The organism is Candidatus Tokpelaia sp., from assembly GCF_008636115.1.
Taxonomy (GTDB): domain Bacteria; phylum Pseudomonadota; class Alphaproteobacteria; order Rhizobiales; family Rhizobiaceae; genus QLZD01.
In genome coordinates this window covers 1-55,131 of sequence record NZ_QLZD01000020.1, presented here as the reverse complement: position 1 = coordinate 55,131, position 55,131 = coordinate 1, and the positions used below count along the sequence as shown (strand labels likewise).

Sequence of the window (55,131 nt, the reverse complement as noted above, 5' to 3'; positions counted from 1 at the left end):
TGGTGCCGCCGGCCACAGTCGCAAATTTCCGCTATCCCGCTCATTTAGCCTCACTGTCTTTCCGGCTTTTCTCCTGGTGCCTTTAACTGAAAACCGTTGCTGCCGCCGGCTTATCCCGGATTAGTTTTGACAGAAACTTCATCATGCTTTAAATCTGGACGCATTGCAATGTAATAAACAGTAGCGGCAGCAGGTTGAACAGAGCAAATTGCAAGGAATAAGGTCAATGGCACTGCACCCCGTCACACATCTGGCTGAAATAGACAAGCAATATGATATAATCCTTTCCGATATATGGGGGGTTTTGCATAATGGCGTTCGCGTTTACCCCGCAGCAAAGGCCGCATTGGCAAAGGCGCGCGCCAAAGGCAAAATAATTATTCTCATTACCAATTCCCCCCGCCCGGCGGCTGATGTCATTGCGCAATTAACCGGTTTCGGCCTCACCCCCGGCAGCTATGACGGCATTATAACCTCCGGCGATGTTACGCGCAGCCTGATAGAACAGGCACCCAAACGTCTGTTTCACATTGGCCCGGAGCGTGATTTAAGCCTTTTGGCCGGGCTTTCCTGCGAATTGGTGGAAGATTATGAAGCACAGGCCGTTTTGTGCACCGGGCTGTTCCATGAAACTGAGGAAAGCCCGGAAGATTACCGGCCGCTATTGCAAAAATTGCGCGGCCGTAACTTACCCTTTATTTGCGCCAATCCCGATATTGTCGTGCATATTGGCGGGCGGGAATTATGGTGCGCCGGCGCTTTGGCGCAAATTTATACGCAGCTTGGCGGCCGCACCCTGATTGCCGGCAAACCGCATGCGCCGATTTATGAGGCAGCCTATGCGCAGGCAGCGGCCAGGCTTGGCCTGGCCGGCAGCAAAGCAGTTGACAAAAGCCGCATTCTGGCCATAGGAGACGGCCTTATGACCGATATAAAAGGGGCGGACAATCAGGGACTGGATTGTCTGTTTATTGCCGGCGGCATTCATATTCGCGATTACGGCACCGGCAGCCCCGGCGGCATAAATGCGGCAAAACTCACGGCTTTTATGGCCAGACACGGCTATCACCCCCAATATTTTATGCCCGCACTGGCATGACGGCGGCAATTACGAACGTAACAGGACAGGCATAATATGGCCGGGACGCATAAATTCTTACGCCTTCGCGGCAGCGCCCGCCTGCCTGTGCCTTTGCGCGGCGCAGTTATTGCTATCGGCAATTTTGACGGCGTGCATCAAGGCCACAAAGCCGTGCTGCAAACCGCGCTGGCTGAGGCGCGTAAAACCGGCAGGCCGGCGCTTGTCTTTACTTTTGAGCCGCACCCAAAGGCGTTTTTCAAGCCTGAAGAGCCGCTTTATCGCCTGACCACAGCGGCGCAAAAAGCAGCTTATTTCAAAGCTATGGGGTTTGACGCCGTGATAGAGCAGCCCTTTACCGCCGCTTTTGCCGCTTTGAGCGCCGGCGATTTTATTCAATCCGTGCTGCAGGACAGGCTGGCGGCAAGCGCTATTATCGCCGGAGCCAATTTCCATTTTGGCTATAAACGGCAGGGCACACCGGCTTTTTTGCAGCAGGCCGGGCGCGATTCAGGCTTTATAACAGTCCTGGTGGCCGGCAAAAAAGACAAAACGGGGAAATTTATTTCTTCCAGCCGTATTCGCGCTTTGCTCGAAAGCGGAGAAATACAGGAGGCCGAGGCGCTGCTGGGGCACCCTTATACCGTGCAGGGTGAAATTATTCGCGGCCGGGCTTTAGGGCAACAGCTTGGCTTCCCCACTGCCAATATGGCGCTGCCGGCAGCAACAAAATTGCGCTATGGCATATATGCCGTCTGTTTCCGCACTTGCGGCAAATCTTATCAGGCTGTGGCTTCCTTTGGTCGCCGCCCGACAATAGAGGCGGCCGGCAAGCCGCTATTGGAAAGTTTTATTTTTGACTTTGACCGGGATATTTACGGCAAACAGGCAGAAGTGTTGTTTGTCGGTTTTTTACGCAAAGAAGAAAAATTTGCCGGGATAAAAGAGCTGATGGCGCAAATGCGCAAAGATGTGATAGCGGCCAGGGCCGTGCTGGCGCTAAAGGCGCTGCCTTGACCCGCTTTTACCCTGTTTTGCCTGCCGACAAGCAGATTTGCAGGTTTTTCTGCCGCTATTTGCGTTTTTTTAACATTTTTTTTGCCCCGCTTCTTGACATTGGCGAGGCGCATTTTTATCTCTGGGCTAAATCGGCGCGCTTCAGGAACCGAGGGCTGTCAGGCTTGGTTTGCGAGGTGCCGGTAAAGCTAACGCTAAGGGGCGGCAAGCCTCTTAATTTCCAGATTATAAGGGTTTTGACCATGAGTAAGACTTCATTCCGCCCGCTTCACGACCGTGTTGTCGTCCGCCGGGTCGATATGGAAGAAAAAACCGCCGGCGGCATTATTATCCCCGATACAGCAAAAGAAAAACCGCAGGAAGGCGTTGTTCTGGCTGCCGGCCCCGGTGCGCGTGACGAACACGGCAAGCTCACTGCCCTGGACGTCAAGGCCGGTGATCGCGTTTTGTTCGGCAAATGGTCGGGCACCGAAGTCAAGCTTGACGGCGAAGATGTCCTGATTATGAAAGAATCCGATATTATGGGTGTTCTGGCCTGAGGCCGCATGCCCCGGGCAATTTCAATTTTTGCATATCGGCCTTTGAGCATTATTCTATAAGGAGTAAATATTATGGCTAAAGAAGTCAAATTCGGCCGCGAAGCCCGTGAAGGCATGTTGCGCGGTGTCAATATTCTGGCCAATGCCGTTCGGGTGACATTAGGCCCTAAAGGCCGCAATGTGGTGATTGAAAAATCATTCGGCGCGCCGCGCATTACCAAAGACGGCGTTTCCGTTGCCAAGGAAATTGAGCTGGAAGATAAATATGAAAATATGGGCGCGCAAATGCTGCGCGAAGTTGCTTCCAAAACCAATGATGTCGCCGGTGACGGCACAACTACGGCCACAGTTCTCGGCCAGGCCATTGTGCGTGAGGGTGATAAAGCCCTGGCCGCGCGGCGCAATCCGATGGATCTGAAGCGCGGTATTGACCTGGCGGTAGATGAAGTAGTGGAAAAACTGCTGAAGAAATCAACCAAAATCAAAACCTCGGCAGAAGTGGCGCAAGTGGGCACAATTTCGGCCAATGGCGAGCATGAAATCGGCACAATGATTGCCAAAGCCATGGAAAAAGTGGGCAATGAAGGCGTTATTACGGTAGAGGAATCCAAAACTGCCGAAACTGAGCTGGAAGTTGTCGAAGGTATGCAGTTTGACCGCGGCTATCTTTCTCCTTATTTTGTTACTAATGCCGAAAAAATGGTGGCGGATCTGGAAGATCCCTATATTCTCATTCATGAGAAAAAGCTTTCCAATTTGCAGGCTTTGCTGCCGGTGCTGGAATCTGTCGTTAAATCCGGCGCCCCTTTGTTGATTATTGCTGAAGATGTGGAAGGTGAAGCCCTGGCCACACTCGTGGTTAATAAATTGCGCGGCGGGCTGAAAGTGGCAGCGGTAAAAGCTCCGGGTTTCGGTGATCGCCGTAAAGCCATGCTGGAAGATATTGCCATTTTGACCAATGGTCAGGTGATTTCTGAAGATCTGGGCATTAAGCTGGAAAATGTGACGCTGGATATGCTTGGTCGGGCCAAGAAAATTGCCATCAACAAAGAAAATACCACTATTGTTGACGGTGCCGGCCATAAAGCGGAAATTGAAGCCCGCGTTAACCAGATTAAAGCGCAGATTGAAGAAACCACCTCTGAATATGACAAGGAAAAACTGCAGGAGCGTTTGGCCAAGCTGGCCGGCGGTGTTGCCGTTATCCGCGTTGGCGGAGCAACAGAAGTTGAGGTAAAGGAGCGCAAGGATCGCGTTGATGATGCCTTGAACGCTACCCGCGCCGCGGTGGAAGAAGGTATTGTCCCCGGCGGCGGTGCGGCTTTGCTGCGTGCGGCTGCCGATATTACGGTGAAAGGCGCCAATGCCGATCAGGAGGCCGGTATCCAGATTCTGCGTGATGCCTTGCAGTCTCCTGCCCGTCAGATTATCAATAATGCCGGCCTTGAGGCTGCGGTTATTATCGGCAAAATTCTGGAGCAAAAGCAAGATAATTACGGTTTTGACACAGCCAAAAGCGAATATGGCGATCTTATTGCTCTCGGCATTGTTGACCCGGTTAAAGTTGTTCGTTCTGCCCTGCAAAATGCCGCTTCTATTGCCGGCCTTATGCTGACGACCGAGGCTGCGGTGGCCGAATTGCCGAAAAAAGAGGCACCTGTCCCGCCAATGCCGGGCGGTATGGGTGGCATGGGCGGTATGGATTTCTAATCCTTCCCTTTCCACCTGGTTTTAAAAACGCAGGGCGTGCGAAAAGCGTGCCCTGCGTTTTTTATTGCCTGTGCCGGCAGCCGCTTTTACAGCAATCCGTCTCATGCCGGAGATTTCCGGCCAAGGCAGCCGCGGCGCCTTCCCCGCTCTGATTACTGCCGGAGAAATAATTACAGCCAAACGGAAGCTTCTCCCCGGTAAACGTGTCTGTATTTCTCCCTTATTTGGAGCTCATCTTGAACCCCGAACGGCTGGCAATTATCGCTTTTGCAGGTGTAGTGCTCCCTTAAATATGTTTAAAAGCCGGGCCGATAAGCTTTTCTCCAAGTGAGTCGGGCTGCGCCTTCCCCATTTGATTCGTGAAACCCGGCGGCAAGTGCTCCCTTCCCCAACGGATTCAGGCTGCGCCTCCCCTGATTGCCGGCGGCCTGTTGCCTCTATTATCCTTTTTACCGCCTGTGCAGGCCGGTTTATCCTTGTCTTTTCCCCACCCGCTTATTATAGCTTGCCCGTTATAATGTTGCTCTGCGGCTTGCCGGTGTCGTATTGCGCAGTTTCGGGGAATCTGTATTTTATGAAAAAAGGGATTGTTACGCGTCTTGCCTCAATAGAGGAATTTTCTCACTGCGCTATAATTGAGCAGATTCTCGCTCACTAAAAATATATTAACACCGCTCCCCTGCCCCCTTTCCTGAAAAAGGCTTTCGGCTTGCCGGAAGATTGCGGCGAAAAATTGCGGCTCTCGGTCGGCACAATTTATCAACACTGCCACAAGTATAAAGAGGTAACAGCGGCAATTTATGCGCATATTTGCCCGCTTATGCCGATAAATGGCCTATGGCTGCGCCTTCCGCAATTACGCAACGACATATTGCACATACGGATCTGCACTTATATGGAGTATCAAGCAAAAATCTGGAAAATGGGCGTAAAAATCACAAATATGGAGGAAGTTTATATCGCCACCTTGTTTCGCAGCAACAAAAAGCAACGCGAAAGAGACAGGAAAACTGGCGGGATAATAAAATAAAGCGCAGGAGAGCCGGAAATACTCCCGGAAGCTAAAAGCCTCCTCCCGCTCATCTATAACGGGGATAAAACCCGCTAAGGGCAGGCTGTCCGCCCTAAAAGGCTCTGCGCTTATTGTCTATATAGCGCTTAAATGCTAAAAAGGCTATATTTTTTGAGAAAAAACAAAAATACCCGAAATGTTAATAATGCAATACGGGAACTTCGTCATGGAAAATAATAATATTGCCGTTTTGCCTCTGGGCGCGCAGGAATATCACGGCCCGCATCTGCCGCTTGCAACAGACAGTCTGATCGCTGAAGCCTTTGCCGAACAGATTAAAAAGCGGCTGCCTTCTGCCTTCCCCGCCCGTTTTTTGCCGGTAGAGACAATCGGCTATTCCAGAGAGCATATGCGCATGCCCGGCAGCAAAACTCTGTCTTATGACGAGGCCATTGAAAAATGGCTCTCCATCGCCGCCGGGCAGCATAAAAAGGGCGTGCGCAAATTTATTATGCTCAATGCCCATGGCGGCAACAGCCCGCTTATGACCATTATTGCTACGGAATTGCGGGCGCGTTTTGATATGCTGGCAGTATCCACAAGCCTCAGCCGTTTCGGCCTGCCGGAGGGTCTGCTCAGCCCGGCGGAAAAGGCGTTGGATATTCACGGCGGTTTTTTTGAAACCAGTATTATGCTGGCCATTGCACCGGAAAAAGTGCATATGGAAAAGGCACAGGATTTTGCCAATGCCCAGCAGTTTTATGCCCGGAAATTTACCCATTTGCGCAGCTACGGCCCCCATGCTTTTGGCTGGCTGATGCAGGATATTAACCCTTTGGGCGCTGCCGGGGCAGCCGCGCGTGCCACCCCGCAGGCAGGCCGGCAGATTTTGGCGCATGCCGCCGCTGAGGCTGTGAAACTTTTTGCCGATGTTGAAAAATTTGACTTAAGCGCCTTAAATGCGCCGGCAGGCACAGCTATATTGGCACTGGAGGCGTGAAACGGCCGGATTACGGCCGCCAGGGCAGAAAGACAAAATAATGGCTGAAACTACACAGACGGGCGACAAAATCCCCGTAACAGTATTAACCGGCTATCTGGGCGCCGGCAAAACCACTTTGCTTAACCGCATTTTGACCGGCAATCACGGCCGGCATTATGCTGTTATTGTCAATGAATTTGGCGAAATCGGCATTGATAATGAGCTGATTATTGCCTCTGATGAAGAAATTTATGAAATGAATAATGGCTGCATTTGCTGCACTGTGCGCGGCGATCTGATTCGCGTGCTGCAAAAGCTGCTGCAACGCCCCGGCCGTTTTGACGCCATTATTATTGAAACTACCGGCCTGGCCGATCCGGTGCCGGTGGTGCAAAGCTTTTTTATGGACGATGAGCTGCGCGCCAAAGCCGCGATAGATGCTGTTATCGCTGTGGTTGATGCCAGGTATTTGCCGCTGCGTCTGCAAGATAGCCGCGAGGCGGAAGATCAGATCGCCTTTGCCGATATTATTCTGCTTAATAAAGTAGATTTAGTCGCGCCGGCGGAATTGGCAAAAATAGAAGCGACATTACGCGCGCTCAACCCCACAGCTATTATTTACAAAACAGAACGCGCGGCGATTGATAGTGACAAATTGCTCAATCGCCATGCTTTTGACCTGCAGCGGGTAATGGACAAGGATTCGCATTTTCTTGATCCCGCACCGGAAGAAGAGCATGTTTGCGGCCCGGATTGCGACCATCATCACCACCATGAAAGCGGCGAGCATAATCACCGCGGGCAGGACGGGCATCACGGGCATGAGCATCATCATGAAATTACAGTGGAATCTGTCTCTTTATGGGCAGGGGAGCTTAATCCTGCCGCTTTTTTCCCCTGGCTTCAAAATATTGCTCAAACGCAGGGGCCGGATATTTTGCGGCTTAAAGGCATTATCGCCTTTGCCGGCGATAATGAACGCTATATTGTCCAGGGCGTGCATATGATTTTGGAAGGCGAGCACCAGCGCCCGTGGCGCGATAATGAGCGGCGCGAAAGCCGGCTGGTTTTTATCGGCCGTAATCTTGGGGCAGAAAATTTGCGCCGGGGCTTTGCGCAATGTGCAATCACGGCGACTGTATAAAAGAGAAAATTATGCCGATTATTGCCCCTTTAGAGCTGGAAAGCCCTTGCCTTTTTGCCGGATTTCCCGGTGACATACCGTGTTTTGCCACTGTTGACGGCCGAGTGCACAGCCCGGCATGGCACGAGGCTGTGCCGGTAGCGCAAGGCGGGCTGACAGCTATTGCTTTATCTGCTGCGGGGGACTATCTGTTTACCGGTGGGGAAGACGGCACTGTGCGCTGCCTTAATTTTCCGCCCGCCGCCCGGGCCGATACAGCGCCGGAGCCGCGGCTTGTCGCGCACATAAAAGGCAAATGGATTGATTGCCTGGCGGCCGCGCCGCAGGGCGGCAGTTTCGCCTTTAGCTGTGGCCGCCGGCTCTATTTCGGCACTGCCGCCCGGCATGGCCAACCCCCAATAGCGGGAGAAATGCCGCCGCTGCGGCAGTGGCAGCTGGAACGCAGTGCGGAAGGGCTGGATTTTGCCGCCAAAGGGCTGCGCCTTGCTGTCGCCCGCTATAATGGTGTCAGCCTTTATTGGCCGGAGCTTGATGCCCCGCCGCAAAAGCTGGAGTGGAAGGGCGCGCATATTGGTGTTACATTTTCACCCGACCGGCGTTACATTATCACCATTATGCAGGAAAATGCCCTGCATGGCTGGCGGCTGGAAGATGGCGGGCATTTGCGCATGTCCGGCTATCCGGCCAAGGTAAAAAGCCTTTCATGGTCATTCAGGGGGCGCTATCTTGCTACTTCCGGGGCACCGGCGGCGATTTTATGGCCGTTTATCGGCAAAGACGGCCCGATGAACAAAACCCCGATCGAATTGGGCACACGCGGCGACAGCATGGTGGTTTGCGTGGCGTGCCACCCGCAGCAGGATATAGTGGCTATCGGCTATGCAGACGGCATGATTTTACTTGCCCGCTTTGCTGACATGAGTGAAAGAGTGCTGCGGCGCAGCACCCAGGGCGCAATTACCTGCCTGAACTGGGATAAAGCCGGCCGGCGCCTGGCTTTTGGCACAGAATTCGGCGCGGCCGGGCTGGTAAATCCTGATGAGGAAATCTATCACCAAAAATAAAACAGCACCATAATTTTTGACCACAGGCGACCGGCAATCGCCTTGACTTTATCAGGCCCGATCTGTAGAGAAACTCTGTTTGAGCAAGGTGCCGGGCACAGAAGCTGTTTGAAAGGCGCGCTATGCGGGAAGAGAAAGATTTTGTGCAAGACAGGCTGGTACCGTTTTTTATCGGTCTGGGCGTAAGCATAGGTTTTTCTGTGCTTTATGTCATTTTATACAGTTTTGCCTTTGCTTTGACAGTTGCCGGCGGTTTTGGCGTAGCTCAGGCTGGCGGCCCTGCCGGTGCCATTATTGGCGCGCTGATTGCTGTTCCGCTCTGGCTGCTGATTCTGGCCGCGATTCTGGCTTTCTGGCTGTTGACAACATGGCTGCTGGGTAAATGGACACAAGAGAAATATCATGCCTGGAAAGGCAACCAGAGCCGCAGGCGCACCGCCCGTGAGGGGCGTGAGCGCGAGGCCTGGTTTGCCGCCAAAAGGCGAGAAGAAGAAGCGGAAAAGCAATTTAAGCAAGAAGCGGAATGGGAAAAAGAATGGATTATGATGAAGAGGCAAGAAAAAGAGAATTTTTCGAGCGAAAAGCAAGAGAAGAGCGCGAGCAGCAATATGGATATGCCGGCCATGACAGAGACCCCGGCATTGAACGAGGAAAAGCAATGAAAATAGTGAGTTTTGTTCTGGCCGTTGTGAGTATAGTGCTGGTGCTGGTATTGGCCGCGTTTACTTATGACACAAATAGCAGGCTTGCCGCTGTGACTGAAAGCCAGGGCAGCAGCCGCAGCAGCCTGGCGAGTGATGTAACCAAAACACAGGCAACAATGGATAAAATTGAAGCTACGGTGAAAGACCTGCAGCAAAATCTGACCCGGCTTGCCGCCGATGACAAGCAGAATGCCGCCGCCATTGATGATATGAAAAAACGCATTAACCGGCTGATTGATTTGATCAAATAAGGCAATCGTGATGATAAAGGCAGTGTATATTGCGGCTTTGGGTGCTTTGGCCGCTCTCCCTGGTCTCCCCGCGCGGGCAAATGACGCCAATACGGTTTTTAACGGCATTAAAGCTGCGACCGGAGTTGTCGGTGTTTTTCAGAAGTCGAAAACCAACCGGCATTTAAACAATATTGAACAGGGGCAGCAGGAAAGCAATTATCGCGAGGAGCGCCGCGATGCAGCAGCCGACCGCGCCGCCGCAAGCCGCGCTGCGGCCAATCGCCGCGCTGCGGCACAAAAAGCCGCGGCTGACAGGCAGGCCGCAGAAAATGCCCGGATTCAGGCAGCAGAGGCCACAGCCCGGCAAGATGCCGCGCGCAAACAGCAGCTAGATGCGCTCAAATATGACTGAACGGCCGGATAGCAACGTGATCCGGCATAAGCAGGAGGTAAAGCAGATGAGAAAGACTCTTTTTATTGCAGGCCTGAGCGTTTTGGCCGCTCTCCCTGTTCTCCCCGCGCGGGCGAATGATGCCAATACGGTTTTTAACGGTATCAGCGCTGCTACAGGTGTTATCGGCGTCTTTCAGCAGTCAAAGACCAACCGGTATTTAAATAATATTGAACAGGGGCAGCAGGAAAGCAATTATCGCGAGGAGCGCCGCGATGCAGCAGCCGACCGCGCCGCCGCAAGCCGCGCTGCGGCCAATCGCCGCGCTGCGGCACAAAAAGCCGCGGCTGACAGGCAGGCCGCAGAAAATGCCCGGATTCAGGCAGCAGAGGCCACAGCCCGGCAAGATGCTGCGCGCAAGCAGCAGCTAGACGCGCTGAAATATGACTGACAGCGAGGAACCGCTTGAAATAACGGTAAATAGCAAGGCCTGAAATACCGGCAAAGCCGCCTGTCGTGCGGCAGGCGGTTTTTGCTGCTCTGGGCCGCTTCGCGCAGCGCATGGGGCCAATCTTCGGCGCCGGGTCGAAGCCGCGCCGCAAGGCCGCCTTGGCCTGCGGCAGCAAAGACAAGCAACAGACAAAGGCAGCAGAACAAGGCCGGGCTAGCTGGCAAGCGGCGGCGAATTTTTCAGGCTTTACTGCTTTTCTCTATCCCGGCTTTTTGCAGCTATCCCCCGCACAGCCTGCGGCGCACCCTGTTTTCTCGCCGCTTCTATAGCGTTAAAAACGGCGTGCATCAGCGGCGTCAGCCCGCTATAATTTAGTGACTGGTCAGAACTACCACTCTTTGCGCTAATTCTTTAAAAAGAGCAGCAAATTTATCTCTATTCTCCGTCATAGTTTCCTGTATATTACCAACCTGACCTATATCCTCATCGGTTAAAGCAAAAATCGGCTTTGACAGTTTCTGGCTTATAGCAATAAGAGAATTAAAGTCAGGCACTTGCTCCAGATCATACGGTTTGAGATTTGTGCCTTTCAATGCCTGTTCAAGCTTGGCGCGCGGAATTACACAACCAATACTTTCTAACGACGGCACAAGCTTTGAGTCAATATTTTCCCTGATTAAATCAATCCACTCGCGAAATGATTTAGCAGGCCGTTCATTTCTGGGGCGATATCTCTGTTGGATTGCGCCTATGAATTTAGGCCTGTTTTTAATAGGAAAACTAGCCGGATCAAATTGATTATCCTCTCTGAAGCGCTCAATTTCTCTATGCCATTTCATAATATTTTTTTCCAGCGAGCCAACCGCCTGCAGGCAAAAATAATCCGGCGAAGTCGGGACAATAAAATAATCACTGGACATTAACGCAACTTCGTTTAGACCACCGACATTAGGGCTCAGATCATAAAGCATATAATCTATTTTATTAGCAGCAGCTATTTCCTGAAGAATTTTAGGTAAATTCCCTGGTATATTTCTTGTAGCGGGAATACCGGAAGCGATCTTTAACGAAACGCTAATCTGTGCATCTAAATCAGCTACATTGATATAGCCAGGCAGCAAAAACAAATTATTATGCTTGGTAGATAATAATTTTCCCTTATCAGTTTCCATAAAAGTCCGCGGAGCAGTGCCATCTATCAAAGCCTCAACAATAGGCTTCATTGTGAGATTATCCCGGCTTTTATAAAAAGCGTCCAACTTGTCATCACCCACGGCTTCGAAACCCAGAACGATCCCGGTCAAATTGCATTGCGAATCCAAATCTACTATGAGCGTTTTCTTCCCCATATCAGCCAGACTCCAGCCAAGATTGAAAGCCGTTGTAGTTTTGCTTACACCTCCTTTATGGTTAAATAAACAAATAGATTTCGCCATACCTACACTCCAGCATTGTTGAATAGTTTAATATTTAGTGGATTGTTTAAAGTTTGACAAGCAATGGGGCAGCAATCCAGGGAGATTTTTTGAATCATTCTTAACTGAAAAATTGATAACATTGCCGGTCAGCAAAAAGTGAGGAATTATCGGCGCCGAATTTGAGCCATATTTTGCAGCTCTGCCGAAGAATTGATAAGCTACCGGATAGAAACGCAATAAGTAGGATAAAACAGCAGGCAACAGAGCAGGGAATAAAGCGGGCAAAAGCGACAAGGTCAGCTGCACAATGCAGCAATGCCTTACCAGGCAAAAGGTGCCAGTAGCGCAATAAATCTATATTTCTTCAGTAGGCAGCTTTTTTGCCTGCCTTTCTTCTGCCTGCTGTTGCTCTCTCCTCGCTGTCTCTATTGTGTCAAAGACAGCGTGCATAACCGGCTCCAGCCCGTTATGGGTAACAGCCGATAAAGCAAAAACCTGTTTGCCGCAGGCAGCAGCCAGAGCGACCAGCTTCTCACGGCTTTCTTCTTCGCTGACACTATCAATTTGCGCAAGCGCCACCAGCTCCGGCTTGTCGGCCAGCCCATGGCCATAGGCGGCCAGCTCGCCCCGCACGGTTTGATAGGCTTCGGCAATATCCTCATTGTGCGCGGAAACCAGATGCAACAGCACATTAGTGCGCTCAATATGGCCCAAAAAGCGGTCGCCAATCCCCACACCTTTATGCGCGCCGGCAATCAGGCCGGGAATATCGGCCAGAACACATTCCCGCCCCCCGGCTCGCGCCACCCCCAAATTAGGGTGTAAAGTGGTAAAGGGATAATCGGCAATTTTCGGCCGGGCAGCGGTTACTACGCTTAAAAAAGTAGATTTGCCGGCATTGGGCAGGCCGACAAGCCCGGCATCGGCAATCAGCTTCAGCCGCAGCCAGATTGTCTGCTCCTGCCCCTCCTGACCGGGATTGGCGCGGCGCGGCGCCCGATTGGTCGCTGTGGTAAAATGCAAATTGCCAAAACCGCCATTGCCGCCTTTAGCCAGGCGAAAACGCTGCCCTTTGGCAGTTAAATCGCAAATGAGAGTGGCATTATCTTCAGCAAAAATCTGAGTGCCGGCGGGCAGTTTCAGCACCGCATCGGCACCTTTGCTGCCGGTGCGGTTGCGCCCCATACCGTGCATGCCGGTTTTGGCATGAAAATGCTGTTGGTAACGATAATCAATCAGAGTATTCAGCCCGTCTACCGCCTCCGCCCAGACATCACCGCCGCGGCCGCCATCTCCGCCGTCCGGCCCGCCAAATTCCAGGAATTTTTCGCGGCGGAAGGAAACCGCGCCGGCGCCGCCGGCGCCGGAGCGGATAAAAACGCGCGCCTGATCCAAAAATTTCATTATCCTTGCCTTATAACTTACTCTATAGAAACCGGCTCTTTAACAGGCCTTATAGCTATATTTACAATTCCAGAAAAGGATTTTACCGTAAAACACACTAATATAGCCTTTAATCTGCCCATGAAGAAGTGAAGGAGTTATGCAATGGCTAAGGCTGAAGAGAAAAAACTGCGGGAGATTGTCGGCATAAACAGAAATATTTTCTTCTTGTGCCACATATGATTTTGACAGGCAAGAATGGGGCAGCGTCAATTTCCTGTCCATTGATAATTTCTTGAAAAAATCACAAAAAGGAGATTTAGCAGCCGTTTATGTTACAAAAAATGCCCGTAATCTGGCGGGAAGGCTGCAAAAAGACAGAGGCAAACTTGTCGGCTTTTATGAAATAAGCCATAAAAAGACAGGCCTCAAAGACTGTATTTCACCGGTCGAGCAAGAGCTGTTTAAAGATGAAATTAAACGCGAAAAATGGAAAGACTGCCTGAAAGCAACACGCGCATGGGAAATAATCGCTGAAGACAGGAAAGCTGTTGAGCATATACTGCCTGCAACTTACAGTCCCGAAAATGCTCGACTCATCGACAGCATCGCCCCGAAACTCACCGATACTGAAACGCGCAATCTGCTTGCCTTGCGCGTTATAGAAAGAAAAGTTTACGACAAAAACTACGATACCGCCGGCAGCCTTCATTCACAAAAACAGGCCGACCAAGCCAAAGCCCCGCACGCCGATTACAAATCCCCGGCGGCGATAACCAGGTAGATTCAGCGGCTAAGATCATTAGCCTACCGCCACTATGTTCTCCCGTCATCGCGTATTGTCATAGTGCCTATATGCTCATATCCGTGCCCGTCAGAACATAAAGATTTATTGCCGACATTAAGATAGGCTCTGCCATCGGACGTTCGCACTATATTCCCAATCTTCGCACAATTTCTGTTACCGGAAGCGGAAGTTTTATTTTTGTAAGTTCGTTGTTTTCTCAGCTTATGATTCCTGATAATAGCTGCTTGCTCTATATTCACTGAAAATATAGTTTTCAGCATTGATTTGAAAGCAGATATATAAAAATATCACGCAAGATTATAATAAGAAATCTCAAAACTCCCTGATACTCTTTGCAGCTAGGCAGAATGCTGCCGGCGCGCCCGGGTGAGAGGGAAGCGAGCAGCAAAAACCGCACAAAGGGCAAAAAAGAAAGTGGCAAGCGCGTTCCACCCGGCAAAGGAAATACCAAAAATATAACCCGCCGGCACTTCACAGGGGATAATACGGGCGCTGTCATTCAGGCTATCGAGCAATGATCCGGCCTGTTGTGCCTGGGCAGCGGCCAAAGAACAGCCGTCCGGCCCCGGCCAGTATTTCAGCTCTACCCCGACATGATAAACCGAAAGGGCTGCGTCATAAAACATGAGCAAGGCAATGAAAATAAACAGAAAAGCCACCCATTTGGGCGGGCAGCGGCAGAGCGCGGCAACAAAAGCCAGAGCTGCCAGAGAGGCGCCGATATAATAGGGTATACGCTCCAGCAGGCATAATTCACACGGCAAAAAACCGCCAATATATTGCAGCGCCAGTGCCAGCGCTACAGTGCCGGTCAGAACCACACATAATAATGCGGCAAAACTGCCTTGCAGCAGGCGTATATCTGACAAAAGGCGCATAAGCAATTCCCTCTCCTGAAGCAATTCAGCCACCCCGGCACGGCAAAAGCATGTGCCGAGCCGGCCTCAGCCGTAGACTATACACATATAAAGCACAAAAACAAGAATACATAATGCCGCGCCCACAAGAGAAATAGCCTTAAGATGTTTTTGTAAAAACTCTATCAACACAGTATCATAGCGCCGGATAAGCCAGGCCAGCAGATAATAGCGCCCGGCGCGGGCAATAATGGCAGAAACAATAAACAGCCATAAAGGCACCCCCGCCGCACCGGATAAAATAGTGACAATTTTTATCGGCGGCAGGTGAAAAAAGCCGGAACTTATCAATAAAAACAGCACAAAATCGGCCGAGGCCGAACCGCGTAGAGCCTCAAACTGCTCAAATTTGCCGTAAAAGCGCAAAAGCGGCGCCGCCAATATATCATAAGCAAAATGGCCGATAGCCCAGCCGGCCACACCGCCGGCAATAGAAAAAAAACTGACCCAAAAAGCATAACGCCAGGCTTTTTCCGGTTTTATCATCACCATAGGCACATAAAGCGCATCACTGGGAATGGGGAAAATCGAACTTTCCAGAAAAGTGACAAAATAGAGCCAATATTCCGCCGCCGGGCGGCCGGCGAGCGACACTGTCCACACTGTCATCCTTTGCAGCGCGGTCTTTTTCTCCGGCCGGCGGTGATTATCGCCGCGGCCGGCAGGCGCCGTATCGGCCGGCGATTTTTGGCCTTTGCCTGAGGCAGTCTGTGGTGATTCCATAAAGCTAAACCGGTTTTGCAGGCAAATATCTGAAGACGACAGAATATGAGCCGAACCTCATTCCAAGGCCGAAAAGAAAGACAAGCCTGAAATTACGCCGAAATTATGTAAATTTTCCCTATACGTAGAAAAATAGGGGAAAACCGGCTGAGAGGCCTTATTTTTGCTGTCAGGCAGCAAGGAAAGAGTTGACGCAAAGGCAATTCTGCTATAGTTGCGCTTGGGATATATGGTGCCTGGGGGCTTTGGACTGTTTCCGGGCGCGGGGGCTGCGGTTCGGGCGGGTGTGGCGGAACTGGTAGACGCGATGGACTCAAAATCCATTTCTGCAAAGAGTGTCGGTTCGAGTCCGACCACCCGTACCAGAGTGCTTATCGCACTGTTTGCCTGCAAAGCAGCGTTTGCTTCACCTCAAGCTGAGCTTACAATGGCAGCGTGCCGGCGGCCTGCTTCAAGGCAAAAAAGCGGCGCAACCGGGCGCAATATCTGCAATATCAGTCTTGTAATCCGGATTTTTACCCTTATAAAATAAGTTCCTGTCTATTATCAAAGGCCGGCCTTTCCGGCAGGTTTCTATAGCTGTGTGCAGAGGTTTTTATGGAAGCAGTAATGATTGTCCTGATTTTGCTGATGGCTGTAGTTGTCGGCCATATCATTACGCTGTTTGTTACCCGGTTTTTGCAAATTGCCATACCGACCCCGCTTATTCAAATCGCTGTCGGCGCAGCCTTGGCTGCTTTTGGCGGGCTGGGCGTAGCGTTGCAGCCGGAACTGTTTATGCTGCTGTTTTTGCCGCCGCTGCTGTTTGCCGATGGTTGGAGCATTCCCAAAGAAGGGCTGATTCGCGACCGCTGGACAATATTGGAAATGGCACTGTTTCTGGTGGTGTTCACGGTGATTTTCGGCGGTTATTTTATGCATTGGCTGATTCCGGCTATGCCGCTGGCCGTGGCTTTTGCCCTGGCGGCCATTATGTCGCCGACTGATCCGGTAGCGGTTTCCGCCATTACGGCCAAGATTAGCGTGCCGAAAAGGCTGTTGCATATTCTGGAAGGGGAATCGCTGCTCAATGATGCTTCCGGCCTGGTTTCCATGCGTTTTGCCGTGGCCGCCGCCATGACCGGCAGTTTTTCGCTGATTGCCGCTTTCGGCACATTTTTATGGACAGCCCTGGCCGGGCTGATTATTGGCGCAGCGACAACTTTTATCATTGCTCGCGCGGCCAGTTGGTTATTTGCCCGCTTTCAACTGGAAGCCGGTTCGCAAATTATTATCAGCCTTCTTATCCCCTTTATCGCCTATTTACTGGCCGAGCATGTTGAGGCTTCCGGCATTCTGGCGTCAGTAGCGGCCGGCATTATGATGAGCTTTATGGAAGATTATGCCCAAAATGCCGCCACCACCCGCATGCGCCGCCTAGCCGTGTGGAACACATTGCAATTTGTTGCCAATGGCATTATTTTTGTGCTGCTGGGGGAGCAATTACCGGAAATTATCAGCGGCGCAGCCAATATTGTGCGCGATACCGGTCACCAAAACCCGCTCTGGCTGCTGGTTTATGTGGCAATTATTTATGCGGTTTTAATTTTGCTGCGCTTTATCTGGGTATGGGTATCGCTGCGTTTTACCATGTTTAATGCCACAAGACGGGGGATACAAACCTTTAATCCGGGCTGGAAGCTGGTGGCCGCCACTTCTTTTGCCGGGGTGCGCGGCACGGTAACCCTGGCCGGGGTGCTGACTTTGCCGCTATTTCTGGCCAATGGCCAGCCCTTCCCTGTGCGTGACCTGGCCATATTTCTGGCAGCGGGTGTGATCGTGCTGTCGCTGATTGCCGCCAGTATTGCCCTGCCCTTTTTATTATGCGATTTGAAACTGCCGCAGGAAGCCTCTTCCCGCAAGGAAGAAGAAACCGCCCAGGCCGCCGCTTATGAAGCCGCGATTCAGGCGGTGGAAAAGGAAACCCATAATTTATGCCAGGGTCAAAGTGATGCCGATATTTATACGAATGCCGGCGCGCATATTATGCAAATTTACCGCGACCGGCTGACCTCTCTCTCTGCCGATAATGACAGCGAAGAAAAGGCCCAGCGGCATGAGCAGGACAGCAAAGTGGAGAGATTGCTGCGTTTGCGGGCGCTGGAAGCAGAACGCCATATTTATTATGATTATAAACGCCGCCGCCTGCTGCCGGAAGAAAGCGCCGATAAATTTCTGCACGCGGTTGATCTGATGGAAGCCCAGCTTTCCACCTCCTGAAACCGAGCATTATGTGATTGAAACTATCCGGGGATATTTTACAATGGCATAATTTTTCAGGCGTCCGCTCCGTTCTTTTTCTTCCCTTCCGGAAAAGAAAATTCTGGCATTTGCCATTTCCGCAAAAGAAAATGACACCGGTTCACGGCGAGAGACCTGGAGCAGGAATGAACGTCCGGACGCTTGCGGCACCTTGGTTTTCACCGCTGGTATCCTAACAGGCCGGGCGCAAAATGTGTCCAGTTATAAGAGCCCGCAGCGCTATGAGCATTTTCGCACGTTTTTTGCTTACTTTTACGTCAATGACTCCCGCTTTTTTAATTGCGGCTTTTGTTTTATGGCCTAAAGAAAAACTATATTCTGTAATTTTGTTTATACTGAGCTTATCCATTATAATAATTACGTATAACATTATAAAAATAACACAAAAATACGGTGAAAAAATATCTATCAAATTTAAATCTGCAAAAATGGATAATAATAGCAATATAGATTATTTAATGTTTTATTTATCACCTTTGCTTGTTTTGGATAATTATTCAAAGCTACGGGCATTATGCATTATAGCATTTGTCTTCGTAATTGTAAAAACAGCAAGCGCCGATTGCAGTTTTAATCCCGTTCTGAGAGTATTCGGTTGGCGCTTTTATAGTATCGAGGAAAGCAATAATATTTCCTATCTTATAATGACAAAGAAACCAATCAGAGATACACAAAAACCTATTGAAATAGTGCGACTGACAGAGTATGTTCTCCTGCGGGTTGATTGAGGAGGTGAGATGACACGGAATTTATTCGCTTTATGCCGTGAACATAAAGAAGCTCCGTTAGTGATTTACCGCGTTCCTTTAGATGAAAGCACTCTGTCCTCTGTTATTGAGCTTTTCGATGAACAAAAAAATGCTTTTTTAGGAAATATTGACCAAGAGATTCCCTATAACGGAATGTATAAGCCCGATGGCAGCCAGATTCTCACAATAGAAATAACACAATGCCCTGAAATAAATCAATTACAGGAAGCTGTAAGCAATCCTGTTAGATGCGATGACATCGACACCAGAAGATTCGCAGATCTGGGGATAAAAGCTTTATTTATCGGGCAACCGGCTCAGGGTAATATACAAATTTCTGTTCAAAATTTTACTAAAAAACAAATATTGGAGCATAAATGGACTCTTTTCTTGAACAACAACGCGTTCAATAGACTTACAGACCTTGCATTCTCTTTAGATGATAAGCTAAGTGCAGTCGTTGATAACAATGAAATAAAATTTAAAAGCTTCCATATATTGCGTGCGATCATCAATATAGGACATCTTTTTAAAGAAGCAACAGAAGAAGAAACCAGGAATTTTGCGATGAATCCTATTTTTTCTTGTGCTTCCGCAGACGATTTTTTGAAGCAGGCTGATGAACCTATCAGGAAGATGATAAGTTTCATATCGCGAGGCAATATTTTAAATATCGATATAATTACTATAGAGACAGCAGCAAAAGAAATAGATTTTGATATACAAATTCGGAATGACAAAATTATTATGCCACATGAAAAAAAAGAAATTAAACAATTACTTTCTTTCCTCAATGGCGATATTTATAAGGCTCCTATAACACAAGATCGCTATCTCACGAACTCAAAAAGAAAAATTTGAATCTATAGGATAAATTATGCCGCGTGATCTTGTTCTGCCGCTCATTAAACTGCCGCACGCTGAAGGGCTGGATCTGCCCGTTTATAAAACCACCGGCGCGGCAGGGTTTGATTTGCCGGCGGCGGTGGCGGCCAATGCGCCGCTAATGCTGGCGCCAATGCAGCGCCGGCTTATCCCTACCGGCCTGTGTTTTGCCCTGCCGAAAGGCTATGAAATGCAAATTCGCCCGCGTTCCGGCCTCAGTTTCAGGCATGGCATTACTGTTTTAAATGCGCCGGGGACAATAGATAGCGATTATCGCGGTGAGGTGCAGGTGCTGCTTGTTAATCTGGGGCAGGAAAATTTTACCATAAGCCGCGGCATGCGCATTGCCCAGGCGCTGATTGCCCCGGTGTTAACGGCACAATTCCGGCTTGCGGCAGAACTGGACGACACGGAACGCGGCGGCTCCGGTTTCGGCTCTACCGGCAAATATTAACAGTTTGCTGTTTCTGCAAAGAAATGTATTGCCGCCTTTAAAATTTCACTTTCTGCCTTTAAGTTTTGGTAATGCTTAAACCGCTGCCTTGCTGAAGGTGCAGGCCGGCGGCAATTTATTGAGGTAAATCATGGATAAAAATGCTATTGCAGGCAAAATTGTTTTCATCACCGGCGGCTCAAGCGGTTTGGGTGAGGCGACAGCGCGTTATTTGGCGGCGCGCGGGGCAAAACTGGTTATTGCCGCCCGCCGCAAGGACAGACTGGATAAAATTGTCACAGATATTAAAGCCGCAGGCGGGCAGGCGCTGGCGCTGGAGCTGGACGTCACCCGGGCCGAAGCGGTAAAAGCGGCTATTGCCGCGGCAGTGAAACATTATGGCCGGCTTGATGTGCTGATCAATAATGCCGGTTTAATGGCGATTGCGCCAATGAGCCAGACCCGCCTGAATGAGTGGGATCGTATGGTGGATATAAATATTAAAGGTGTGCTTTACGGCATTGCCGCGGCTTTGCCGATTTTTGAAAAACAGAAAAGCGGTCATTTTGTCAATATTTCTTCTGTTGCCGGCATTAAGGTTTTTGCCCCGGGCGGCACGGTTTATTCGGGGACAAAATATGCTGTCCGCGCCATTTCAGACGGTTTGCGACAGGAAGTCGGCGCCCATATTCGCGTGACCACAGTTGAGCCGGGCGCAGTAGACAGCGAGCTGAAATATGGCAGCGAAGATAAAGCCAGCCGTGATTTTGTGCTGAATTTTTATCAGGCTGCTATTCCGGCGGAATCTGTGGCGCGGGCCATTGCTTATGCCATTGAGCAGCCGGCCAATGTCGATATTAACGAAATTGCCCTGCGCCCGACTGCGCAGGAATTTTAGACCGGAAAATAACAGGGGCTTCCGGCTATAACGGCAGGCAGGCTGTTTTCGGCTTGTCTGTCGCGTTTGTGGGTTTCCGCTTTTTGTTTTGCCGGCTTGGGGGAGGTGTATAATCATGACTGCACCGCTTAACGCCGCCATTGCCTATGATTTTGACGGCACGCTTATCCCCGGCAATATGCAGGATTACAGCTTTTTCCCCAGCCTTGGCCTCAAAATGCCGCAGGAAGATTTTTGGCCGCGGGTTAAAGCCATGGCGAAAAAGCACGATATGGACGAAATCCTCGCTTATATGCACCTGATGCTGAAAGAGGCTGCTTATCGTGATATTTCACTGCACCGGCAGCAATTTGCCGAATGCGGCAAGTCTATTGCCTTCTTCCCCGGGGTAGAAGGCTGGTTTGACCGCATTAACGCCTATGCCCTTTCCCGCAATATTGCCCTGAAACATTATATTATTTCTTCCGGCCTGCGGGAAATGATTGAAGGCACGGCCATTTTTAAATATTTTGCTTATGTTTATGCCTCCGGCTATATGTATAATCAGGACGATGTCGCCATATGGCCGGCTTTGGCGGTGAATTATACGACTAAAACCCAATATATTTTCCGCATCAATAAAGGGGTGGAAAACAGTTGGGATAATCACGCGGTCAACCGTTTTGTTGATGAGGCAGAGCGCCCTGTCCCAACCGGCAATATTATGTATTTAGGTGACGGCGAAACCGACATTCCCGCCATGAAAATGATCGCGCATCTGGGCGGCCATGCTATAACCGTTTATAATGAGGAAGATTATAAAGCCAAAATCGCCAGCGAACGCCTGCTAAAACAAGGCAGAGCGCAATATTCCGCCCCGGCCGATTATACGCGCGGCAGCCTTCTGGACAAGCATATTCAAAGCTTGATCGATAAAATTGCAGCCGGGGAGCAATAAATCCGCCGGGAAGCCGGCCGGCGGCCAGACCGCTAAAAAGCCGGAGAGCGCTGCCTCGCCAAAGGCACCGGCCGCTGCGGCCGGCGCCAAAGCGGACAAAGTCTCTTCACCGCCTGTTTATAAAAGCGCTGCAACATTCTTTGTATAATCTTGAAAGGCCGGCAAACTGGCCGGCGCTGGAATCGCCGGCACATATCGGCGGAGAAGCCAGGAAAAGCACCTTTGCCTGACTTCCGGCAGAGAATAAAGAATTGTTATCGGCGCAGCACAGCGCGCTACAGGCCCTAATCCCGCCGCAGGGAAGCAAAGGCCGCGCAGGCACAGAAACAGAAGAGGCGAATAAGCGATAAGACCGCGCCCCCTGAAGCCGGTCGGCGAATTGGTGGAGCTAAGCGGGATCGAACCGCTGACCTCTTGCATGCCATGCAAGCGCTCTCCCAGCTGAGCTATAGCCCCAAAGACGCCTTGAGACACAGCAGAAACAGAAGCTCTGCCCTGTCTGCCTGCTTGTAAAAGCTTCCCCGGCGGAAAGCAAGCAAAATTTTGGCGGCTAATAAAAATCACTGTGGATTCCGCCTTTAAAGGCAGTTAAACGCAGCGGCAAAACCCGCCGCTGCCGCGCCGCTATATTATCCCTGTTGCCGGCGCTTTATGCCGGCGCGCCGGCGGCCATTTTACCGCCGGAATTTAGTGATCATCATGCGATGGCGAATTGCCGCCAATAATACCGCTGACATCGTCATCATCTTCCTCATCATCGGTCGACAAAAAAGTGTCATTGTCATCATCGCTCAAATCCACCTCATCATCGCCAAGATCAGGAATATCATCTTCCGCGTCATCATCACCGGCATTATCCAGCTCAGAAAATTCAGGCTTTTCCAGCACTGTATCCAGCTCTTCCTCGGCTTCGCTTTCTTCTTCTCCCTTGGCTTCAGCCGAGGCCTCAAAATAAGAGCGGGGATAAGAAACCCCAGTATAAGGGGAAATTATCGGATCACGATTCAGGTCATAAAACTTTTTGCCTGTTTCAGGATCAGTGCGCTTTGTGCCCAAGTCCGGTTTTGTCACTTTATGCCTCTCAATTATAGTGTCATTGCCCGCAAGGCAGAAGGCCTACACTGCTTCTGCCGCAAAATTTCTCCAACTGGGATAAAGCCTAAAATACGGCCTTTGTCAAAGCCCAAATGGAAAATTTATTACAAATTTCCCTGCCCGCACCCACTGCCGCCGGCTGCCGATAACCGGCACAGGATAAAACTTGTGCCTGATTCGGATATAAGCTAAAGTTGAATGCGCCTATGCACCCGCAAATATTTGCGGCAAAATATGAAAAATCGGTAAAGCCTGATGACACAGCCTGCAATACCCGCCTCGCGCGCCCCTGCCCCTTTTATTATTGCTATTGACGGCCCGGCCGCCGGCGGCAAAGGCACATTGGCCCGAAAATTAAGCGCGCATTATCACCTGCCGCATTTGGATACAGGGCTGACTTATCGCTTTGTTGCACAGCAAATGCTGGCGCATAATTTGCCGCTGGATAATGCGGCGGCGGCCGTTAAAACGGCTGAAAGCCTTGATTTTGCCGCTATGGATAAACAGGCTCTGGCTGATGATGCTATCGGCACCGCCGCCTCAAAAATTTCCCTTATGCCGGAATTACGGCAGATAATGGCGGCCAGGCAGCGCCGCTTTGCCGAAAGCGGCACAGGCGCCGTGCTGGACGGCCGCGATATTGGCACTATTGTTTGCCCCAAAGCGCAGGTCAAGCTGTTTATTGTCGCCGATGCCGCCACCCGCGCCCGCCGCCGTTGCCGGGAAATATTGGCGCGCGGACAAAAAGCCGATTATGCTGCCGTGCTGGCGGCCTTGCAGGCGCGCGATGCGCGCGACAGCGGCCGTTCAACCGCGCCGTTAAAACCCGCAGCCGATGCCCACTTGCTTGATACAACAAAATTAGGTATAGAAGAGGCTTTCCAGGCAGCTTGCCGGCTGGTGGACGCGGCAAAGGAGGCATAAAAACCTCTTTGGCCTGGCGGCCCGGGCTGAAAAGCGGAGCTGGAATGTCATAATCCTGACCTCCGGCCTCAACCCCATTGCGCCGCATTTGCGGGGGCGCGGCCATAATGCAACACAAGCACGGCGCACAAGCCTTTTTCGCCCCTTTGCTTCATAGGCCGGGCGGGTAATCAGGCTGTTATGGAGTTTATATGTCTCAAGCAAATCCCACGCGTGAAGATTTTGCCGGCCTGCTTGCCGAATCTTTTGAACATAATGATTTTGGCGAAGGCTCTGTTGTCAAGGGTCGTATTGTCGCTATTGAAAAAGATATGGCGGTCATTGATGCCGGGTTGAAAGTTGAAGGCCGCGTGCCGCTGAAGGAATTTGGCGCCAGGGGCAAAAACGGTGAGCTTAGCCCCGGTGATGAGGTTGAGGTTTATGTTGAGCGGGTAGAAAATGCGCTGGGTGAGGCTGTGCTCTCGCGGGAAAAGGCCCGCCGGGAAGAAAGCTGGCAGCGGCTGGAAGAGAAATTTAACAATAATGAGCGGGTGGAAGGCACAATTTTCAGCCAGGTCAAAGGCGGCTTTACTGTCGATCTAGATGGTGCCACTGCCTTTTTGCCGCGCAGCCAGGTGGATATTCGCCCTATTCGCGATGTAACGCCGCTGATGAATAATGCGCAATTATTTGAAATTTTGAAAATGGATCGCCGCCGCGGCAATATTGTTGTGTCGCGCCGCTCTGTGCTGGAAGAAAGCCGGGCCGAGCAGCGTTCGGAAATTGTGCAAAATCTGGAAGAAGGCCAGATTGTTGACGGCACAGTTAAAAATATTACCGATTATGGCGCCTTTATTGATCTGGGCGGTATTGACGGCCTGCTGCATGTAACCGATATGGCATGGCGGCGTGTCAACCACCCGTCTGAAATTCTCACTATCGGCCAGACAGTGAAAGTGCAGATTATCCGCATCAACCAGGAGACGCATCGTATTTCGCTGGGTATGAAACAGTTGGAAAATGATCCGTGGGAAAATATTGCCGTCAAATATCCTGTCGGCACCAAAATCAGGGGCACAGTCACCAATATTACGGATTACGGCGCTTTTGTTGAGGTTGAGCCGGGGGTAGAAGGCCTTATCCATGTCTCTGAAATGAGCTGGACCAAGAAAAATATTCACCCCGGAAAAATTCTCTCTACTTCGCAGGAAGTGGAAGTAATGGTGCTGGAAATTGACCCGGCAAAACGCCGCATTTCACTGGGGCTGAAACAGACACTGGAAAATCCGTGGATTGCTTTTTCGGCCAAATTCCCCGCCGGCACGGTTATTGAGGGTGAAATCAAGAATAAGACAGAATTCGGCCTGTTTATCGGCCTGGAAGGTGATGTCGACGGTATGGTTCACCTCTCTGATCTGGATTGGAACCGCCCGGGTGAGCAGGTGATTGAAGAATATCGCAAAGGCGATATTGTCAAAGCCGTTGTTCTTGATGTCGATACTGAAAAAGAGCGTATTTCACTGGGTATCAAACAGTTGGCGGAAGATAAAGTGGGTGAAGCCGCCGCCAAAGGTGATTTGCGCAAGGGTGCAGTTGTTACCTGTGAGGTCATGGCAGTGCAGGAAAATGGTCTTGATGTGAAAATTATTGACCATAATCTGGAGAGTTTTATCCGCCGCGCCGATTTATCGCGCGATCGTGATGAGCAGCGGCCGGAGCGCTTTAGCGCCGGGCAGAAGTTTGACGCCCGCGTAACTGCCTTTGACAAAAAGACACGGAAAATTTCTGTTTCAATCAAAGCACTGGAAATTGCTGAAGAAAAAGAGGCAGTGGCGCAATATGGCTCTACCGATGCCGGTGCTTCACTCGGCGATATTCTTGGCGCGGCCTTGAAAAAACAGGACAAAAACTAAGCCTGCCCTGCCGCTGCCGGCTTAAGCCTGCGGCGTGATGAAAGCTGAAAAACAAAAAAGGCGCTGCGGGAAACATTTGCCCGCAGCGCTTTTTATAGGCTGATGAATGGCAGGCAGCGCTCTGATAATGGCAACGCCCTCTTGCATTGCGGCGGGGGAGGATAAACGCGTTATCATACAGCTCCACGGGCATAGCTTGTAACGAGATAGCGCGCGCCGCCCGGCTTTAAGCCTATATTTTGCTCTTCTGGAAACGCTTTTAATCAGCCCCTTGGCCGGCCGTTTGCGCCAAACCGGCCTGTTAGCGCCGTTAATCTTCTTTTGCCCGGCCAAGCTCAAACCGGACAACACAGCCAAAGAGCGCCAATCTCACCTTGCCGGCCGGTTGTAAATTTTTGCCCTTCCCCTGCCCGGCAAAACTTGCGTTTGAGCGGCTGACAATCACCCGCAAAAGAGCCGGCTTATGAATATTTTCTATAATAATCTGTCACAGCCGGCAGCCTGGCTGCTGCCCTATGCTTGCGCCAAAACAGTTTTTGCCAAAGGCGCGCCGGCCAATCGGCACTTTATCTGATAATATAAGCCGGCGTCAAAAATAAAGCCGCGCCTTTTTATTGTAATGCCTGGCAAAACGGCCAAAGGAGCGAGATTGCAGCCGCTATTTTTCAAAAAATTATGCAACAGGAAACCGGCCGCGCCGATAAAACTCTATTTATCGCTTGTATATTTGCCCATCAGCCGCTCAGCGCTTCCTCGCCCGGGCAGAAAGCAATTCAACAACTTCCCGCAGAGTTCTTTGCAGCTTTGGTGAAGCGGAATCATAAATTTCCATATAACGCGGCCGCTCTATGAGAATGGGTTCGCCAATTTCCTGCATTTTTCCGGGGCAAAGCAATTTTCAATCCTGAGCCATTCATCGGCTCTTATTCCCCTTGTTTCCTTACCTTCTTTCATATTCAGCATACGGGTTATCTGATCAGATGTCAGGCCAAGAAAATCCGCCAGTTTTTTGCGTGAGCCGCGCCTCTGCTCTGCCGGCTTGCTTCTTACCCAAAGCCTCATTTCGTCCTGAATTTGCATATGGCTAATTATCACAAAATTTATTGTAGCCTGCCACGCGGTTTTGGAATCTTTGACACACGGTTTTGGAATCTTTCCGGCGGCAAAATTCGGCCCTTATAACGCACTCCGCCCCTCTCAAAGCCGAAAGCTTTTAAAGCATAAGCAAAAAACCCTCAAAGGTGTTTTGAAGGCGGCGAAAAATCAATAAAATTTTTCAGAAAAAAATGCAGAAAGCTAAATTTTCCGCTTGCAAAAGCAAACAATGTTTGCTAGATATAGCTTTGTAAGAGATTAAAACCTCTTACAAATCCAAGAGGAAGGAGGTGAGTTACTTGGATCGTCCTAAGGAAATTAGGGTAAAGATTAAATTCTTCGCGCTCACGATTGAATTTGTCTTTAAGTCCTAAACAAAACGGGGCGGGAAGTAATTCCCGTCCCACCCTTGGGGAATTCAAGCTCACCTCCCCCTCTTGATTTACGGAGGATAATACCATGAATAACGCAGAAATCAAGCTTTGGCGTGATATTATGGGGCTAACCCAGCAAAAAGCGGCAGAAATGCTAGGAATATCGCGGGTTGCTTTGCAAAATTATGAAAGAGGAACACGCTTAGAGGGCGGATCTCCCGTGCCTATACCTCACAGCATAGCCCTTGCCTGCGCGGCTATTGAGGCGGGCTTGAGAGACTGGCAGGGCATGACTGCTGATATGGTCAAAAATGCAGATGATGCGCAGGACTTTGTTAATTGGTCGTTTGATCGGACGCGCCGGGCGGCACACCGCTATAATGAATGCGCCGCAACCGCCGATAATGAGCGGGCGATGGACAGGACGAAAGCGCGACATGAAGAAGCGGTCGGGCTTCTAAACAGCTTTATGAATAAAAAAGAGGCGCAATAAGCGCCTCTTTCATTGCAATGCCGCAATCAATCGGCTTGTTCCTGCCTTGCCATTTGGCTGTGCAGGCAGGCTTTCAAAATTTCAATCCTGTCCAGAATATAGCGGATTTTCTCCGGGCTGTTTTCTCTTTCGGTATAGAAAAGCAGCTCCTCAAGCTGTGCCGACAAATGCTTCAGCATAAGCAGTGTGCGGCACCGCAGCAATGCGCGCAGCCAGATTTTTGGCGAGAAGCTTTTTGCCGCCAATATACGGTGCCGGCGGATTGCATGGCGCAACAGGCGTTAGTTCATGTGTCATAACCATTTATCAATAAATCCTGCTTAAAAGCGGGCCATCATCAGTCACTGGTGATAGACGGCCGCGATGTTAAGCACTTGCACATCGGGCGGGGATTGCTTCGTTGGCTGCCCCGCTGGCGGGCGAAAAGCTCGCCCGGCCGACTTTTTTTCTCACTCACTTTTTTCGGCTTTCTGACCTTTACCATCTTCCGGCGCTTCAAAGGAAATCTCTGTCCAATAGCCTGAACGATCATAAGTGTGGGTCACTGTGCCGGCGCGCCAGAGGCCGTTAAGCTCCAGCCGGAACCCGGTCAGCTCAAGCGGCTGATCCGCCATAATGGCCGGATTGCCGGCAAGGGTAATAGAGCCATTACCTGTAGAACGGCAAAGCCTGTCGCCTTCAGACGCGCAGGCAGCCTCTGCCTCTTCTTTGGTGGAATAGCAAATGCGCAAGCGGCGCGCAGGGCCGGCAAGGCCGGTTTTATGACTACAAGTGCATTTTTTGCCGCTTGATCGGTCAAAATAATCAGCCTGCACCTCTCCATAGCGTCCGCGCGGTGCTACCCCCAAATCCCATTCACTGCAATCGGATTTGGCGATTGTAATAGCCGGTAATTGGCCGCGCTGCAGAAAGAGGAATTTGCCATCTTTAACCAAAAAAGTGCCGCGCACTCGATCAGCCAAACGGGTGAGGAAATCAATCGGCGACTGGTTAATACGGGCAATATAGGGCAGTTTAATGCTGGCCAGCTCTTCGCTGATTTTTGCCTCATATCCATATCTTTGGGAGATTTTGCCTACTATGGCGCCGATATCCATATTGTCGTAATGCTCGCTGCCTTCCTCTTTAATATCCTTGCGCATATCGGCCGAATGGCCGCAAATACGGATTTGCTCACCGCTGCGGCCGCCACTGGCAGAGACTGTTTCCACCACAAATTTGCCCATGACCTGACTGTAATCGTCCAGATAGCCGAAAGTGACGCTGATAGGATCGTCTTTTTGAGGCAATTCAAGATCATTGCCGGCATCATTAAAAACAGCCTCAAATGTATCGGCTTGATTGCCGGCATTATCGGTAATTGTGGCGCGCATCAGACGTTGATAAAAAATATCATTAACCGGATTATCGCCTATATTGACACGAATAAATGGCTTATAACGCATGGCTAATCCCACAAACGCATAATGCGCTTTGTCTTATTTTTCACCTCAAATTCGGGCAATATCACCAGGGTGCCGCGCTTGATAAAAAGTCCATGATCGGCCAGGCCGCGATTAGCTTCCAATATTGCTTCGGTAAAGCCCTTTATCTGCCCGGCTTGCTGCCGATCACCCAAAACCGCCAGAGCATGGCGGAAAGCGAGCAAATCCACGCTCACATCATCACTTGCCACCCGTATTTGCGCCGCCGGTAGAATCATTGCCATTGCCCCAGCGGCTTGCCGCCGTCAATAAACGGCTGGATATCGATAGAATAGGTAATCCGCCCCGGCTGACCGTAGCGGTTAATATAGTCATGGTCTTTCTTGATGCTTTTTATCACCACCCGGCCATGTATTGTCGCCGCCATAGCCAGACCGCTGGCCCAGCTGATAAAAGGCACGGCAATCGCGGCGCGGATTGTGGCGGTGACGGCATCAATGTAAATGCGATTATCAAATTCTTGCGGAAATAGAACGCCGGATATTGTCTTTGTATCCTCGCCGAAACCGGTGAATTGCAGGCCGGGCGAGGCACCAAAATGCGGCATTACCGCCCATTCGGCCGAAAATTCTTCCGACAATTTTTGAAACGACAAGGCCGTAATGGTGAACATATGCGGCCCTAACATCATCAATACATTGCTCACTTCTTACCCCCGCAATCGCGGCCGCAAAACCGCTTTACACTTTTGCTGCGATTGCTCATTGCCCGCCCCCATGCAATGCCGCGGCCGCGGCATTGCGCAATTGCGCCTCAACCGCCTTGCCCACGGCCTGCGGATCCATGGCGCCATTTATGGTAACAGTGACTGTCTGATTGATGGTATTATTACTATTGGTAATTGCGCCGGTATCGGCCGGCTTAGCTGTCGGGATTGGTATTTGCCCAGGCGCTATAATAGGCGGCAAATCTTCAATGTCAGCGGGTTCGGCCGCCGCTGCTGCCTGTTTAGACGGCAAAGACGCTATGGCAGCATCAATATCTGCTCCGCGTAGGCCGAGTTTTTTGCCCAATTCCGTCTGCTCACCCTGCATAGGGCCTACATAAATAAGGTTTGGGTCATTCAGATCATAACCGCGATTGGCGGCGTCTTTTTTGTTCAAGGCAAGCTTGCCGCCTTTGCCGACAAACTCTTCCAATTTGCCTTTTTGCCGCTTTTCTGAACGCTCAAGGAATTTCTTTGTTGCAGCGCCGGCCGGTATGCTGCCATTCTTAACCAGCTTATCAGTGTCTTCCTCATCAAAATATTTGCGTAAAATCGCCGCCGCGCGGGGTCTATCCGTTCTCAAAGCCTCGGATACTTCGGCATATTCGCGATCAGCCATGCCGCTTGCCATTTTGCCGTCAATATTGGCTATCGGTGTTTTACTATCCCTCTCTATTGCGCCCCAGACAGTAGAAATAATCCCGCCAATTGCCGCCCCCAGCGGCCCGCCGACAATAAAGCCTAACATTGCCCCATTAGCGGCATCAGCAAATAAATTGCCGAGATTCTTCCATCTATCCGGCGCGGTGGAAGCCTGCAGAAAGTCATTGGCAATATTTACGCCCAGACCGGCACCGAACATCAAGCCGCCCTTTAAGAGCGGGCTGGACAGCGTTGCCTTTAGGCCGCGCAGGCTGCTCTGCATATTGCGATTGCCGGCGGCCGCTTTGCCGGCGGCGGCGCCATAGCCGGTAAGAGCAGTGGCCATGCCGCCTAATATGCCGCTGCCGCCGGCAAGCAGGCCAATCCCGCCCCGGATAATGCCAAATGAGCGGGCCAGTAAACCGCTCCTTTTGGCGATATTCCGCCCGGCTTTATCAAATGTCCAGAAATCAGCAGCAATACGCCACAGGCCAAGATTGCCGGCTGCCACCAGCCATTTAAGCGCTTTCAAAGCGACATTAAAGGTCAGCAAAGCGGCGACAGTTTTAACAATGACGGAAGTCAGTTGCGGGTGAGTGTGCATCCAGCCGGTAAGTGCCTTAACCGCTCCACCCACTGATTTGGTAAGTTCCAGCACAGGCGGCAACAGCTCATTGCCAATAGTGATAGACAGCGCCTTAAGCTGGTTTTGCAACAATTTGAATTGCATTTCGGCGCCGCTCATTTGCCGGTTTGCCTCAATCAAAACACTGTCTGTCCGCGCCGCTTTGTCATTGATGGCGGCAAAGGCCTCAATCAAGGCTTCCGGCGTCAATTTGGCCAGATTTTTGAATTGCTGGCCGCCGGCAATGCCGATCAACGCCTCTTGCCCCACATCGCCTTTTGCTTTGATTGCGGCAAAAAGTTTGATTAAAGTGCCTTGCTCGTCTTTGGCAAAATCCTTGATAAACTGCTCCCGGTCAATGCCGAGCGTTTCAAATCCACGCCTTACCGGCTTGCTACCGGCCATAATGCGCGCGCCCAAAGTGCCGAAAGCGGTACCCGCCACCTCGGCCGGCATTCCAGTAGAAATCAGTGCGGCGCCGACAGCAGCAATAGTCGGCGCCGACATTTTCATGGTGCCGCTGACACTTGCGGCTCGCTGGGTGAAATCAACCAGCTCTTTGGCCGTGGAAGCCGTATTATTGGACAGGTAATTGAAGGCATTTGCGAGGTCTTCAATTTCCTCTTCTGTCATTTTTATGCCATTCTTGGCAAAAGAGTTTTTCATTTTTATGAGAGCCGTGCCAACATCATCAGCGGCCATATCAAAAGCTATACCGGCGCGGGCGGCAAACAGGGAAAAACGCTCCAAATCCTCGTCCGGTATGCCGTTTTGTACCGCGGCCTTCATCAGCAGCAAAATCTGTTCGGCGGAAAAAGCCACTTCCTGCGAGGTTGACAGGGCAAAGGCTTTGAGCTGGTCAAGCCGTTCCTGCCCCATATTGGTGGTGACTTTCTCAAACTCCTTGACTGTCTGGTCAAAATTGGCGGCTTGTTTGATTGTCGCCAATAATGGCGCGGCAGCCGCTGCTGTCTTTAAAAACTCGCCGCGCGCCTCTCTGGCAGCGGCCGACAGGGTTTGCAGTTTCTTTTCCAGATTTTTGGCGCCAAAACGGCCTTTTATCGCCCAGTCGTCAAATTCTGTCGTTTCTTCTCGAAACTCAATAAACGCATCACGGATATTATTGCGCATACGCGCAAAAACCCCGTTTGTCCGCCGGTAACTTCCCTCTACAGTATCGCTAAAGCTGCCGACAGCCTGACCGGCTTCATTAAAAAAGCGTCCCGTTTCCTTGGAAAAATTGCCGACAGGCTCGGCTGCTTTGCGCGCTGCCTGGCCAGCCTTATCGAAAGCTTTTTCTGCTTCTTGCCCGATTTTTCCAAGATTTTTTGCGGCTTCCTCGCCGCTAATGGCTTTCTCGACAGTGTCGCCAAAATCTTTCAGCTTCTGCTTGGCGGATTGCAGGCCTTCCTGCATCTTGTCAACCAAACGCAGGACAAGGGAGACTTCCATTTGTCATTCCTCTTCACCCGGCAAGCCACTTTCGGCCATTTTTATGGCAATCAGTTCCTGCCGCCAGATAAGCGCGTCCAGCCAAGGTAACTCATCAACAATATGCGGCGGCCATTTATAATAATAAGCAAGTTCCGCACCTATGCGGCGGGCGCTGCCGGCCGGAGTTTGGGAAAAAAATCAGCAAACGCTTTCAGCACAGCAACAATATCCAACCAGTCAAGCCTATCAATCACCTCTGCTTTTTGACAGGCCATTTCGGCCAGCACCTGCGTCAGCCCGTCCAGGCTGTCTTTATTGAGTAGCGTATCGGCCATTTGCTCTATCGCTCGTTCAATATCCAGCTCACTGTCGCCGCGGCGCATTTCTCCGGTTATCACTTTGACCAGTTCTTTACCGCCAATAGCGGCCAAATCCTTGGCCTGTTTGAGGGTGGGCCGATGTAAGGTAAGCCGGGTCAATTCTGTTTTTTGGCCGTCTGCTTCAGTTTCAATGGGCATTTGCAGTTCAATGTCTATTGTTTTTTTCAAAGTCGCCATTTTGCCTGACCTGTTTCAAAATGCGTTAAAACCTGTTTCAAACCGCTTTTGAAGGCTGTTTAAATGCCCAAAATCTGCCGCCGGCGCACACCTATTTCATTACCGCCACGGATCAGCCAGCCGCCGCGCTTGAAGGAAAAGCGATGCAGCACCTTGCCGTCCCAGAATTCTGTATATTCAAAAATGGACTTGATTTCGTGATCATAGCCGCTGGCTTTACCGCCGGCCATTTCCTCTACATCAATTTTTGTGAAGCGGCCGGTCACATCAATAGCGTGCTCATGTTCCTGGCCCGTCTCTTCGTCAACAATATATTTTTTGCCGGTAAAATGATCGCGGTGCCCGGGGGCGCCGCCAAACAGGCCGACAATGCCGGAAGAATGGGATTTCAGCTTCATTTGCAGGGTAAAGGCTTTCACACCCAGCCCGGCAATATCCACTTCCATATCACTACCCGCCGGCTGGAAAGTTTCTGTCGTTTCTTCCAGCGAGGGCAGTTTGAGCGTGTCAATGTTTAGAAACAGATTGGCATCATCATTAACAATCAATGTGCAGCCTCTGATTATGCGTAAAGACATGAGGGGAACCCTTTTCTTTTTTGGCTGTTAAGAAAGCACAGCCGGGGATAGGACGGCAACTTTTAATAGCTGCCGTTAATATAATTGCCGACTGTATTGCCGAATTGATAGGTGGAGCCGTAGCGGATATTATTGGCGAGGTTTTCAAAATATTCTTCATTGCGCCGGCTGCCGACAATAATACTTTCCATCGGCGGCACTTCCTCTGCGTCAAACTCCACCTTAATCTGCCCGGCGCGCAAATTGGCATTGCTGTTCTGCTCGCGGTCAAACCAGACGCGCCCGCCCAAAAGGGCTTGCCGAACTACCAGATCATCAAGGAATGACTGGATAGAGCGCATAACGGCAATAACATTCTGCGGCGTCATATTCTGATCAACTGCCCAAGGCCGCAACTGGCGGGCAATGGTCTTTTCAATAGCGGTGCGAATGCGCACCACATTGACAAATGCCCACATTGGATCATCAGATGTCGTTCTGTTGCCCCATAAAATGCGGCCATTGGCCAAAATCTGGCCGGTAGCAGATTGCGCCACCTGACTGGGGATAAAAGTAGCAATAGCATTCTGGTTCAGCATATTTGCTTCGTGATCCGTCTCACCATCAAAATAGCTGATTGGCCGCGCAGTGCCCAAAATACCGGAAACATCTTGGTTAGAAGGAGACCAGTAAACGCCGCCTTTGGTCTTGTCGCGCAGCAAAAACATTGCGCCGGCATAAGGCGCGGCCGGCTTGATTACGATCTCTTCGCCGGCGGCCACGCGCACATAGGGATCGATTAAATATGTCCAGCGGGAGGAAAAATCCTTGCGGTACTCAATGCTTTCTTCTTTATTTGCCCCGCCAGTATCAATCACAGCGATAGATTTCAGCTTTTTGGCAACCTGTTCCAAGGCATCGGCCACAGCGTTTTTGGCACCTTCCAGCCGCCCGCCTGTCCAGCCCGGCGCCATAATAATACCCGGTTCAACCCCTGTATGACCAAAAGCCTGCTCCAGTGCGTGCACCCCGGTATTTGAAGCAGCGGAGCCGATAATAGCCGCCCGTGTGGCTTCCGGCGTATCTTTTTCTTCCACACGCACAAAAACAAGGCTGCCTTCAATCCCCTGCGCTTTCACGGCGTTGACAATATCAAGCCCGGTGCCGCTTGCGCCCAGCGCCGCGACTTTATCCAGTTCATGGGTAAAAAAAGCAACAGGCTCATCAAGGGGGAACAGTTTTGCGTCAGCGGCGGGCGCGGTAATCACAGCGCCTATGCTTGTTTGCCCCGCTTCAGCCAGGGCGCGCACCCCCTCGCTTTCATCAATTATCTGCACCCCATGATTAAAGTTTGCCATTTGCAAGAATCTCCATTATCTTGGAGCCAAGATAATAGTTGCCGGCAAAGTGTGTCAGCTTGACACTGTCATGCAGCCGAAATCGCTTGTAAGAGGGGAGACATTATGCGGAAAATCTTGCTGGCCACTGCTGCTTTATTTGGCATGATGGGTGTGGCAGGAGCGCAAACATTCAATATACAAAAATATAATGAATATCAAAATGATATGGTTTGCGGTTTTAACCATGCTCTCCCCGCTGTGCATGCTAACCCAGAGCGGCAAAAATGTCTGCCCTATATGCAGGATTATTTTGCTCGTCTGACGCCGGCTATGAATCAAAACAGGGAGGCTCACCGACCGGAAGCGGAAGCGATTTGTGGTATTGATGAACCGGCCGGACAGTTTTATAACGCAGAAATACGGAAGCTCTGTGTACCGCGGATTTCCGATTATATCGATAAATTCGGCGCATCGAAATAATCATGGCGGCTGGGGGAACAATGAAAAAGCGGGTGATAGTATTTGGTAGCTGCGTGATTCGCGATGCTCTTGAATTCAAAAAAAATGATATAGAAATCGTCACGTATATTTCTGGATCAGCAATGGGCAGCGCTTTTGCCAAAAAGCCCTTTCTCGGCGCCAGCGATGAGCAAATAGAAAAAATAGGCGGCAATTTTTTCAAGAAATGCGTGATGCGGGATATGCGCAAACAGACCCGGGAAATTTTGCGAAATAATGACTATGAAGCCATAATTATCGACTATGTAGATGAGCGTTTTGCTCTCTTATTCGGAGAGGGTGCAATCGCAACGCTTAGCGATGCTACGCGGTTTCTCGGGGTCAAAAAATGGCAAAACGCGCGAAAGTTTAAAATGCACGGGTTCCGCCGCTTATTGTGGTGGCGGCACGGCGTCAAAGCGCTTATTGCTATAGCTAAAGAGAAACAAGTGCCCATTTTTCTGGCCTGTGTTTATCCTGCCCAACGCGATGAAAAAGGAAAATATCTATACAGCAAAATGCCGCATTGCCTAAAAGATGCAATGTGGCTGTGGCTGCTCTACCGCCTGACCCCACGCTATATCAAAAAAATTGCCATAGCAAGGGATCGGCTGATAATGGCGGACGAGCATCAGTGGGGCGGCAATTATATTTATCACTATACTGCCCCGCTTTATCGCTATTTATCACGCGCTATCTATAACAAGCTTGTAAACACCGCTATGTAATGAGTGACGCTTTGCGCCATTCTGCGTCCAGCCAATCGTCTGACCATTCCATAGCCTCTGCTAGATCTACGATAAATTGGCTTTTGCGTTCAAAACTCGTGGCATATTGCCACTTTATCTCCGCCTGCTCACGCAACGGACTTTTAAGGGTAGCCATAACAGCCAGCACGTCAGCATCTGTTTTGCCTCTCTGCAGCAGCCATAACCGGATTTGCATAGCCGTCAACGGGCGCAGCGGCGGGGGCAGAATTTCCCCTGTGGCAAAATCAATGAGGCAGCCGTAAATATAGCCGCCTTCAGAATTTGTATAAGGGGCGATACTGTCAAGGCCCACCACAACAAAGCGGCCATTACGCACCAGCAGTGCATCTTCTTCGGCGCAGCAAATAGCGTTGGCTTCATCAACAGCCAAATACCAGGCCATTTTATTTTCTGGGAGTTTAAAAAATTTGTCCCATTCTACGCCGCCATCATTGTAATAATAAGTAAAACGGGCATCTTCCCCTTTTTCTGGGTCTCCTTGCCGCGCAGTAAATTTGCCAAAATTTTTCATTTTCTTATCCTATCCACGGCTGCCGCCAATCATTGCCAACCCTGTAGAGCAGATCACGAACGCCCACCCTATCGAGATACTGCACCGCCGCTGTCATTGTGAGAACCCCAGGCATAAATTCCCGCCGACCGGTACTGGCGCCGGAAGAATACCCGCCATATTCCCAATATCCGCCTGTCCGCAATTCTCTAACACATTCCCGGTTTATATATGCGTTTATTCCGGCCCACGCATAACCATCGCCTGTCCCACCCCATCTATCGCGCCAGATGGCGGGGGCGTAAATATCGCCGTTAACGCCGAATTTTGCGCCGCCGATAAGGACAATATCGCCGTTTTTAAATATACGGAAAATATCGCCGATGCCATTAACATTAACACGCACGCCACTATCGGGGGCGTATGAGATTTCGCAAAGGGGATTATTACCCGTATCAAAAAATTTCAGGCCGCCGCCTGGCCTTGCCGGATCGGATACGATTACTTTTAGAAAAGCTAAATCCCCACTTTGGGAACGCAATTCTAAAGTCCCGCCCGTAAATGTTATTGCACCGTTGGCCACTACTGGCCCATTAAAAGTGGTGGATGCAAAATAGGTGTTGCTACCCGACCATTTATTATCCTGGTTCCGCCGATCAGCCTCTGTTTTGATAGTTTCTAACTGGGCAGCAAGGCCGGTAATATCACTTATATTGTGTTTGTGATCGCCGATAGCCGCTTGCGGGCTGCGCATTTCAATGCCTTTGTCGGTTTTGACGGCTACATAGCCCAGTGCGGCAAGATCGAAACCCACAACATCGGCCAGATCGGCAAACTTCAGCTTTTGATCAGCATCGGCCTTTTTGTCCAATACTGCCTGCAAGCCAGTAACATCGGCAATAGCATGGCTATGCTGCTTGTCGGCCTTGCCGGCTATTGCATCGGCATTTTTTTTCAATTCCGTGTCAATTTTTTCCTCATTTTTCCGCAAAATGGGGAATTCCTCGGAAATATTCCGCTTTTCGTCTGGCAGTTCCAGATTGTAATTCGGCGTTTTTGCCATGTAAAATCTCCTTAAAAAATGCCCGCGCCGAAATCACCCAGACAAATACGCGCGGCCGGGCTGCCTTTAATGGTGAGTTTTAACTGTGCCTGCCGGCCGCTTAAGGACTGTGCCTCATATTTGCGTTCAGTCCAGAGCGGCTCGCTTAATTGCTCGACATCACCAAGCTCCAGCGCCTGCCAGCCGCCCCCATCAATACTCACATTCATTTCCAGCCCGGCGCCGCCGGGCAGAAAAGCTTTGATATAAGCGGCTATCCGCGCATTCTCACCCAGAGCGAAAGCGCGGCTGATATAGGTTGCGCTTTCGGCGATGTGCCCCGTCACCAGCTCCACCGGGGCATAAAGCACAGGTGAAAGCGTCTCTGTACCTTTTAAAATTGCGCGGATTTTGATTGTCTCGCTCACATATTCCGTCAGATGAAGCACCTGCATAGGCAAAAGCTGGTAAATCGTACCGCTTGGCCGCTCCACTTCAAATACTACCGAGCAGTCGCTTGATGGCAGCTCCACCCCCGCGCGGATTTGTATGTCAGAGACATCGTCCAAGGCAAATTCACCCAAATTCACCAGTTTTTGCGTCTCGCTATAGCGGGCAGCGACAAGGCGGAACGTCAGCGCCTCATCTTGATGTGCCGTCCATGTGGCAGCATTAACTGAAGAAAAGCGCGGGCCGACAATATAAGGGTGGCTGGTCACCCATTGCTGCTTCTCGGCGTCAAATTCACCCAGTTTTGCAAAAGAAACACTATGCTCATTATCATCTGTCTTGATGACAAAAGCGGAAAGCCCGTCATTGCCGGTAGTGACAGGCAGGCTATAGCGCGCTTTTGCCCAGCCGGTGGCGGCATTAGCCATTGGAAAGCTTGCCTGCGCCAGAATATCGGTAGTTGGATAGCCATTATCCACACTCACTTGCTCCACCAGCAAGCCATTGGCCTGATTGCCGATTTTGCAAATATGGAAATCCACACCGATAATTTGGCGCGGAATATCAGGCAAGAATAATTGCGCCTGCGGATCGCTGCTTATGCGCCGCCACCGGCGCACCGTAGTGACCTGTCGCAAAGTGGTGACTTCTATTGTGCCTTGCCCTGTCCACATAGCCCCGGCATTAGTGCCGGAACGCGATATTGCCAGAATTTCCTTCGTGCCGGCGGGGATATTGGCGGGAATGGTAAAGCTGCCCTGTATCCGCCCATTTTCATCGGCCGGCGGCAAATCACCAGGCAGCACACTAATGCCGTCAAAGGTCAGACTATCCAGAATTTCGCCGGCCCCAAGGCCGCGCAGGGTGAAGGTCAGCTCTATTTGCCGAAGATACTGGATTTGTTCCGTATGGCTGCCCAAATTCTCGCTTGTGCTGCTGCTTTCCAGCAGCGGGCCGCGCCGGCGCCCGCCCTGCCAATATTCATTAGTGACGGCACCTGCCCAATCAGTGCGGTATTGTGTCCAGAAATCCGCCGCCGGCATCAGTGCCAGATCGGCCGGCAGCGGCGTAAAATTGGCATAAGGGTTGATTTTTGTGCAACCCGTCATCTGCTCTTGTGCGATTATCACCTCTTCCTGCCAGGCGAGCGTGACAGGAGCGGCCAGTGGCAGCTGGTAAAAATTTGAGGTAATCGGCAGTTCCATTACCCCGCCGCTCACGGCTGCCGTTTGCTCTTGCCCGGCATCGCGGTAAGTCTGATCTAGGAACGGGTCAACAAACATGCCTTTTTTCGCAACCGGCTCGCGGCTATCAATGCCGTTTCTTAACCGCTCAAGCTGCAGCAGTCTGTCCATATCACCCACACGATCAACGAGGCGTTGCAAATCGGCATAGGGGATCGAGCGGTAAGCATCATTTTTAACGATTGGAGTGCCCAGCCAATCATTAGTGATAGTGGCCAGTGAAAGCACATCTTCCGGGACAATAGGCGGCGCCGGGAATTCCTTTGCCGAAAGGCCCTTTATGTAAATCGGCGCGCCGTCAATCTGCAAGCCTATCCGGTCAATGCGCGGCATTTTGAAGGTATAACTGATAATAATATCGCCATTTGTCGCACCGCCGGCGACAGTGACTGTTTTTGCGTCTTGCGCCACCGGCTTTACCGCATCACGAAAACGATAAGTTACTTCATAAGTGCTGCCAGAGGCCGGTTCATCGCCCAAAGGCGCCCAGTCCACACTATTACCTGTGCGGATATAATCCGTCTTCTCCTTATATGTAGTAGCCCCCTGTTTAACAGCTACCAAGGCGATGACGCTATTATCGGGCAGACTATCCTGCCCATGCTTAACCGCACCGCGCGTGAGGCTGACTGTCTTTTCCTTGGTCAGCAGGATAGAATTGATTACCCCAATGGGGAATTTATCGGTGGAAAATGTGTATTGCACCCCACCCGGATAAGTGTGGGTTTCGCCCGGCACGGCGGCTTCGTTCCAGTCTTCCTCTTCTTCCAGCCGAAAAGCGGCGCGGCGGGTGCGTTTAAAGCCGCTTATGTTAGCTTCGCCCTCTTGGATAGAGAAAACCTGATTTTTTCCATTACGGCCAAGGCCGGTTACGCGGCAGCCCTTTACTACATAAGAGCCGTGAGCGCGGTCATAAGTAGCGATAGCCTGCATAGCCGGCTCAAGCAGACTAGGGCCTTTATTGTCCAGCACAACGCCATCGGCCAGCACATAAACCGGGTAAAATTCACTCTGCCCATCGGCAGAGAATGACCAATAGCAGCGCACTACCTCGCGTGCGGCGCCTGGCTCACCTTCGGCCAGACTACCGGGCACTTGCCCTAGCAGGTTTGGGTCTTCCTCCGCTGTCAAATAATGCCGTTCCAGCGCCACGCCCAGCTCTACGCGACCTTGCATAGGCACATTTTCAAAAATGGCCTCTTCTACAGGAAAAATATCCCCCGAAACATAAATCTTGCCGGCCAGCAAAGTAACTCTGCCTGTCTCTGTATCAATCAAACAATCGGCGCGTTCTATCCGATCCCCTTCTTTTGCCACCAGCCGGCCGAGGCGATTATGCCGGCCGCGCATAATGGTTTGAGATTCATTCAGTTCTGCTGCCTGAATAAAGCGATTGCGACCGCCAAATACCACACTCTGCCAGTTTTTCCGGCCTTCGGCGCGATCATAGACATCGGGTAAGCCGCTTTTGTGTTGGGTGGCGCTAATGGCAGTTATTCTTGGCTGTTTCTTATTCATTGGTCACACTTTCAGGATTATTTTTATTTGTTCGCGCACCGAACGTCGTAAGACTGCCTCAATCGGCTTTTTGGCAATTTCTACACCTTCCAGCAGCTCTCCCGGCGCCAGCCAGAGCCGCCCGGCGGGGACGGAAGGGGCAAGTTTTGCGCTAAAAATGAGGGCAATATTATCGGCTGGGGTGGAAATTGAACTTTGCACATCGCCAAAGCCGGTCATCGCCTCTATGTAAACGCAACTGCTTTGTAATGCCGGTTCAAAGGCACTTTGAAAAGCATTATAGGCGCCATTCAGCGCCGCTGCGCAAGCGCGACAAGCGCGGTAACCGATGATAATGTCGCCGGCGCGGAAACATAGCCAGGCTTGCCGCCGGTCAAACCACTGGGTCATGATTTGCGCCCGCTGGCTCTCATTATAATCGGCCCATGGATATTCAGCCGTAGACCAGAAAAAATGCGCATCAACCCATTTTATGCCCGTATTGTTTGGCTCTATCCAGTTGCCAAGCGCTACGCCTTCTGCTTCAGTCAGCATATGTTCGTATTCATGACAGCGGCCGAAAGACCAGACAGTCTGGCGCAGGGCAATGCCGCTGTCAGAATCCAAAATGGCATTATCAATTTTTGTCTCATCGCCCTCAAAAGCCGGCACATCATAAGTACCGGCACCGCGGCGGAAATCAGAACGCAAGCACTCGGAAAGGCTGACAATGCCTTCGATACGCTCCAGATCAGTCGGCGCCGGGATCTGAATAAAAATCAGGCTATACGCATTCCACCAATTGCGGCTTGGTGCCGTCGGCCTATATTCAGCAGCATAGCCGAGCCAGCTCAAGCCGGTTTGCACGGCCGCGATTGTGCCGCGGCTGCGTTGCCACGGCACTGCTTTATCCAGCAAATCATAGAGATTCGGGATATAAGGGATAAGTACCTGCAGGCCGTATTCATCAAGTAAATAGGGCAAAATACTTATTGGCCGGTCAATAAACTTCAGCCGTGTAAGGGCGCTTATAGACTGATGCACCACCGGGCTGAAGGCGCAGGCATCGGCAAGGCAGATCTCCCACCGAGTGGAATTTGCCGGTAAAAGGTGAGAAGGCCAATATTGCTCATTTCCCACCCCCGCAATCGCGGCCGCAAAACCGCTTTACACTTTTGCTGCGATTGCTCATTCATACCCTCGCAAGGTAAGCTCTATATCGGTTATTGCGATAGCCTCATTCGGCGCCGCCTCTATATCTTCTGCCGGCACCTGCAAATGGACGCGCGCCACATCGTCAATCATTAAACTGGATATAATAAAGCTTTGCGTCAAAGGCCGCCCCAAAGCCTGCCGATCCTGCCAGCGGCTGCGCAAATTGGCAGCCGCTCTCTCTGACGCATTGGCCTGTGCCGCCTGATAAAGCCAGATTTCAGCTTTGACCGGCACAAATATCCGCACGGCCGAGACAATTTCCAGCGTATCGCTGGTCATGCAGATTTTTGGATCACGCATATAAGCAGCAATATCAGCCAAAAGCTGTTCACCAACCGAACCGTCTGCTGTATCCCCAAAGACGGCAATATAAATTATCGGCGATTTGCCTTGGCGATAAACAATGGCATCTTTTACGGCACTATTGGCCGACAAGGCATGATAGCGGTAATAATCAGCCGTACCGCCGCCGCGCGCGCCGCTGACAAACAGCCTTATGCGCCGGCGATAGGCTTCATCTGTCTCATTTGGCAAGCGCAGAACGCCGTGAAAATCCCCCAAAGCGTCCAGATTGCTGCCTGTGGCAAAGGCAAGCAGAGTGGCGCGGGCCGCGTCATTTATCCGGGCGCGCAAAAGCAGTTCATCGAAAACGCTCACTTCAAGCTGAATATTGGCCGGGTCATAAGCAATCGCCGAAACATTAAAAGGCAGGCCGTTTTTGTCATAAAGGCTTTGCAGTAAGGCCTTTTTGCGCTCCAGCAAGGCTGTTGCTGACAGCTCTTCAATGATTTCCGGTTTGCTGTTTAATTCGGCCATATTGCCACCTTTTCCTGCTTGAGCGACCAGTCGCCCAAATGGCCGTTGGGGTAGAAAATGCCGTTCATGACAAAGTGATAGGCACCATCTCGCCCAGCCTGCACCATTTCAATTTTTTGCAGGCTGAAGCCCGGCTCACCGCCGACTGGGTCGTCCAAAGCCTGTGTGATCGCCTGAAACAGATGCATAATGGTGTTTTCATCGCCGTTTGCGTCTATATAAGCAGGGACATCGGCGCCCAAATGGCGGCGCAAAACGCGGCTGCCAATGCGGGTCGTCAGGCATTTATCGATGGACTGAAGGCAATGCTCCCAATCATAAATAAGCTGACCTGTTTTGGCCGAGACGCCGCAACGCATGACCTATTCCTGTGCTGTTCTTGCCGGCAAAGACGGCCTTTTGCTCTTTGCCACGGCAATATGACCGAGCATAAGCGGATATTGCGCCTCGGCTGTGCTTAGCTGGATAAATTTGCCCTTGCCGGGGTTGCGCCGGCCGGCCACATAAAGGGCATCGGTCAGGATTTCATAATCTTTGAGGGGATTTGCCATTTTTAGCCTCCGTTTCAGAGGCAGAATAAAGGCTGGGCGGCGCGCGTGCCAGCCTGACACTGTCAAGCTCAAACAGGAGCGCCCGTTTGGCCGCCGCCGGTCTCAACGCCACCATGTTTATGATCGGCGCCGATATTCCTATCTTTATGTTTAACCTTGCCGGCGGTAATTGTAAAGTCAGCCCCCAGTTCCACCACGGATTCACCGCTTTTCAGGGTGATTTTGCCATCGGACAGCTCAATGCTGCTCTGGCCCAGTGCCAGAATTATTTTGTCATTTTGCAGAACAATGCTACTGTTCTCGCCTTTTTTGACAACTATCTGCTCTTTGTTCAGGGTGACAGTGCAGCCTTCATAGGCCACGACTAAATCTTCCGGCGCCAGTGCCGGATTAGGCGCCGCCGAGCTATGACTGTCGCGCACCGCCAGCGATGAAGAGCCGATTTCACCATTTGGCGACAGCAGGCGGACGGGATCACCGACTTTGAAGGGGATATTGGCGGCAACGGCGCCGGCCGGGGCTTGAGCCTGCACCCAAGGCGATAAAACCGGCTTGCCGTCTTTGTCCTGTCCCAGTTCTACCCGGATTTTATCTTTATTGACCTCGGCGACTTTGCCGATTATCTGCATATTAGCCAAGCGTGCTTCCGCTTCGTCCAGCCTTTTGGTGATTGACAGGAAAAAACCGGTTACATAAGCACTCATTTTACCGACTCATCAGTTTCAGTTTGTTTCTCAATATGAAAAATGGCTTGCCCGGTCTCATTAAACAGGCTCTCGCCGAAGCCCCAGAGCTTCTGACTCCACTCAACCCCGCTAATGCTGAAACCTTTCTGGCCGTCAACCGCGGATAATAATGGGGAAGAACGGATAGAGCGCGGTGCGGAAAGCTGTATCAATCCCCATAATTGATTGCTGCGACAAAGGCAACAGACAGCTTCGGTGATACCCCATGCTAATTCGTCCCTGCCTTTGCCTTCTGTCACAATAAACGCGCCGATATTGACATCTGCCTCAAGGCGTGCGTCCAGTTCATGGGTGAAATTGGCGGCTAAAATAGCCACGCGCACTGCCGGCGGCCTGACCATCAGCATTTTCATTTCGTCCAGCCCCAATTTGCCAAACTGGCTATCAACCGATTGCAGTTGCGGCAACGCCTCTTTTATCGCTCCTTTGACAGCTTCGCGCAGCTTATTCAGGCGTGTTTGTGCAAAATCCTGCATCTCTCTCACCAATTCCCCACCGGTTCGGCCGCCGGCACGGATTGGCTGCCCCAATTACCCACTGGCTCTGCTCTTGGCAGCGGATCGGCAAATCTTGCCAGCCAGGCTTCCGCCGTGTGCACTATTTCTTCTGCATTATCGGCTGACAGGCCGATGTAAGGCCGTGCCGGCATTTGCACCATTTTGGCGAATACCGCGCCGCCACCAACGCCTATAAAGCGCAGAGATTTGGCATTTTTCGGTTCAATTTTGCCGCCAAATTGGTGAATTCTGGCATAATTCAAACCGCTACCCACCGCCACATAATCAGAGGTGGCGGCATAATCAATGCTGCGCATAAGCGCGCCCGAGGCATATAAAATAGATGTGCCCGCCTTGTTCGGTTTCCACTCTTCGCCGTTTGGGGCGGTTTTTTCGTCTACCAGGCGCCGCCGCGTCTGCCCCTGTATCAATCGGCCCAAGCCTTCGGTCAGCTCAATTTTTGGGGCATTGATAAAACCGTCAAGCGCCATAAGACTGGCCACCAGACTATCTTTCTCTATATAAAAGGAAATAGCAAAACTCACGGCAGCCAGCGCCCCATCAGTCGCGGCCCGGCGGAAAAGGCGGCCCCGGAACTGCTTATTTCCCCACCAATATCTATGCCGGGAGTATCGGCGCCAAGGCCTGCTTTGCCTTCGGCAATGCGTTCCAACATTTTGACTGCCTGTTTATAGCGGTCTTCAATCGTGGTAGTAAGGGCGGTATGCCGGTTGGCCAAAATGTAAACGGCAATATTAGCGCAGAGCATTTGCAAGGCGAGCGGCGCGCCTTCAATCGGGCATTTAAAGCGGGCAGAGAGGTGCAAATCCATTTCGCCACTGGCCTGCTCAAGCGCATCGGCAACGGATTCTGCTGCCTCTACATCATCGGCAAGCAAATCAGCAATAAACTGTTTGCCCCAGATTTTTTCCATTGTTTCCTTGGCTGCATAGGCCATTGCCATATCCTTTTAAATTCCCCATTTGCGAGGGGAGAAAGCCGCAAATGGGGGTTCGACTATTCTTGTGGCGGAACAGGCGCTACAGCATCTTGCGCCAAAAGCGCCTGCAGCAAATCTGCATTATCGCTCAATTCAGCCGGTAATGCTGCTCCCGGCTCATAATAGCGCCCCCCAAAGCGTATTGTGTTTTTTGCGACATAGGCCGGATTGCCGGTTTTTACTGCCTCTATTGTTTGTGGCATTGCCCAATCACCGACCGGTTCAGCCGGCGGGGCTTCATTATCATCAACCTGTTCGGTCTCCAGAATTTCATTATTGCTGATCGGATCAGTTGCCGGGGCTTTATTGCGTTTTCGTGCCATTAAATCACCTCGGGTAACAATACGCCAACATCTTTAGCTACTGCCAGCTCCTTACAGCGCTCGCCGACACGCACCCTTTTGCCGCCTTCCAACCCAATATCTTTATCCTCTATTGAGCCGGAAATCCTTGTGCCGAGCTGGGCGGTAAATCCCCAACTGATAACCGCGTCATTAGCTTGCCGCTTTGTCGGATCAATGTAAAGCAGGGCGATATTATTGCCCCAGACACGCTCAAGCTTGGCTTTTTGGCCCTTCCGGGCGGTATTTACCAGCCCGGAGCCGATTTGCAGGCCTTCCGGGTTGATTTCCATCAAATCGGCAAATTGCGCGCGGGTGATAAAGCCGTCTGCACCATCGGTAATACCGCCTTTGACTGCTTTAATCAGCCGCGGGTGCCGCTTCAACTTTGACCAAACAGCCCGCCCCATCACAATCGTATTAGGGCGGTAAACCAGCGTTTTTTCCATTGCGTCATCTAATACCCCGTAAGGGTCAGAATTGGCATAATCAGAGAATTTATCATTGCCGGAAAGGGTAATAACGCGGTCAGATGTATAGTTTTTCTTATCTTGTACGACTGCTGCTACGCGGATTTCGCGGCCCAACTGGATAAGATTAGCCAGGCCTTCAACGGCCATTTTTTCCGGGTCAACTGTGCTCCGCCGCTGTGCCCGTGCCGTTTCCGCCTCTTTGATGTCGCTGTTAGGGATAGCATCGTCCAGACCATAATCGGAGGTTTTGGCCGTTTTTTCCACCGAAGAGAATTCAACAATATTAGGCCGGCTTTTCCGCCCGACTTCCAAATCTGGCACAGTAAAACCTTCTTCAATCGGATACTCTGAATATTTGAAGCTCTCGCTTAAAACCTGCACAGTCGGCAAAATCCGCTCGCCAATAAGTGTTTCGGCTGGATTACGATAAGCGATCGCGATTGCAGTTAAAGTGGGATCAACGGGAAAAGGTCTGTTCATTGTGATAATCCTGTTTTACTGTTTGAAGAATGAGAGATTTCAGGTTGCGGCGCTTCACATTACCCGGAAGGGAATAACATCGCCGGCAGCGCCGTCTTTAATCGCCACGCCTAAAATACGATCACCGGCGGCGGCCACGACAGCGCAGGAATTGGCATCACTGGTCAGCAAATCGCCAAAAGCGACATTGGCGCCGCAGCGCACTTCCGACCAGCCGGCCTGATCAATATCAAGCATATCGCCGCTTTCGGCGCCGACAGCATTGGCTGCGCCCAGAATCTTGTCCGTTTTTGCCTTGGCCAAACCAACTGTGCCGTCTTCATTGGCCTTAACAATCAAAAATCCGGAAATTTTCTCGCCGGCACGAAAAGCTTTCGTCAAAATAGGTGTTGTCATTGTCAAAATCTCTGCTCTGGAGGGGTTAATAGGGCAATTCTGCTACGAATCCTGACCGTCTATTTCAACCGGTCAGGGTTGGCCATAATAAAATCTACCGCGTCAATGGTGCTGATGGCGATGCCTTTGGCCGCTTGCTCATTTTGATAAGCAACAGCGCAATGCGCTACTTTTTGCGGATCAGCCGTATCGCCGGCTTCCGCTGTACCGGCCTGTTTGCCGTCCAGATTGCTGGCTTTCGCCAGTGCCGGCAATTTTTCCACCAGCTTCTTGCAGCCGTCAAAGCCCTCTTGCGTGTTGCAAAGCGCCTTATACTCGGCCCGCGCTGCCGGCGTCATTTTACCGGCAGCAATCGCCCCGTCCAGAAAGCTGTCCACATCTTTATCGCGCATCTGGCCGCGCAATTCAGCCAGCTCTTTTTGACCTTCAGCAAATTGCGTCTGCAAGGCTGCCAAAGCCGTTTGCTCGCCCTCGCTTTGCTTGCTTTTTGCCACGGCTTCCGCCGCTGCCAGTTTTTGTGCCTCTACTGCCTTGATAATCGTCGGCATATCACTATCGCTTTTGACAGCCATCGCACTGCACAGCGCCTGCCTTTCCTTTTCCCGGTCAGATTTTTGCCCGGCAATAGCGGCGATAATATCTTTCTCAATGGCGTCTTCTTTCAGTCCGAGACTGGCGGCAATAGCTTGCAAACTCATTTCGTGCTCCTGTTTCTGTTTTTGCTGTTGCTGTCGGCGCGCTAACGCATGCATGATAAAAGCCGGCCGATTGACCAGGCCGGCACCTATCAATTTTGTGATGTAGCCGTTTTTCAGGTGTGAAAAAGACGGCGATATATAGCGATATTCCCGCGCAGCGATTGCTCGCGCCGCTTCTGCCGTCCATTCAATGCGGGCATAAAGGCCGTCATCGCGTGTCTGCAATTCCTCTATCCAACCAGAGGCCGGCGCCTTTTCGCCGATTTCGGGCAAAATATCCTGCGCATGCTCGTAATCAACAGCCAATGGCCCTTGATTGGCAGTAAAAGCGGCAATCACCGCATTGGCGTCTAACTCCCATTCCCGGCCATCGCGTGCTTTGATATGCGGCCCTTTGGGGAAAATCTGCACCCATTTCGGCGCAGTGCCGGCTTCGGCCGGAGCAGGTAAAGGCTGCATAAAGCAACACGTGGCTAGATTTTCGGTCATGTGGCAAAAAATCCTTGTTTCCGACACTATCGTGCAAAAACAAAAAACCTGTCAGCTTGACACTGTCAGGCGCAAGGATTTTTTGATGATGTAAAGAGAGATAAAAAGAGGGGCGAGGCTTTATTTATAAAATCAAATTCAAAGGCCGTTCAAAGGCCGCCTATCAGTTTTTGCACGGCTCTTGATGATTGGCCAATTTATTTGCGCTCGCGCGCCCTGTGGCTTTTATTTTTACCCGTGCCCGCGGCGTAGCGCAATCTGTTTTTTTGCTTGCACGAAAACGCATGGCATTATATTATAACCACATCGGGAGCGAGCAGGTTTCTATAAGGTGCTTTTAGTGCGCTTATGAGAGGGTGACATCTCTCCGTTACCGCAACAAATAGGGCGCAAGTCAAGTTCTACATGGCTTTGTCCATCGGCGGTTTGACGCCCGCCTGCGCCCTATTTAATTTTCTCCCCTTTTCTCTCTGCCGCCTCTAAGAAATTTTTAGCAGCCTTTTCGCTCTTACGATGGAAGCTGGTTAGCCACCATTCTTTGGCCGTTGCGACATATTTTACAGCGACACGCCACCATACATCACCTGCTTGCCCGACAAAAATAGCTGTATTGCTTTCCTTACCTTCTTTTTCTTTCCGTTTCACCACCCCCACGGGAGCAGCGATGACGGTTATAGCCTTGCGCAAATCATCAATTCCCAAACCGCGTTCTTCGTGCTCCTTAATTATATGCTGCAAACTGTCATTGGACAGTTTGACTACGCCACTCTGTTTTTGCGGCGCCAGAATTTCTTCTACCTTAAAGCCATCAGGTTTCGGGGCAGCGACTGGCGGCGCCGGCTCTATCGCAGGTGGCGCGACAGGCCTATCGGCCGGCGCCGGCGCAGCAGGCTTGGCCGGCAACGCCGCCGGCCTTGGTGGTTTCGGCTCGTCAAATTCCTTGCGCACACCTTTCGGCACCGGCGCAATGGGGATTGCATATTTATCCGGCGGCTTAATGTCCAGCATGGCCGGTAGCAAAGGTGTGTTGACAATATCCTCTATGGCCACTTTCCGCCGTTCTTCCGGCATGTTTTCAATTTTGTCAGATAAAAAATCCGAAACATTTTCGGCGCGGAACATGCCGGGATTGTTTTTCCATGACGGGTCTATCCCTTCCGGCACCCACTCGATCTCACCCGTGCGCTTATTCTTGACCGGCCGCGCCCATTCCGGCATTTCACTTTTTGGGTCATAGCCTTTCTTTTTGGCTTCCCATTCGCTTATCTGTCGCACCCAGCATTGGCATAGCCAAGCATTGGGTGGGTAAAGCCAGCGCCAAACAGGGTCATCAACCCGGGCAATAAAGCCATAGAACCGCTCATGGCTAATGCGTGGGTGCACTGCCTTGCTTGGTTCATAAATCAGAAAAGGCAGAAAATCCTTATTACGCTGCGTCCGCGCCCATTCCCCAGCGGCATAGGCCGTCATAGTATTGGCCCAATAGATAGTGCGCAGCCGGCGCGGGCTGCCAAGCTGCACCAGCTTTTCCTCGCCGGTTTTGGGGTCAACCATGCGCTTTTTCCCCCACCAGCCTTTAGCCTGCAAAATTGGAGTGATTTGCGCCGCCCATTCAGAATAAGGGATACGCTCGGCATTTGCCTTTTTTAACGATTCTTGTAAATCTTCCAAAATATCATAGCCAGTAGATTTCGCTACTGTGAGCGAAAAAGCGTGTTCTTCGGCCGCAAAATCACGATAATCAAAACTTGGTTTTATGCTTTTGCGGTCAAAATAACCGCGCATTTCCGCCGGTGCGAGCTTAAATATTTCGTCCCAATCCGGCTTTTCTTTTTTATCACTTGCCATTATTTTGGCCTTTGCCGCCAAAACCGCGCGCCAACATTTGCAACGCTGCCAGCTTGTCAGCCAGCGGCAAAATATTCATTTTGGTTATGGCATTATTCAACACCGCATTGGCTTCTTCGTAAGAGCCGCAAGCTCTCAAAGCTTCTTCGAGAGGCGCTAAAATGGGCGCTAAAACCTCTTCATAGTCTTCTGCTGCGGTGAAGGCCAACTCTTCCAGAGGCGCTATCGGGTTGCTATCATTATTGATTGAGGCAGATGCGCGGTGCTGCCCACAGCCGCAGCCAGTGTCTATTTGCCGTGCGGTTGCGCCTGTTTGTTTCTGTGCCGGCGCAGCGGCCGCCGGCGGCGTTAGAATTGCTTCATCTTTCTGCGGCTCACTAAGGCCGAGTTCCTCACGAATTTCCTTTTCCGAAACGCGCAGGCCAAGCGGCACCAGTTTTTGCAGACTGTCGCATAGAGCAGACAAATCTCGCTCCTCGACAATCGGGAAGACAATTTCGGGGTAAGTATCCTGCGGGCCGAAATTGGCGTCAATAAATGGCCGCACCAGATCGCGGTTAAGTGTAGCTTCCAACTGGCGGGCGTCAGAACGGGCAATATCGTGCCGCACATTTTCATGAACGCGTGCTTGGCTAAGGCTGGCGCCATCATCAGTGGTCATTGTCTGGCCAAGCACTGCCTTGCTTATCTGCTTGTCCAGATATTCCGCCATGCTCTGGAATACCGCATTACCGGAGCCGCCTTTGACTTCGACAAACTCAATTTCCATTTCCTTAGGGATAATAGCGGCGGCATCGGTTGAAAGATTGCGCAGTGCGGTAATCAACACCCTCTTTTCGTCATCATTAGCGCTTGCGCCATAACGGCCCACACGGAAGGGCATGCCGAAGACTTCGAGGAACGCCATCCAGTCTTTAATTGTGTAGGTTTTGAATATAAATCCCCATGCAGCCAGACGGGCAAGGCCGCCGCGAATAGGCAGGCCGCTTTTCAGTCGCGGCTTATGGACAATAAATTTGTAAGGTTCGAGCTCTTCCCCGGCGCGATTAGTCTCGCTTTTCAGCCGTAAAGTCTCGCCGTCATCACGCGCTATCTGAAAAAACCGCTGATTGCGCCATTTCCAATCCACCGGCCACCATTCTTTGGCTGTTTTCTCCCAAATGGTTTCTATGACAGCATAACCTTTTGCCAGCGCGTCCAATGTGTCAGATACGCAATTATCGGCAAATACCGCCTGACTGATCACTTCCGTTAAAGCCTCTGCCTGTTTCTGCTGTTCTTTATCATCGCCTGCTGCTTTAATGTAAGGATCAAGGCCAGTTAATGCGTTTTTGCGGGTGGATAAAACGGCGCGATAATGTAAGTCCCGCTCTTCCATTTCTTCCGCCAGCGCGAAAAATCGGTCAGGATAACCTTGCGCGGCTTGTCGCAATATATCGGCCAAAGCAAAGGGAGTGAGGCCGTTGAGCACTGTATCGGCCCAGATTGTCCGCACCCCATCAATAGTCGGCGCGGCTAGCTCTTGTTGCAGTTTTTTGGAGATAAGCGGGCGGCCTTTTGTGTCGATTAAACCGGGCATTAGAATATTCCTCCACGCAAATCAGGTATCAGGCCGCCGCCGGCCGGCTCTTCAAACATAGTGCCGCCGGCATTGTCAGTCGTGGCCGGTGTGTAGGCGTAAATTTCTGCATCTTGCCGACTGGCAAAATAGCAAAGAGAGGCAGCTATTGCCGTATCGCCATGCCGGGTAAAACCGTCAGAACCTTTAAAGCGATGATCATCGGGCACTTTTACATAGCCGTTGACATAAGCAAGCGCTTGATGGTCGGCCAATATATCGGCATCTTTAGGTAAAATAAGCGATCCATCACCGAAAGCTTCTAAATAAGCGGGCATATTGGTCAGATACCAGCTCTGCGATAGCTGCACTTCTTGCACCGATGCGCCATAACGCTGGGCAGCTTTTTCTGCCAAATAAGCACCATTGCCGCGTGCGTCCAAGGCGCCGCCTTGCCGCTTGGGTAAGCGGTCAACAATGTAGAAGAGGATTTCGCGCTGCTGGTCAAACGGCATATTGCGCAATTCCACCGCCAGCACAGTGCGGCGCACAAGCGCGCGGCTGATTTCCATCACGATAATTGCTGTGGCATCGCCGCTGCGCGCAAAATCTACGCCAAAAACATGAGGCAAGCGGCGGTCAGCCTTAGCCAATATAGGGGCCAGCCGCCAATCACACCAATCCTTTGCATCTTTGGTGCGGCTTGCCTCTGATTGGTTTTTGAATTCATCTTTGGCCGCGAAACGCAAAACCGGAATGCCGGGGCGCATTACCGCCTCAATCTGCACCCGGCTCAAGGCGGCGCCCTCTTGATCAGCCGGTATTGCATCAAGCTCTTGCCGCATGGCAGAGGTGCGCACACCATAAGAGGCGCGGATACGCTCTTCCCATGCCTGTTCACCTTCCGCTGTCCATTGCTCACCTTTTATCTGGCAAACGCGGCGAAAAAGGCCGTTCTTGACTGCCAGTTCAAACGGATAGCGGTGGATTTTAAACGGCACTTTGCCGGCGCGCGCTTCCAAAATCAGCTCGTTAAACGGGTTCAAAACTCCGTTATGCGTGCTGATAACGCGAATTTTTCCGCCCCAGATCAGCAAAGCATTGACCGCGTCTAAAACCCCGCGCACGTCCTGATGGAAAGCCGCTTCATCAATCACCACAATGCCCTGCAGACCGCGTATATTGTCAGGCCGGCTGGATAATGCCTCTACCCGAAAGCCGCTGGCAAAGCGAATTCTGTAAGATGATATATACTTGGTGGTTCCGTCCGGCTTTTGGTCTTCAAACAAATATTCCTCAACCGGGCTGGTTTCGGCCGAAATGGCGCGGGCGAATTTGGCGACATAACCGATAAATTCCCGCCCTTTGTCTTTGGTATCACCTATATAAAACACATTATCGCCGCCGGCTGAACGGCTGGTGGCGGCTGTCACTGTGTCGTCGAGCGCCTCAGCAAAGGTGATTCCTGTTCGCCGGCCTTTTTCGGCAAGTTTCAAATCGCTTTTATCCGCAATCCAGTCGGCCTGATGCGCCATTAACACGCCTTCAGCCAACGGATCCAGGCCATCTGGAACTGCGCCGCCAAATGTCAGTTCCGCCGGTGCAGTGACCAGCTTAGCCGCTTGCTCATTTTCCATTGCGCGGCTCCGGCTTGTTCCTCACGCCCAGAACCTGATTGCGGATAGCGGCGGCCATATCGCCCGACAGCCCGGCCTCTTTCGCTGCTTGCTCAACTGCTTGCCCGGCATCTTTGGCAAATTCGGCTTCCAGCTTCTGCCGGCGCGCCGTGCTGATATGCTGGGCGGCAAGGGCGGATTTTAGCGCATTGCCCAGCGCTTGTGCTTCTTTGGGTTCCAGCCGTTCATTGCCCGAAAGGGTCTCAAAAATCAGCGTCTTGATAGCTTCAGCGGCTATCAGTGTCAGATCATCACTGGCCCCAGCGTCAAAGCGATCGGCCAGTGAAGCGGCGATTTCGCGCGTTTGCGACAGCCTGCGAGACATGGCAGCAAGCCGGATTGAATAGCGGTTAAAGGCAGAGCGACTGGGGATAGCAAAAATCCGCCCCATTTCTTTTTGCACTACCCGGCAATCGGCTTCAAATCTTGCAAAAATTTCGGCTTGAGTATGCTCTCGCGCCGCCAGCAACTGGGCGGCTTTGGCGATAAGGGCATCGCATTCGGGCGGTAACAAGTCTATCGCCGACAGCCTGCCTCTGCCTTTATCTGTTTTTTTGGCCATCATTCACCCCTCTGACGGCGCGTCAACGCCTTCCAGCTTTATGCGATGCTCCAAGTGATCGCGGCCGGCCTGTTTCAAGCGAGCAATCAGCACTGTTCCGGCTTCTGTCATCTGCACGGCGTTCATATCTGCCAGATAGCGCATTTGCTGACGCACCCATTCACGCGACCGGCGATGTCCGAAAGTATCCAAAACTTTTAGCAATATGGTCTGGTTAGCGCTGTGCCCCGGCTGCTGGGCAAGTTCTTTTAAAATAATAAGGCGGGCATCAGTGGCCAGGAAATCATCATAATTCATTATTTCTTTTCCTTCCCCTTTACGCCCCCCAACAAAAAATCTTCCATACGCCGGGTAGAACGCTCGGTTGATTTTGCTGCGTGGGACATAACTTTAATATCCCCCTTCATTTCGGCGAAAGAGACAGCCAGCTTGGTAAAATCGTCTTTATTAGGCAAATGTTTCAGTTCGGTCTCTACTTTCTGCACTCGTTTATCCAGCTTGTCGTGCTTGCTATCAAGCTCTTTGATTGCCTCGGTATTCTCTTTTGTGCCGCCGGTAAAATGGCTTTTAATCAGCCCGGCGAGGGATATGACAGACAGAATAAAGGCAACCCACGCGCCGATAACAGCTATATCAAATGTCACTTTTTTTAGCCCTTCTGTTTCTGCTCTGCTTCATTTTGGCAATCCACACATAATACCGCTTGCGGCATTGCCTTTAATCGCGCCGGCGGGATAGGTTCACCGCAATGGCGGCAATAAACCTCTTCTCCGGGGGCTACTTTGTCCGTGCCCATCAT

62 protein-coding genes and 2 tRNA genes are annotated in these 55,131 nt (G+C 51.2%); 25 read left to right on the top strand and 39 right to left on the bottom strand.

What is annotated here, in order from left to right; all coding sequences use genetic code 11:
• Nucleotides 1-226: 226 nt before the first annotated feature.
• The 12 genes from DPQ22_RS02975 (at nt 227) to DPQ22_RS08780 (ending at nt 10,325) form a co-directional block, all read left to right on the top strand.
• Nucleotides 227-1,099: a TIGR01459 family HAD-type hydrolase gene (locus tag DPQ22_RS02975; protein WP_150213100.1), complete on the top strand. Its 873-nt coding sequence runs from the start codon at nt 227-229 to the stop codon at nt 1,097-1,099.
• Between the two features lie 36 nt (nt 1,100-1,135).
• Nucleotides 1,136-2,095, top strand: a complete 960-nt coding sequence (locus tag DPQ22_RS02970; RefSeq protein WP_150213099.1) for a bifunctional riboflavin kinase/FAD synthetase — start codon at nt 1,136-1,138, stop codon at nt 2,093-2,095.
• 242 nt (nt 2,096-2,337) lie between these two features.
• Complete coding sequence (locus tag DPQ22_RS02965; RefSeq protein WP_150213098.1) at nt 2,338-2,634, top strand: co-chaperone GroES; 297 nt, start codon at nt 2,338-2,340, stop codon at nt 2,632-2,634.
• Nucleotides 2,635-2,703: 69 nt separating this feature from the next.
• Nucleotides 2,704-4,344 carry a chaperonin GroEL gene (gene groL / locus DPQ22_RS02960; RefSeq protein ID WP_150213097.1) on the top strand — a complete coding sequence of 547 codons (1,641 nt, stop codon included), beginning with the start codon at nt 2,704-2,706 and terminating at the stop codon, nt 4,342-4,344.
• 709 nt (nt 4,345-5,053) lie between these two features.
• Nucleotides 5,054-5,374 carry a hypothetical protein gene (locus DPQ22_RS02955; RefSeq protein ID WP_150213096.1) on the top strand — a complete coding sequence of 107 codons (321 nt, stop codon included), beginning with the start codon at nt 5,054-5,056 and terminating at the stop codon, nt 5,372-5,374.
• A 208-nt stretch (nt 5,375-5,582) separates the two neighbouring features.
• Entirely contained in the window at nt 5,583-6,356 is a 774-nt protein-coding gene (locus tag DPQ22_RS02950; protein WP_150213095.1) for a creatininase family protein, read from the top strand.
• Nucleotides 6,357-6,396: 40 nt separating this feature from the next.
• On the top strand, nt 6,397-7,482 hold the full coding sequence (locus DPQ22_RS02945; protein ID WP_150213094.1) for a CobW family GTP-binding protein: 1,086 nt from the start codon (nt 6,397-6,399) through the stop codon (nt 7,480-7,482).
• Between the two features lie 11 nt (nt 7,483-7,493).
• The gene (locus tag DPQ22_RS02940) at nt 7,494-8,546 is read left to right on the top strand and encodes a WD40 repeat domain-containing protein (RefSeq protein WP_150213093.1); all 1,053 of its coding nucleotides are present in this window, start codon (nt 7,494-7,496) and stop codon (nt 8,544-8,546) included.
• Nucleotides 8,547-8,668: 122 nt separating this feature from the next.
• On the top strand, nt 8,669-9,208 hold the full coding sequence (locus tag DPQ22_RS02935) for a hypothetical protein (RefSeq protein ID WP_150213092.1): 540 nt from the start codon (nt 8,669-8,671) through the stop codon (nt 9,206-9,208).
• Complete coding sequence (locus tag DPQ22_RS02930) at nt 9,205-9,501, top strand: hypothetical protein (protein ID WP_150213091.1); 297 nt, start codon at nt 9,205-9,207, stop codon at nt 9,499-9,501. Before DPQ22_RS02935 ends, DPQ22_RS02930 begins: the two co-directional genes overlap by 4 nt.
• Nucleotides 9,502-9,511: 10 nt before the next feature.
• Nucleotides 9,512-9,895 carry a hypothetical protein gene (locus tag DPQ22_RS02925; RefSeq protein ID WP_150213090.1) on the top strand — a complete coding sequence of 128 codons (384 nt, stop codon included), beginning with the start codon at nt 9,512-9,514 and terminating at the stop codon, nt 9,893-9,895.
• A gap of 46 nt (nt 9,896-9,941) precedes the next feature.
• Entirely contained in the window at nt 9,942-10,325 is a 384-nt protein-coding gene (locus DPQ22_RS08780) for a hypothetical protein (RefSeq protein ID WP_190323111.1), read from the top strand.
• Nucleotides 10,326-10,696: 371 nt separating this feature from the next.
• Here DPQ22_RS08780 and DPQ22_RS02920 read toward each other — a convergent pair whose 3' ends face one another.
• Genes DPQ22_RS02920 through obgE form a run of 3 tightly spaced genes read right to left on the bottom strand, consistent with a single transcriptional unit; the run spans nt 10,697 to nt 13,147 of the window.
• Entirely contained in the window at nt 10,697-11,761 is a 1,065-nt protein-coding gene (locus tag DPQ22_RS02920) for a ParA family protein (protein ID WP_150213089.1), read from the bottom strand.
• 27 nt (nt 11,762-11,788) lie between these two features.
• Entirely contained in the window at nt 11,789-12,049 is a 261-nt protein-coding gene (locus tag DPQ22_RS02915) for a hypothetical protein (RefSeq protein WP_150213088.1), read from the bottom strand.
• 48 nt (nt 12,050-12,097) lie between these two features.
• Nucleotides 12,098-13,147 (bottom strand): GTPase ObgE, encoded by a 1,050-nt coding sequence (gene obgE / locus DPQ22_RS02910; protein ID WP_150213087.1) that lies wholly within the window; start codon nt 13,145-13,147, stop codon nt 12,098-12,100.
• A 274-nt stretch (nt 13,148-13,421) separates the two neighbouring features.
• On the opposite strand from obgE, the gene DPQ22_RS02905 reads away from it, so the two are divergent.
• Entirely contained in the window at nt 13,422-13,910 is a 489-nt protein-coding gene (locus DPQ22_RS02905) for a hypothetical protein (protein WP_150213086.1), read from the top strand.
• A gap of 362 nt (nt 13,911-14,272) precedes the next feature.
• Here DPQ22_RS02905 and DPQ22_RS02900 read toward each other — a convergent pair whose 3' ends face one another.
• Together DPQ22_RS02900 and DPQ22_RS02895 are read right to left on the bottom strand one after the other, a co-directional pair.
• On the bottom strand, nt 14,273-14,812 hold the full coding sequence (locus tag DPQ22_RS02900; RefSeq protein ID WP_150213085.1) for a disulfide bond formation protein B: 540 nt from the start codon (nt 14,810-14,812) through the stop codon (nt 14,273-14,275).
• 66 nt (nt 14,813-14,878) lie between these two features.
• On the bottom strand, nt 14,879-15,574 hold the full coding sequence (locus DPQ22_RS02895; protein ID WP_246681448.1) for a YqaA family protein: 696 nt from the start codon (nt 15,572-15,574) through the stop codon (nt 14,879-14,881).
• A gap of 280 nt (nt 15,575-15,854) precedes the next feature.
• Between DPQ22_RS02895 and DPQ22_RS02890 the strand changes: the two genes are divergently transcribed.
• The 7 genes from DPQ22_RS02890 to DPQ22_RS02860 all read left to right on the top strand — a co-directional run bounded on the left by DPQ22_RS02890 (nt 15,855) and on the right by DPQ22_RS02860 (nt 21,777).
• Nucleotides 15,855-15,939, top strand: a tRNA-Leu gene (locus DPQ22_RS02890).
• Between the two features lie 232 nt (nt 15,940-16,171).
• Nucleotides 16,172-17,833, top strand: coding sequence for a Na+/H+ antiporter (locus DPQ22_RS02885; RefSeq protein WP_150213084.1), 1,662 nt, complete (start codon nt 16,172-16,174; stop codon nt 17,831-17,833).
• A gap of 233 nt (nt 17,834-18,066) precedes the next feature.
• Complete coding sequence (locus DPQ22_RS02880; RefSeq protein WP_150213083.1) at nt 18,067-18,603, top strand: hypothetical protein; 537 nt, start codon at nt 18,067-18,069, stop codon at nt 18,601-18,603.
• Nucleotides 18,604-18,612: 9 nt separating this feature from the next.
• Nucleotides 18,613-19,485, top strand: a complete 873-nt coding sequence (locus DPQ22_RS02875) for a DUF4868 domain-containing protein (protein ID WP_150213082.1) — start codon at nt 18,613-18,615, stop codon at nt 19,483-19,485.
• A gap of 16 nt (nt 19,486-19,501) precedes the next feature.
• Nucleotides 19,502-19,963, top strand: coding sequence for a dUTP diphosphatase (gene dut / locus DPQ22_RS02870; RefSeq protein ID WP_150213081.1), 462 nt, complete (start codon nt 19,502-19,504; stop codon nt 19,961-19,963).
• A gap of 130 nt (nt 19,964-20,093) precedes the next feature.
• A complete protein-coding gene (locus DPQ22_RS02865; RefSeq protein WP_150213080.1) occupies nt 20,094-20,840 on the top strand; it encodes an SDR family oxidoreductase in 747 nt (248 codons plus the stop codon).
• Between the two features lie 115 nt (nt 20,841-20,955).
• The gene (locus DPQ22_RS02860) at nt 20,956-21,777 is read left to right on the top strand and encodes an HAD family hydrolase (protein ID WP_150213079.1); all 822 of its coding nucleotides are present in this window, start codon (nt 20,956-20,958) and stop codon (nt 21,775-21,777) included.
• 380 nt (nt 21,778-22,157) lie between these two features.
• On the opposite strand, the gene DPQ22_RS02855 is transcribed toward DPQ22_RS02860, so the two are convergent.
• A tRNA-Ala gene (locus tag DPQ22_RS02855) sits at nt 22,158-22,233 on the bottom strand.
• A 231-nt stretch (nt 22,234-22,464) separates the two neighbouring features.
• A complete protein-coding gene (locus DPQ22_RS02850; RefSeq protein ID WP_150213078.1) occupies nt 22,465-22,848 on the bottom strand; it encodes a TIGR02300 family protein in 384 nt (127 codons plus the stop codon).
• Nucleotides 22,849-23,127: 279 nt separating this feature from the next.
• On the opposite strand from DPQ22_RS02850, the gene cmk reads away from it, so the two are divergent.
• Together cmk and rpsA are read left to right on the top strand one after the other, a co-directional pair.
• Complete coding sequence (cmk, locus tag DPQ22_RS02845; protein ID WP_150213077.1) at nt 23,128-23,796, top strand: (d)CMP kinase; 669 nt, start codon at nt 23,128-23,130, stop codon at nt 23,794-23,796.
• A 191-nt stretch (nt 23,797-23,987) separates the two neighbouring features.
• A complete protein-coding gene (gene rpsA / locus DPQ22_RS02840) occupies nt 23,988-25,688 on the top strand; it encodes a 30S ribosomal protein S1 (protein WP_150213076.1) in 1,701 nt (566 codons plus the stop codon).
• A gap of 742 nt (nt 25,689-26,430) precedes the next feature.
• Here the strand turns inward: rpsA and DPQ22_RS09260 are convergent.
• Entirely contained in the window at nt 26,431-26,565 is a 135-nt protein-coding gene (locus DPQ22_RS09260) for a hypothetical protein (RefSeq protein WP_256371536.1), read from the bottom strand.
• A gap of 677 nt (nt 26,566-27,242) precedes the next feature.
• Here DPQ22_RS09260 and DPQ22_RS02835 point away from each other — a divergent pair.
• Entirely contained in the window at nt 27,243-27,650 is a 408-nt protein-coding gene (locus tag DPQ22_RS02835) for a helix-turn-helix domain-containing protein (protein WP_150213075.1), read from the top strand.
• 26 nt (nt 27,651-27,676) lie between these two features.
• On the opposite strand, the gene DPQ22_RS08775 is transcribed toward DPQ22_RS02835, so the two are convergent.
• The 9 genes from DPQ22_RS08775 to DPQ22_RS02800 form a co-directional block, all read right to left on the bottom strand.
• Nucleotides 27,677-27,817, bottom strand: coding sequence for a hypothetical protein (locus tag DPQ22_RS08775; RefSeq protein WP_190323110.1), 141 nt, complete (start codon nt 27,815-27,817; stop codon nt 27,677-27,679).
• Nucleotides 27,801-27,953, bottom strand: a complete 153-nt coding sequence (locus tag DPQ22_RS08770) for a hypothetical protein (RefSeq protein ID WP_190323109.1) — start codon at nt 27,951-27,953, stop codon at nt 27,801-27,803. The genes DPQ22_RS08775 and DPQ22_RS08770 overlap by 17 nt, the downstream gene beginning before the upstream one ends.
• Before the next feature lie 146 nt (nt 27,954-28,099).
• A complete protein-coding gene (locus tag DPQ22_RS02830; protein WP_150213074.1) occupies nt 28,100-29,095 on the bottom strand; it encodes a phage late control D family protein in 996 nt (331 codons plus the stop codon).
• A gap of 2 nt (nt 29,096-29,097) precedes the next feature.
• On the bottom strand, nt 29,098-29,358 hold the full coding sequence (locus DPQ22_RS02825) for a tail protein X (protein WP_246681447.1): 261 nt from the start codon (nt 29,356-29,358) through the stop codon (nt 29,098-29,100).
• Nucleotides 29,349-29,780 (bottom strand): phage tail protein, encoded by a 432-nt coding sequence (locus DPQ22_RS02820; RefSeq protein WP_150213073.1) that lies wholly within the window; start codon nt 29,778-29,780, stop codon nt 29,349-29,351. The genes DPQ22_RS02825 and DPQ22_RS02820 overlap by 10 nt, the downstream gene beginning before the upstream one ends.
• Nucleotides 29,781-29,835: 55 nt before the next feature.
• Nucleotides 29,836-32,559, bottom strand: a complete 2,724-nt coding sequence (locus tag DPQ22_RS02815; RefSeq protein WP_150213072.1) for a phage tail tape measure protein — start codon at nt 32,557-32,559, stop codon at nt 29,836-29,838.
• Nucleotides 32,560-32,699: 140 nt separating this feature from the next.
• The gene (locus DPQ22_RS02810; protein WP_150213071.1) at nt 32,700-33,098 is read right to left on the bottom strand and encodes a phage tail assembly protein; all 399 of its coding nucleotides are present in this window, start codon (nt 33,096-33,098) and stop codon (nt 32,700-32,702) included.
• Nucleotides 33,099-33,157: 59 nt separating this feature from the next.
• Nucleotides 33,158-33,676, bottom strand: a complete 519-nt coding sequence (locus tag DPQ22_RS02805) for a phage major tail tube protein (RefSeq protein WP_150213070.1) — start codon at nt 33,674-33,676, stop codon at nt 33,158-33,160.
• Nucleotides 33,677-33,738: 62 nt separating this feature from the next.
• Entirely contained in the window at nt 33,739-35,013 is a 1,275-nt protein-coding gene (locus DPQ22_RS02800) for a phage tail sheath C-terminal domain-containing protein (protein WP_150213069.1), read from the bottom strand.
• 105 nt (nt 35,014-35,118) lie between these two features.
• Here DPQ22_RS02800 and DPQ22_RS02795 point away from each other — a divergent pair, with 105 nt between their 5' ends.
• Together DPQ22_RS02795 and DPQ22_RS02790 are read left to right on the top strand one after the other, a co-directional pair.
• The gene (locus DPQ22_RS02795; protein WP_150213068.1) at nt 35,119-35,475 is read left to right on the top strand and encodes a hypothetical protein; all 357 of its coding nucleotides are present in this window, start codon (nt 35,119-35,121) and stop codon (nt 35,473-35,475) included.
• Nucleotides 35,476-35,495: 20 nt separating this feature from the next.
• Complete coding sequence (locus DPQ22_RS02790) at nt 35,496-36,221, top strand: DUF6270 domain-containing protein (protein ID WP_150213067.1); 726 nt, start codon at nt 35,496-35,498, stop codon at nt 36,219-36,221.
• On the opposite strand, the gene DPQ22_RS02785 is transcribed toward DPQ22_RS02790, so the two are convergent.
• The 22 genes from DPQ22_RS02785 to DPQ22_RS09410 form a co-directional block, all read right to left on the bottom strand.
• Entirely contained in the window at nt 36,214-36,774 is a 561-nt protein-coding gene (locus tag DPQ22_RS02785) for a hypothetical protein (protein ID WP_150213066.1), read from the bottom strand. The genes DPQ22_RS02790 and DPQ22_RS02785 overlap by 8 nt on opposite strands.
• Before the next feature lie 4 nt (nt 36,775-36,778).
• Nucleotides 36,779-37,816: a hypothetical protein gene (locus DPQ22_RS02780; RefSeq protein WP_150213065.1), complete on the bottom strand. Its 1,038-nt coding sequence runs from the start codon at nt 37,814-37,816 to the stop codon at nt 36,779-36,781.
• Nucleotides 37,817-37,827: 11 nt separating this feature from the next.
• The gene (locus DPQ22_RS02775) at nt 37,828-41,007 is read right to left on the bottom strand and encodes a DUF4815 domain-containing protein (RefSeq protein WP_150213064.1); all 3,180 of its coding nucleotides are present in this window, start codon (nt 41,005-41,007) and stop codon (nt 37,828-37,830) included.
• Nucleotides 41,008-41,010: 3 nt separating this feature from the next.
• Nucleotides 41,011-42,126 carry a phage tail protein gene (locus DPQ22_RS02770; protein WP_190323108.1) on the bottom strand — a complete coding sequence of 372 codons (1,116 nt, stop codon included), beginning with the start codon at nt 42,124-42,126 and terminating at the stop codon, nt 41,011-41,013.
• Between the two features lie 48 nt (nt 42,127-42,174).
• Entirely contained in the window at nt 42,175-43,017 is an 843-nt protein-coding gene (locus DPQ22_RS02765) for a baseplate J/gp47 family protein (RefSeq protein WP_150213062.1), read from the bottom strand.
• Nucleotides 43,005-43,376: a GPW/gp25 family protein gene (locus tag DPQ22_RS02760; protein WP_150213061.1), complete on the bottom strand. Its 372-nt coding sequence runs from the start codon at nt 43,374-43,376 to the stop codon at nt 43,005-43,007. Before DPQ22_RS02760 ends, DPQ22_RS02765 begins: the two co-directional genes overlap by 13 nt.
• A gap of 3 nt (nt 43,377-43,379) precedes the next feature.
• A complete protein-coding gene (locus DPQ22_RS02755; RefSeq protein WP_150213060.1) occupies nt 43,380-43,568 on the bottom strand; it encodes a hypothetical protein in 189 nt (62 codons plus the stop codon).
• Nucleotides 43,569-43,636: 68 nt separating this feature from the next.
• Entirely contained in the window at nt 43,637-44,272 is a 636-nt protein-coding gene (locus DPQ22_RS02750; RefSeq protein WP_150213059.1) for a phage baseplate assembly protein, read from the bottom strand.
• The gene (locus DPQ22_RS02745) at nt 44,269-44,790 is read right to left on the bottom strand and encodes a hypothetical protein (RefSeq protein WP_150213058.1); all 522 of its coding nucleotides are present in this window, start codon (nt 44,788-44,790) and stop codon (nt 44,269-44,271) included. Before DPQ22_RS02745 ends, DPQ22_RS02750 begins: the two co-directional genes overlap by 4 nt.
• Before the next feature lie 5 nt (nt 44,791-44,795).
• Entirely contained in the window at nt 44,796-45,356 is a 561-nt protein-coding gene (locus tag DPQ22_RS02740) for a phage virion morphogenesis protein (protein ID WP_246681446.1), read from the bottom strand.
• A complete protein-coding gene (locus DPQ22_RS02735) occupies nt 45,353-45,769 on the bottom strand; it encodes a DUF1320 domain-containing protein (RefSeq protein WP_150213057.1) in 417 nt (138 codons plus the stop codon). Before DPQ22_RS02735 ends, DPQ22_RS02740 begins: the two co-directional genes overlap by 4 nt.
• 59 nt (nt 45,770-45,828) lie before the next feature.
• Nucleotides 45,829-46,134, bottom strand: a complete 306-nt coding sequence (locus DPQ22_RS02730; protein WP_150213056.1) for a hypothetical protein — start codon at nt 46,132-46,134, stop codon at nt 45,829-45,831.
• The gene (locus DPQ22_RS02725) at nt 46,134-47,105 is read right to left on the bottom strand and encodes a capsid protein (RefSeq protein WP_150213055.1); all 972 of its coding nucleotides are present in this window, start codon (nt 47,103-47,105) and stop codon (nt 46,134-46,136) included. The genes DPQ22_RS02730 and DPQ22_RS02725 overlap by 1 nt, the downstream gene beginning before the upstream one ends.
• A 54-nt stretch (nt 47,106-47,159) precedes the next feature.
• Entirely contained in the window at nt 47,160-47,501 is a 342-nt protein-coding gene (locus DPQ22_RS02720; protein WP_150213054.1) for a DUF2190 family protein, read from the bottom strand.
• A 59-nt stretch (nt 47,502-47,560) separates the two neighbouring features.
• Complete coding sequence (locus DPQ22_RS02715) at nt 47,561-48,688, bottom strand: phage protease (protein ID WP_150213053.1); 1,128 nt, start codon at nt 48,686-48,688, stop codon at nt 47,561-47,563.
• 444 nt (nt 48,689-49,132) lie between these two features.
• Entirely contained in the window at nt 49,133-50,536 is a 1,404-nt protein-coding gene (locus tag DPQ22_RS02710; RefSeq protein WP_150213052.1) for a phage minor head protein, read from the bottom strand.
• Entirely contained in the window at nt 50,526-52,115 is a 1,590-nt protein-coding gene (locus DPQ22_RS02705) for a DUF935 domain-containing protein (RefSeq protein ID WP_150213051.1), read from the bottom strand. Before DPQ22_RS02705 ends, DPQ22_RS02710 begins: the two co-directional genes overlap by 11 nt.
• Nucleotides 52,115-53,629, bottom strand: a complete 1,515-nt coding sequence (locus tag DPQ22_RS02700; RefSeq protein WP_150213139.1) for a hypothetical protein — start codon at nt 53,627-53,629, stop codon at nt 52,115-52,117. Before DPQ22_RS02700 ends, DPQ22_RS02705 begins: the two co-directional genes overlap by 1 nt.
• A 91-nt stretch (nt 53,630-53,720) precedes the next feature.
• A complete protein-coding gene (locus DPQ22_RS02695; RefSeq protein WP_150213138.1) occupies nt 53,721-54,332 on the bottom strand; it encodes a DUF3486 family protein in 612 nt (203 codons plus the stop codon).
• Between the two features lie 3 nt (nt 54,333-54,335).
• Complete coding sequence (locus DPQ22_RS02690; RefSeq protein ID WP_246681445.1) at nt 54,336-54,629, bottom strand: hypothetical protein; 294 nt, start codon at nt 54,627-54,629, stop codon at nt 54,336-54,338.
• On the bottom strand, nt 54,629-54,976 hold the full coding sequence (locus DPQ22_RS02685; protein ID WP_150213049.1) for a DUF2730 family protein: 348 nt from the start codon (nt 54,974-54,976) through the stop codon (nt 54,629-54,631). Before DPQ22_RS02685 ends, DPQ22_RS02690 begins: the two co-directional genes overlap by 1 nt.
• Nucleotides 54,977-54,981: 5 nt before the next feature.
• Nucleotides 54,982-55,128: a TraR/DksA family transcriptional regulator gene (locus DPQ22_RS09410; protein WP_425305139.1), complete on the bottom strand. Its 147-nt coding sequence runs from the start codon at nt 55,126-55,128 to the stop codon at nt 54,982-54,984.
• Between the last annotated feature and the right edge of the window lie 3 nt (nt 55,129-55,131).

What these genes read in the sequence shown, in the direction of transcription:
- DPQ22_RS02885 (WP_150213084.1), top strand. Translation starts at nt 16,172, where the DNA reads ATGGAAGCAGTAATGATTGTCCTGATTTTGCTGATGGCTGTAGTTGTC.
- DPQ22_RS02710 (WP_150213052.1), bottom strand. Translation starts at nt 50,536, where the DNA reads ATGGCAAGTGATAAAAAAGAAAAGCCGGATTGGGACGAAATATTTAAG.
- DPQ22_RS02700 (WP_150213139.1), bottom strand. Translation starts at nt 53,629, where the DNA reads ATGGCGCATCAGGCCGACTGGATTGCGGATAAAAGCGATTTGAAACTT.
- DPQ22_RS09260 (WP_256371536.1), bottom strand. Translation starts at nt 26,565, where the DNA reads ATGCAGGAAATTGGCGAACCCATTCTCATAGAGCGGCCGCGTTATATG.
- DPQ22_RS02965 (WP_150213098.1), top strand. Translation starts at nt 2,338, where the DNA reads ATGAGTAAGACTTCATTCCGCCCGCTTCACGACCGTGTTGTCGTCCGC.
- DPQ22_RS02935 (WP_150213092.1), top strand. Translation starts at nt 8,669, where the DNA reads ATGCGGGAAGAGAAAGATTTTGTGCAAGACAGGCTGGTACCGTTTTTT.
- DPQ22_RS02975 (WP_150213100.1), top strand. Translation starts at nt 227, where the DNA reads ATGGCACTGCACCCCGTCACACATCTGGCTGAAATAGACAAGCAATAT.
- DPQ22_RS02730 (WP_150213056.1), bottom strand. Translation starts at nt 46,134, where the DNA reads ATGGCACGAAAACGCAATAAAGCCCCGGCAACTGATCCGATCAGCAAT.
- DPQ22_RS02745 (WP_150213058.1), bottom strand. Translation starts at nt 44,790, where the DNA reads ATGCAGGATTTTGCACAAACACGCCTGAATAAGCTGCGCGAAGCTGTC.
- DPQ22_RS02835 (WP_150213075.1), top strand. Translation starts at nt 27,243, where the DNA reads ATGAATAACGCAGAAATCAAGCTTTGGCGTGATATTATGGGGCTAACC.
- DPQ22_RS09410 (WP_425305139.1), bottom strand. Translation starts at nt 55,128, where the DNA reads ATGGGCACGGACAAAGTAGCCCCCGGAGAAGAGGTTTATTGCCGCCAT.
- DPQ22_RS02735 (WP_150213057.1), bottom strand. Translation starts at nt 45,769, where the DNA reads ATGGCCTATGCAGCCAAGGAAACAATGGAAAAAATCTGGGGCAAACAG.
- DPQ22_RS02775 (WP_150213064.1), bottom strand. Translation starts at nt 41,007, where the DNA reads ATGAATAAGAAACAGCCAAGAATAACTGCCATTAGCGCCACCCAACAC.
- DPQ22_RS02695 (WP_150213138.1), bottom strand. Translation starts at nt 54,332, where the DNA reads ATGGCCAAAAAAACAGATAAAGGCAGAGGCAGGCTGTCGGCGATAGAC.
- DPQ22_RS02920 (WP_150213089.1), bottom strand. Translation starts at nt 11,761, where the DNA reads ATGGCGAAATCTATTTGTTTATTTAACCATAAAGGAGGTGTAAGCAAA.
- DPQ22_RS02805 (WP_150213070.1), bottom strand. Translation starts at nt 33,676, where the DNA reads ATGTCTTTACGCATAATCAGAGGCTGCACATTGATTGTTAATGATGAT.
- DPQ22_RS02945 (WP_150213094.1), top strand. Translation starts at nt 6,397, where the DNA reads ATGGCTGAAACTACACAGACGGGCGACAAAATCCCCGTAACAGTATTA.
- DPQ22_RS02930 (WP_150213091.1), top strand. Translation starts at nt 9,205, where the DNA reads ATGAAAATAGTGAGTTTTGTTCTGGCCGTTGTGAGTATAGTGCTGGTG.
- DPQ22_RS02780 (WP_150213065.1), bottom strand. Translation starts at nt 37,816, where the DNA reads ATGGCAAAAACGCCGAATTACAATCTGGAACTGCCAGACGAAAAGCGG.
- DPQ22_RS02715 (WP_150213053.1), bottom strand. Translation starts at nt 48,688, where the DNA reads ATGACCGAAAATCTAGCCACGTGTTGCTTTATGCAGCCTTTACCTGCT.
- DPQ22_RS02815 (WP_150213072.1), bottom strand. Translation starts at nt 32,559, where the DNA reads ATGGAAGTCTCCCTTGTCCTGCGTTTGGTTGACAAGATGCAGGAAGGC.
- DPQ22_RS08770 (WP_190323109.1), bottom strand. Translation starts at nt 27,953, where the DNA reads ATGGTTATGACACATGAACTAACGCCTGTTGCGCCATGCAATCCGCCG.
- DPQ22_RS02750 (WP_150213059.1), bottom strand. Translation starts at nt 44,272, where the DNA reads ATGAGTGCTTATGTAACCGGTTTTTTCCTGTCAATCACCAAAAGGCTG.
- DPQ22_RS08780 (WP_190323111.1), top strand. Translation starts at nt 9,942, where the DNA reads ATGAGAAAGACTCTTTTTATTGCAGGCCTGAGCGTTTTGGCCGCTCTC.
- DPQ22_RS02970 (WP_150213099.1), top strand. Translation starts at nt 1,136, where the DNA reads ATGGCCGGGACGCATAAATTCTTACGCCTTCGCGGCAGCGCCCGCCTG.
- DPQ22_RS02720 (WP_150213054.1), bottom strand. Translation starts at nt 47,501, where the DNA reads ATGACAACACCTATTTTGACGAAAGCTTTTCGTGCCGGCGAGAAAATT.
- DPQ22_RS02865 (WP_150213080.1), top strand. Translation starts at nt 20,094, where the DNA reads ATGGATAAAAATGCTATTGCAGGCAAAATTGTTTTCATCACCGGCGGC.
- DPQ22_RS02705 (WP_150213051.1), bottom strand. Translation starts at nt 52,115, where the DNA reads ATGCCCGGTTTAATCGACACAAAAGGCCGCCCGCTTATCTCCAAAAAA.
- DPQ22_RS02900 (WP_150213085.1), bottom strand. Translation starts at nt 14,812, where the DNA reads ATGCGCCTTTTGTCAGATATACGCCTGCTGCAAGGCAGTTTTGCCGCA.
- DPQ22_RS02790 (WP_150213067.1), top strand. Translation starts at nt 35,496, where the DNA reads ATGAAAAAGCGGGTGATAGTATTTGGTAGCTGCGTGATTCGCGATGCT.
- DPQ22_RS02860 (WP_150213079.1), top strand. Translation starts at nt 20,956, where the DNA reads ATGACTGCACCGCTTAACGCCGCCATTGCCTATGATTTTGACGGCACG.
- dut (WP_150213081.1), top strand. Translation starts at nt 19,502, where the DNA reads ATGCCGCGTGATCTTGTTCTGCCGCTCATTAAACTGCCGCACGCTGAA.
- DPQ22_RS02795 (WP_150213068.1), top strand. Translation starts at nt 35,119, where the DNA reads ATGCGGAAAATCTTGCTGGCCACTGCTGCTTTATTTGGCATGATGGGT.
- DPQ22_RS02760 (WP_150213061.1), bottom strand. Translation starts at nt 43,376, where the DNA reads ATGCGTTGCGGCGTCTCGGCCAAAACAGGTCAGCTTATTTATGATTGG.
- DPQ22_RS02785 (WP_150213066.1), bottom strand. Translation starts at nt 36,774, where the DNA reads ATGAAAAATTTTGGCAAATTTACTGCGCGGCAAGGAGACCCAGAAAAA.
- DPQ22_RS02800 (WP_150213069.1), bottom strand. Translation starts at nt 35,013, where the DNA reads ATGGCAAACTTTAATCATGGGGTGCAGATAATTGATGAAAGCGAGGGG.
- DPQ22_RS02765 (WP_150213062.1), bottom strand. Translation starts at nt 43,017, where the DNA reads ATGGCCGAATTAAACAGCAAACCGGAAATCATTGAAGAGCTGTCAGCA.
- DPQ22_RS02940 (WP_150213093.1), top strand. Translation starts at nt 7,494, where the DNA reads ATGCCGATTATTGCCCCTTTAGAGCTGGAAAGCCCTTGCCTTTTTGCC.
- DPQ22_RS02825 (WP_246681447.1), bottom strand. Translation starts at nt 29,358, where the DNA reads ATGGCAATGATTCTACCGGCGGCGCAAATACGGGTGGCAAGTGATGAT.
- DPQ22_RS02895 (WP_246681448.1), bottom strand. Translation starts at nt 15,574, where the DNA reads ATGGAATCACCACAGACTGCCTCAGGCAAAGGCCAAAAATCGCCGGCC.
- DPQ22_RS02950 (WP_150213095.1), top strand. Translation starts at nt 5,583, where the DNA reads ATGGAAAATAATAATATTGCCGTTTTGCCTCTGGGCGCGCAGGAATAT.
- DPQ22_RS02875 (WP_150213082.1), top strand. Translation starts at nt 18,613, where the DNA reads ATGACACGGAATTTATTCGCTTTATGCCGTGAACATAAAGAAGCTCCG.
- DPQ22_RS02690 (WP_246681445.1), bottom strand. Translation starts at nt 54,629, where the DNA reads ATGAATTATGATGATTTCCTGGCCACTGATGCCCGCCTTATTATTTTA.
- obgE (WP_150213087.1), bottom strand. Translation starts at nt 13,147, where the DNA reads ATGAAATTTTTGGATCAGGCGCGCGTTTTTATCCGCTCCGGCGCCGGC.
- rpsA (WP_150213076.1), top strand. Translation starts at nt 23,988, where the DNA reads ATGTCTCAAGCAAATCCCACGCGTGAAGATTTTGCCGGCCTGCTTGCC.
- cmk (WP_150213077.1), top strand. Translation starts at nt 23,128, where the DNA reads ATGACACAGCCTGCAATACCCGCCTCGCGCGCCCCTGCCCCTTTTATT.
- DPQ22_RS02810 (WP_150213071.1), bottom strand. Translation starts at nt 33,098, where the DNA reads ATGGCGACTTTGAAAAAAACAATAGACATTGAACTGCAAATGCCCATT.
- DPQ22_RS02880 (WP_150213083.1), top strand. Translation starts at nt 18,067, where the DNA reads ATGTGTCCAGTTATAAGAGCCCGCAGCGCTATGAGCATTTTCGCACGT.
- DPQ22_RS02725 (WP_150213055.1), bottom strand. Translation starts at nt 47,105, where the DNA reads ATGAACAGACCTTTTCCCGTTGATCCCACTTTAACTGCAATCGCGATC.
- DPQ22_RS02755 (WP_150213060.1), bottom strand. Translation starts at nt 43,568, where the DNA reads ATGGCAAATCCCCTCAAAGATTATGAAATCCTGACCGATGCCCTTTAT.
- DPQ22_RS02925 (WP_150213090.1), top strand. Translation starts at nt 9,512, where the DNA reads ATGATAAAGGCAGTGTATATTGCGGCTTTGGGTGCTTTGGCCGCTCTC.
- DPQ22_RS02830 (WP_150213074.1), bottom strand. Translation starts at nt 29,095, where the DNA reads ATGCGTTATAAGCCATTTATTCGTGTCAATATAGGCGATAATCCGGTT.